Consider the following 57,671-nt stretch of genomic DNA (forward strand, 5'->3'; position numbering starts at 1 on the left):
CGCTTATCTCGCCAGCCGCGCAGCCTCCATGGCCTTGACGCTGTTCATCGCCTCGCTTGTCATCTTCTTTCTGATCGAAATTGCGCCCGGCGATCCGGCAGCCTTCATGATGGGGCTCAACGCTGATCCTGCGGCTGTTGAAGCCCTGAGAGAGGAACTGGGGCTCAACCACTCACTCATGACACGCTATGCGCACTGGATCGGCGGCCTCGCCATGGGCGATTTCGGGATCAGCTACACCTACCGGACCCCGGTCGCGGAATTGATGGCGGAACGTATCTGGGTGTCCTTGCCGCTCGCCCTCCTCGCCTTCGCCATCTCAACGGCGATCGGCATTCCTGCGGGCCTTGCCGCCGCCGCGCGGCGCGACCAGACGAGCGGCAAGTCCATCATTGCGGCGGCCCAGGCCGGCGTCGCCATTCCGAATTTCTGGCTGGCGATTTTGCTGGTGATGGTCTTCGCTGTCACTTTACGATGGTTTTCCGCCGGCGGGTTTCCGGGCTGGGACGCCGGTTTCTTTCCGGCGTTTAAGGCGCTGTTTCTTCCCGCGCTTGCGCTTGCTATTCCTCAGGCGGCCATCCTGACGCAAATCATGCGATCATCGACAATCGAAACCCTGCGCGAGGACTATATCCGCACAGCGCGGGCGAAAGGCCTCACCCGCCGCGAAACCCTGATCGCCCACGCCCTGCGCAATGCGCTTATTCCGGTGCTGACAATCCTGGGCTTGCAGTTTGCGTTTTTGATCGCCGGCGGCGTCATCATCGAAAATGTATTCTATCTGCCCGGTCTCGGCCGCATGGTGTTTCAGGCCATCGCCCAGCGCGACCTGATCGTGGTTGAAGGCGTCGTCATGGCGCTTGTCTTCACCGTTGTCGCAATCGCCTTTCTCATCGATCTCGCCTACGCCATTGTCGACCCGCGGCTTCACGGAGGCCGGCGATGAGCGCCCTCACGGCAACATTGCGTCATGACAAAAGCCTCGCCGCAGGCGCAGTCATTGTCGCCTTCTTTGTTGTGATGGCGCTGTTTTCCTTTATCTGGACGCCCCACAATGTCGGCGTCATAGACGCAGACGCCCGCCTTGCGCCGCCTTCCTTGGCCCATCTGTTCGGCACCAATCATCTCGGCCGCGATGTTCTGTCCATGATCATGGTGGGCGCGCGCACGTCCATCATCGTTGCGCTAGTCGCCGTTGGCATCGGCATGGTTGTCGGCGTTCCTTTAGGGCTTTTGGCGGCGGGAACGCGCGGCGTCATCGAAGACGCAATCATGCGCATGAATGATGTCGTCTTCGCTTTTCCGGCGCTCATTCTCGCCATCCTCATCACCGCCGTTTACGGTCCCGGCGCCATCAACGCCATTATCGCCATTGGCGTTTTCAACATCCCGGTTTTCGCGCGTCTGACGCGCGGCGCGGCGCTGCCCATCTGGACGCGCGGCTTTGTCATGAGCGCGCAAACGGCGGGCAAAAGCCGTTTTCAGATTTCACTTGAACATATTCTACCCAATGTCGCGCCGACACTTATCGTTCAGGCGACGGTGCAGTTTTCGCTCGCAGTGCTGGCGGAAGCCGCGCTCTCCTATGTGGGGCTTGGCGCACAACCGCCAGCGCCGAGCTGGGGACGCATGCTCGCAGAGAGCCAGACCATGGTCAGCTTCGCGCCATGGCTGGCGATCTTTCCGGGCCTTGCGATTTTTCTTTTTGTTTTCGGGCTGAACCAGCTTGGCGATGGCTTGCGCCGCCGTTTCGATCCCCATCGCATTGTGGGGGCGATGTGACCGAAGCTATTCGTCTCAACAATGTTTCGCTTGCGATTGGCGATGCCGCTATCCTTGACGGCGTCAATTTTGCGTTGCGTGAAGGCGAGATCACGGGGCTTATCGGCCGGTCAGGCTCCGGCAAGTCCATGACCGCGCTCGCCATGATGGGCCTTGCGCCGCGCGCCGCGCAGATCACCGGCGACATCATGATTGACGGCGAGAACGTCCTCTCCATGAACGAGCGTACACTCTGCGATGTTCGCGGACGCAAGATCGCCATGGTGTTTCAGGAGCCCATGACGGCGCTCAATCCTTTGCAAACCATCGGCGCCCAGATCGCCGAAACCTTTCTCACCCATCAAAAGATCAGCCGCGACGAGGCCATGGAAAGAGCGAAAACTGCGCTTGTCCGAGCCGGATTGCCGCCGGAGGAAGTCTCCCCCGACCGGCGCCCGCATGAGCTTTCCGGCGGCCAGCGCCAGCGCGCTGTGATCGCCATCGCCATCGCCATGAAGCCGAAAGTGCTGATCGCCGACGAACCGACCACCGCCCTCGACGTGACGACGCAGGCGGAAATTCTCGAGCTCCTGAAAAGCCTCGCCAAGGAAGACGGATGCGCCCTTCTTCTCATCACCCATGATCTCGCCGTCGTCTCACACATCTCAGACCGGATCGCTGTGATGAAAGAAGGCCGCATCGTCGCTGACGAAAGCGCCGATGAATTCTATGCGCATGCCGATGCGGCGCTTGCGAGAGAGTTTATTCCCGCGCGCGTGAAACGCGACGCCATCGCGCCGGGCGCAGAAATCGCCCTGAAAGCGGAGGACATCTCCTGCGACTATATCAATGCCCGCCGCTCGTTGTTTTCAGAACCATCCGTCTTTCGCGCAGTCCATAACGCCAGTTTCAACATCATGAAGGGCGAAACACTGGGGCTTGTGGGCGAGTCCGGCTGCGGCAAGTCCACACTGGCGAAAGCGCTGCTCGGCCTTCATCCTGTCGCGGAAGGCTGCGCGTCGATTGGCGGCGAGGGTTTTCCCGCACGGGACAAAGCCGCCATGCGCCGGCTCAGGCGGAAAATCCAGATCGTCTTTCAGGACCCCTATTCCAGTTTCAATCCGCGCCAGCGCATCGCCGATATTCTCGCCGAACCCTTGCATCTGTTCGACACGCCGATGACGCAGGATGAACAACGCGCGCGCGCCGCAATGCTGATTGAGAGCGTCGGGCTGGATAAGACTGCGCTCGACAAACATCCCCATGCTTTTTCCGGCGGCCAGCGCCAGCGCATCGCCATTGCGCGGGCGCTGGCGACGGAACCGGAAGTCATTGTGCTGGATGAGGCGACCTCAGCCCTCGACATCGCCTCCCGCAATCACATCCTTGAGCTCCTGCAATCCCTGTCTGCGTCGCGAGACGTGTCGTTTTTGTTCATCACGCACGATCTTTCCGTCATCCGCGACATCGCTGACCGGGTGCTGGTGATGAAAGACGGCCAGATCGTTGAAACCGGCGAAACCGATCACATCTTCGCCAAACCGGAAAATGATTATACCAAGCGCCTCATCGCCGCCGCGCCTGTGATAAGATGGCGCCATAAGGCTGGAGAGACCGCCGGAGATGAAAAATGAGCAGTAACGTCTTAAAGCCGGGTCCCCGCAACCTGATCACCGATATAGCCGGAATTTCGGTCGGCAACGCAACGGATGAAAAAGTTCAGACCGGCGTGACGGTGCTGCGCTGCGCGCACAGCTTCGTGGCGGCGGTGGATGTTCGCGGCGGCGCGCCGGGGACACGCGAAACGGACGTTCTGGCCTCCGAAAATCTCGTCGGCCGCGCCGATGCGATTGTGTTGACCGGCGGCTCTGTCTTTGGCCTCGCCGCCGCGGACGGCGCCGCCAGCGCGCTTTCCGTAGATGGCGTCGGCCTGAAACTCAGCGACAAGGGGCCGGCGATCCCGATCGTGCCGGCCGCCGTTCTGCACGATCTCGGCAATGACGGCGACAAGGAATGGGGAGAGGCGCCGCCCTATCGCGCCTTGGGGACTAAGGCCGCCAGAAACGCCAGCGCCGAATTCGACCTCGGGGCGACAGGCGCCGGCCGCGGCGCCATGGCCGGCGTTGAGAAAGGCGGGCTCGGCTCCGCATCGCTTGTCCTCGAGGGCGGCGTCGTTGTCGGCGCGCTCGTCGCCGCCAATCCTGTCGGATCGGTTTATATGGCCGACGGAGAAACCTTTCACGCCTGGGCTTATGAAATCGGCGGCGAATTTGGCGGCAAGAACCCGCCGACGCTCCATGAACTGCCGGAACCCTTTCCCGACTATTCCCGGCTGCACTTTCGCGCCCAGGCCGGCGCCAACACCACAATCGCCGTCATCGCGACCAACGCCGACTTAACCAATGTGGAGACAAAGCGCGTCGCCATGATGGCTCATGACGGCATCGCCCGCGCCGTGCGGCCCGCCCACACCGCCTTTGACGGCGACATCGTTTTCGCTGTCGCCACGGCCGAAAAAGAATTGCCCGCCGATCCTCAACCCATGCGGCACGGCCTTGTGGCGCGGATCGGCGCCGCGGCGTCCGACTGCCTCACCCGCGCCATCGCCCGCGCCGTTTACGAAGCCAATCGTTAACTATAGAGCCGCCGCCAGCGGCCTGTTCCTTGTATATATGCTTAATCGGAAGCGGGATTTTCCCGCAATGAACCTGCGGCGACTGGCATGCGCGATTTTATTCTGCTCAGTTTTACGGCGCTTTGCCTTGCGGCGGCGATCCGCCATCCTTTCGCCGGCCTCCTGACCTGGGCGTGGTTTACGCTCATGACCCCGCATCAGGCGGCGTTCGGCGTCTACGGCATTCCCTTGAACGTCATCATCGCCGGGGTCACCATCGCCTCCTATATTGTATCCGGCGAAATCGCGAAGTTCCGCTTCGACCCTGTGACGGTGCTGATCATTCTGTTCGGCGGCTGGTTAATGGTCGCGCAGGCGTTTTCCCTCAATCCGGAAAACTCCGGCATTTACCACGACCGGTTTATCAAGACGCTTCTCTTCATCGTCCTTTGCGCCCAGATGGCGGCGGGCAAGCTGCGCTTCAACGCGCTCGTCTGGACGATGGTCGCCTCTATCGGATTTTTCGCCGCCAAAGGCGCCGCGTTCACCTTTGCAACGCTCGGCCAATTCCGGGTGCAGGGATTGCCCAACACCGTCCTTGAAGACAACAATCATTTCGGCATCGCGGTTGCGACGATCCTGCCCCTCATTCTTTATCTGCGCGACGAGTCGGCGCGGCCCATCGTGCGGCAAGGACTTCTTGCGCTTTTCTGTCTCGCGATTATCGCCATTATCGGCACCCAGTCCCGCGGCGCGTTTCTCGCGCTGGTCGCGTTCAGCGGGTTTTTCTGGATCCGCGCCAAACATAAATTCGTCATTCTCGCGGGGCTCGTTCTGGTCATGGCGCCGACCATCGCTTTCATGCCCGGCAAATGGACTGAACGCATGAGCACCATCGGGGAAGCGACGCAGGACGCATCTTTCATGGGACGCGTCGACGCCTGGGTGATCAATTACAAACTTGCCGTCGAACACCCCATGACCGGCGCCGGTCTCAGAAACTCCTATGAAAAGGAGATCGCGCAATCAGTCGATATCGAGCGCGCCGAACGCGCAAAAGCCGCACACAGTATCTACTTCGAAGTGCTGGGCGGCTCGGGCTTCGTCGGGCTTTTCATTTATCTCTCATTGCTGGCGGCGGCGCAGCTGACGGCCTGGCGCATCTATCTTTCCCGCAACAATGAGCGACTGGCGCCATGGAAATGGCGGTTCGCCTATTACGCCCAAATGTCGCTCGCCGTGTTCGCCATCGGCGGGGCCTCCGTGTCTTTGGAAATGTGGGATGGCTATCTTGTCGTCATCGCGCTCATTGCCGCTTTGAGCAAAATGGCCGTCGCTGACGGCAAACCGGAAGGTTACGCCCTGCGCAAAGCGCGCATGCGCAACTGGCGCGGACGCAAACGCCTCAAGGAAATTCTGGGCGAACCGGAAAAACCGGCTCAACCGGCGCCTTGATGGAAGGGTCTAGTCGGCGGCGAAGGCCGCCGCGCCGCCTTGTGTCTTCAGCGAAACGCCGCGATGCGCTGTCTCGTGATTATGCGTCTGGGCATGGTTTTCGCCATGCGCCGCGCCAGCGTCAGGGCACTCCTCACCGATTTCCACCTGAATTGTAGAATGATGAATGCCGTAGCGTTTTTCGAGATAGGCCTTGGCCTCTGTCAACGCGCCCGCCGCATCGCGCGCATCGGCGACGCTGACATGCATGGTGAGACGGGGCTGTTCGGGCGTGATCTGCGAAATCTGGATGTTATGGATGCTCTTGATCTGCTGCGCAGCGGCCAGGAGTTCCGTTTCCAGTTCCGCGATGTCGATATCGGCCGGCGCGCCTTCAAGAAGAATATAACCCGTCTCCCGCACCAGCCGCAGCGCCGACACGCCGATCAGGAAGGCGACGCCGATAGACAAAATCGGATCGATCGCCAGCCATCCGGTCGCGGCGATGACGAGCGCTGCAATAATCGCAGCGACCGATCCCAGAAGGTCGCTTACCACATGCAGCAAGGCGCCGCGCATATTGAGATTTTGTTCGTCGCGGCGATGAAGAATGAAGAAGGCGATGGCGTTCGCGACAAAACCGGCGACCGCAACCCACAGCATCAAGCTGGCGTTCACCTCTACAGGCGTCAGGAAGCGATGCACCGCCTCAAACACGATCCACACCAGCAGGATTGCGAGCAGGACGCCGTTTACAAAAGCGGCGAGAACCTGCGCCCGCCGGTAGCCGAAATGAAGACGATTATCAGCCGGGCGCGCCGCAAAGAATTGCGCGCTCGCCGCAAGCCCGAGCGCGAGCGCATCGGTCAGCATGTGCGTGGCGTCGGCCAGGAGCGCGAGCGAGCCTGAAATAAGGCCGCCGATGACCTCAATCACCATAAAGACGACGATAACCGCCAACGCCATCAAAAGACGGCCCGTCACTTTGCCGACAGGCTGCAGGTGGTGCTGGTGGGTGCAGTTATCCATGCGCTCGCCGGTTCTCGTCGTTTTCTACGCGCGGAGGTCTTACAAGCTGGCGGACTGTAGTCTGCACGCACCTGCGAGAGCAAGGTAAACCGCCGACATTTCACAGGAAATTCAACACGATCTGTTCACCATAAAACTGCCTCGCCAGGGCAAAAAAAGTGACGTGATAACATCTTCATTGCTATCATCCTGATCGTTTTGGGGTTAGGACAAGTCCTAAAGCGCTGGAGTTAAAAGGCAGGAAGGGGCCCTGCAGGTTTGGTTGGGGACAGCATCATCATCAATGGGCTGATTGCGAGCCTTGTGGCCGCCGCCATGAGCACGTTTGGCATTTTCGCCATGGCGTCGTTCAGCGGCTGGGCGCAACGCAATAGCGCCTATTGCGCCGCTTTCGCCGTGGGTCTCCTGACGGTGGGCGTTGTGTTCCACCTCATCCCTGAAGCCGCGAGCATATCCATATCGGCGTTAAGCTGGGTGCTGGCGGGTTTTGTCGCCATGGTGCTGATCGGCATGGGCGTGCAGACGGCCGTCGCCCGGCAACCTGAAGGCGCAGCGCTCACCTTCGGCTATGTCTCCATTATCGGGCTTGCGGCGCATTCCTTTCTCGACGGCGCCGTTTACGCCGCCTCTTTCTGGGAGGAAGCGTTCACAGGATGGCTCGCCACAGGCGGTCTTTTGTTCCATGAGTTTCCCGAAGGCGTCATCGCTTATGCGCTTCTGGCGCAAGCGGGCCTGCAGCGTTCGCGCGCGATCCTGCTTGCGTTCATAGCGGCGGCTTTGACAACCGTTGCGGGAACTATCAGCGCGCAGTCGATTTTCAGCCTGGCCAGCGCGCCGCCGATCGCCGCGATGCTGGGCGCGGCCGCCGGCGCCCTCATTTACGTGCTGATCTTTCATCTCGGTCCCCATGCGACGAAGACGCCGCACAAGCGCGGTTATGACATCGCCATGCTGGGCGTCGTTTTCGGGACCGCGGCGATCCTGTTCGAAAAGATGTCCGGCGGCCATCTGCATTAATGAAAACCGGCAAGTCCGGCTGCGCGGGACCGGTTAGTTCTTACAGCCGGCGATGCCCGCCGTCGGCGACACCATGCTCCAGCCGCTCTTGTCGCGAACCTTGATGAGCCCCTGTTCGAGATAGGCGCCGCCCTCAAAGCCAAGTCCAAAGCGGGCGGAGACTTCAACCGAAACGCCGTCGCCGCTGTCAAAAGTCTGACGCTCGAAAACGCCAAATCCGGCGGCGCCCGAATAATCGGTTCGCTTCAGGGTTACAGGCTTTCCGGCAATGTTGATGTCCGCTTCGTCGCCCGAGACGAACCGAAACACCGCCGCCGGACGCCGGCCTTCCAAAGTCCACAAAACCATGCCGCAAGATTCGTCCGGCAGCTTCGCATCGGCAATCGGGCGCAACCCTTGCGCGCCCGCAGCCTCGCTGGCGAGATCAACGCTGACCGGGCCTTCTGAGTGCTGCGCTTTAGGTGTTGTTGTTCCCAGCGTGGCGCAGGCGCCGGCGAGACCAAGAAGCGCAAAAGAAGAAAGCCTGAATATCTTCATGATCCCGCTCCCGTCAAAATGCCGGCCGACCCATAGGTCAGCGAGCCATTATCATCTTCAAAACCGAAGACCCGCAAGGCGGAGGCGATGTTTTCCTCCGACGCGCGCGCCGTCGCCGTCACTTCGTAAGCCAGCGTCGGTTTGAGATGCAGGCGGACATCCGCCGCCATCCGCGCATTCTCACCCGCCAGCGTCACCTCAAGCTGATCGCCCACGCAGGAGATCCCGCCACTGAGCGGCAGCGCCGGCAGATTATACCGCTTCGTGGGCGCGTCGAGGGCGTTCGTCCATAATGTTCCCGCAGCCTGACGGCAGCCGTCTTCGGGGCTGAAATCGAGACGTTCAATCTCAAGGCGCGCTTCGCCGCTTGCCGGTTCTCCCAAAAGTCCCCGCACAGCGACGGCAGCCAGATTGATATCCGCCTTTACATTGCGCAGTGAAACACGGCCGCCGCCACCGACGGAAAAGGTTCCGGAGCCCCGAATGGCGCCGCTGGTTGAGAGCGTCACTTCCGGTGAAAAACTCAAGAGAGAAACCGGCGCCAAGCTGAAGGCGACATCGCCGAGGGGAACGCCCGATACAGACGCTGAATGAAGCTCCCCGTCCCAGATTGTGCCCCGCGTCTCGGCATAGGCAAGCGCGCCGCTGTTGTCTGCAAAAAGTGAAATCGCGCTGGCCGGTATCGAGGCGATCACCGTGACAAGAAAGATGACAGCGCCAGCAACCAGTGGCGCGCGCAGCGATGTCCATGATTGCGGCTGCGCTGTCATTACCGCTCCAGCACAAGAATTTGCGGCGTGACCATGCCGTCATCGCCGCGAGCGATATCGGCGGTGGCGACCCGGGCGCCGTAACGATTTTGCATCAGGGCCAGCCATTGAAAGAAAACATCGCCAGAGACGGGCGCCGCCTGAATTTCAATCTGGCCGTTATTTTCCGAGCCGATGCGCACGAGCTCTACGCCTGCGTTGCGTGCGGTTTCAAGGATCGCCTGGCGCAAGGGCGAATTGCCCTGCAGAGACGATGGATCCGCCCCGCCGGAGACCGCAGCGGCGGCGGCCGTCAGCTCATATCCGTCACGCGCCGCCGAAGCCTTGCGGGCGGCGTCTGCGCGAAGATCGGCCAAGGGACGCACAATCGCAAGCGACAGGAACAGAACGCCGGCGAGCCCGCCTGCAACAAGAATCAAAATGCGTTCGCGCGCGGAAAGATCATGCCACCAGCTCATGACGCACTCACCCTTAATTCACCGAGATAGACATTGCCGGTCCGCCGCACGCCGCCCGCCTCCGCCGCGGCGAGCCCGCGCGCTTCAAGCATGCCTTTCAGCGTTTCGATCTGGCTGATGTCGCCGAACCGCAGATTGATCGAATATTCATCGCGCGCGCCGTTATAACGGATGCGGTCGATTTGAATGCCGGCGGACCCTTCCAGACTTTCGGAAAGCGCGTTGGAAATGGTGAGGAACGAGCGCCCGCCGCCGCCGGATCCCAGCACTTGGCGCGCATAGGCGCGCGGATCGGCGTCCGCCGCGTCGGGAAAGGCGGTTTCATGAAGCGCAATCGTATCGTCTTTCAGGCGTTCCGCCGTGCGCAAGTCGCGCACAAGCCCGGCGACATTGACGAGCAGCAAGGCGGCGACCGAAGCGGCCGCAAGCAGTCCCGCCCTGCGCCATGGTCCGACGGCCGCGCGCCAGTCACGCCGCTTTCGATAAGCGCCCTGCATCAGGTTAGGCGCCTGATCCAGCCCTTCGGCAAAAAATCCGATCAGGCCTTCAAGGTTCATGGCGCCGCGCTGATCGATTTCGATGTCATCACGCAAGCCCATGACAGGTTGCGGGGTAAAGGCGATGACCTTGCGCAGATCCTCATCATTCAGGAGCGCCGGCATGAGATCGGCGGCGAGCGGCTTTTCAATCGCAAATCCCCGCAGGCCAATAACGCCAATCACCCGATCGGACGTTTCAAGAATGACAGCGCGACCATCAAACATCGGGGTCAGCGCATAATCGACCGTAATAAGGTCCGGCGACAGGCCCGCCTCCGCCAGCGCCGTCACCCAGAGCTCAAGCTCGGATTTCTTCACCGCGAGCGCGATCCCCGCTCCGCTGTCATGGCGCGCCGTCGCAACGTGAATCTGCTCAAGGCTCTCGGCGAGATCGTCTTCGAGGAGCAGGCTTGACGCAGCCCGGAACTGGGCGGCTGACTTCGGCGGAACCGGCAAGGCGCGCATGGTCGCTTTTTCACCGCGCAAGACGCAGGCGACGAGACGCGCCGAACGCGCGCGCTCAGCAATCGCCGACAGCCCGGCGACGCTTTGCGCCGTGTCCGCTGCCAGAATATCTTCCTCGCCGATAAACGCCCACCGGACGGGATCGTCCGGCGTATCACCGACAAGGAGAATTAAGGTTTCGTTCACTCTTCCGCTCCGAGCCGGCGCGCAAGCACTCTTGTGCGGTCGCCGGTTTCAATCAGGGACGTCATTTCCAGTAAGGCAGTATCATAAACAATCTCTGCACGGGCGATCAGGAAGCGCGACGTCACGGCAAAATGCGCCTGATTTTGCAGGTCCAGATCGCCAATCGGCGGCGTTTCAAAAAAAGCATCGACGCTCACCCAGCCGCCGGGAGGCCGGGCGGCGATCAGGTCCGAAGCGGCCTGCAGGGTGACGGCCCCGCCCAGCGCCGCCGCCAACACCGGCGCATGACGCTCCGACATCATGTTCACATTGATGACGGACGCCGCATCGCGCTCCATGGCGCAAAGATAGGGCTTCAAGGCGCCGTAAAATTCGCGGGTGACGCCTTTTACGGCGCGCAATTCTGAAACGGACGCCATGGGCTGGTTTCCCGTGCGATAAGGCGACGGCAGCACGGTGTAATATTCATCCTCGCTTCCCTGCGGGCGGCGGTTGGTGTCTTCGTCAATCCAGTCACCGATCGCCTCGCCGAGTGCGGCGGCATCGAATTCGCTGATCCCAAGATGGCCGGCGAGACGGATGAATTCAGCTTGCGCCTCGCTTGTGTCTGTTCCACTGGCCGCCGCGCCAAGCGTGTTGATATTGAAACAGGCGGTGCCGTCGCCAAGAAAAACGCGCGCGCCGCCATCGTCAAAGGGCAGCTCCACCGGCTCCGACGCCCAGGGATCGTCGAGCGACATGATTCCGCTATCGGCAGACGCAATCTCTTCAATGGCGCTAAGCGCGAGCGTTTCAACCGCAAAGGCCCGCCATAAGGCTTCGCCGCGCGACGTCACATTGCCCGTGCGCGCCGCGGCGCGCGTCGTCAGCTCCATGGCGGACAGCGCCACGAAAGAAAGCGTCGCGGCCAGCAGAAGGACGATCAGAAGCGCCGCGCCTTTTTGTTTTTCCCGCCGCATCATGACAGACGCTCCATGGCACCGATCCAGAACAGCTGTTCAATGGGCGCGCGCCCTTCGCGCTCCAGCGTGATCGATAATGCGCGCGGCGGCCCGCCGCCGCCCGAGACAGGCCAGATATCCGACCATTCCAGCTCGCCGCGCTGCTCGCCCAACAAGAACACCGCCCTCGCATCCATGAGTTCACTGAAGAGAACGCGCTCGGAAATGTCGGCGTCGGTCGCCTCGTCCAGATAGGCGCGGCTGCGGCGGATCAGGTCTCCGGCGCGGAATACATATTCCACATATTGAAGCGCGCTGCGCGGCTCCTCGGCGCCAGGATTGATCCAGCCCGCACGCACGAAGGACGCGAGCACGCGTTCGTCATCCTCCCGGCGCGACCCGAAACTTGTGAGATTGCCCATAAACGGCGCCGGGCGGCCGTCGCCAAATTCGTCGCGCACTTCACGCATGGAGAGTTGCGCGAGATCTTCCTTGATCAGGCTGCGTGCGATCTGAAAGTCTTTGAGCTCATCATCAACGCTTGCAAGCTGATCCCTGCTGTCGACGCCGAGACGCAAGGCGTAAACCGCCGTCGCCGCAATCGCAGAAAAGACCAGAAGCGCGATCAACACTTCGGGCAGCGTCAGGCCTCTTTGTGCGCGGGAGTTCATGACGTCCTCCGCATGGAAACGGCATGGCCGAGACGCTGGCCGGTGCGCGGCGCAAGAATGTCGATTTCAATCCGCACAATATCTTCGACGCCGGTTTCGATCACCGCGCGGCGGTAGCGCAGCGTTTCGCCGCCGATGGTGACCTCGCCTTCGCTTTCGCCAATTTCAGCAGCGTCCCGCAGAACCATCGCCTCGACCATGAGATTGTCGGCGGCGATTGACGCCATGGTCCGGTCCCGCATGGCTGAGGCGAAGCGGGTGTTCTGCCCGAGGAGAACAAGCAGCGCGCCGATGACGAACCCCATAACGGCGAGCGCCACCAGGGTTTCGACCAGCGTTACGCCTTGTTGGGCTTTACGCGCCGTCTTCATCACTCACATCCACATGGCCCGAACCGTCCAGCGTCACCCGCCAGCTCTCGCGCCGGTCCTTAAACACCACCGTCACCGGCGTCGTCTCTCCCGTCGGGAGAAAGCGCAGATCAGGCCGGACAATTTTTTCGTCCTCACGCCGGCGGTCGTCAGGCCTGCGTATCTCCGGCTCGTTTTTCTTCGCCGCCGCCTCACGGGTCACCGCAACGGAAAAATCCGCCGGAAAATTTTCCGCATTAAGGCGCGGCGCAACATCTTCTTTCCACTCACCGCGCTCATAGCGGTAGAACGAATATCCAGTCTCCCCGAGACGCATGCCAATGAGCGCGCCTTCGGTCACGGCGTCCTCAGCCGCGAAATCAAACCTTGCCGCCAGGCGCTCGGCAGTGCGGCGGATGTCACTGCGTCCGGGCGGCGCATTGATGACGACTATGCCCGCCACCATGGCCGCCAGAGCCAGCACAACAAGGATTTCGACCAGCGAAAATCCGCGCTGACTTCTCAGTCCCGAATGATGCCTATCTGTTTTCATCCGCCCAGTTGCCGATATCCGCATTCAATCCCTCGCCGCCGGGCTCGCCATCCGCACCAAGAGAGAAAAGGTCATAGGCGCCGCCGCGATCGCCCGGAAATTCATACTGATATGGATTGCCCCAGGGGTCCGTCGGCACTTCGCCGCGCAAATACCCGCCGGGACGATAATTGCCGGCGTTGCGCGCATCGGAAGGAACATTGATCAGCGCCTCAAGCCCCTGCTGCGATGTCGGATAGTTCAGCATGTCGAGGCGATATTGATCGAGCGCGCTTTCAATGACGCCAATGTCGATCTTCGCCGTATCGACCGCCGCCTTGTCGCGCGCGGGGAGAACATTGATGACGACAATCGCCGAAATAAGCGCAAGGATCGCAAGCGCGACGAGCAACTCAACCAGCGAAAAGCCTTTCTGGCGGCGTTTCAGATTTTTTTTCATAAGTCGTCTCCCTTAACCGACAGCCAGCGTGTTAATGCGCAGGATCGGCATCAATATTGACAGAACAATGACGAGCACCGCGCCGCCCATGGCGACAATGATGGCGGGTTCGAGCAGCCTTAGCGCCACCGTCGACGCCGTGTCGAATTCTTCTTCCAGTTGCAGCGCAGCCTTGTCCAGAAGCTCTGACAGGGCGCCGGAACGCTCCCCCGCCGCAATCATATGGGTCAGCATGGGCGGCAGCACATCCGCGCGCTTGATCGCAGCGGCGAGCGATGCGCCCTCGCCCACCATAGTCACCGTGCGGTCGAGACGCGAACGGATATAGCTGTTCGCCACGGTGCGCTGGGCGCCGACAAGGCTGTCCAGCAAGGGCGCGCCGCCGGAAAACAGCGTCGCCAGAGTGCGGGCGAAGCGGGCGCCGTCAACAGCCCGCGACAGCCGCCCCAAAACCGGAACCTTGAGCATAAACCGGTCGACCGCGAGCTTGAAGCCCGGCTCCTTCATGGCCCGCCAGAAGGCCGCGGCCAAAACCGCAGCAAGAAGAAGGGCGAACAGCCCATAGCTGACGGTCCAGTTCGACAAGCCGACAACGATTTTCGTGAGCAAGGGCAGCTCGGCGTTGAAACTGTTGAACTGGTCGATGATCTTCGGCACCACGAAGACCATGAGCGCCGTCACGACGCCGCCCGCGATGACCATCAGCGCCGCCGGATAGATCAGCGACGCGACCGCCTTGTTCTGAATCGCGCGGTTCTTTTCCAGCATCGAAGCAAGCCGGTCGAGCACGCCGCCAAGATCGCCGGAGGTTTCACCCGCGGCGATCACGGCGCGATAAAGCGGCGGGAATGATTTTTCGTCTTCGGCGAGCGCGTCCGCGAAGCGCCAGCCTTCCATGACGCGCTCGCGAACCGCAATCATCCGCGTGCGGGCGGGACCGGATTCCGATTGCACCGCGACGGCGTGGAGCGCCTCTTCCAAAGGCGTGCCGGCGCCAATCAGCGCTGACAATTGCCGCGTCATCATGACGAGCTGGCCCTGTTTGACGCGCGGTTTCTCAGCGCCAAAAGCGCCGGACGCGGTCTCGCTGCGCGGAGCTGAGAGCCGCACCGGCGTCAGTTTCATGCGCCGCAATTCCTGGCGCGCGTGACGCTGGCTGTCGGCCGAAAGCACGCCTTTTTTTGAGCGCCCGCCAAGGTCAAGGGCTTCATACTCAAAGGCCGGCATCGTCATCCTCCTGATGCACAACCCTCAGGACTTCTTCGAGCGAGGTGACGCCGGCGCGCGCATGATGGAGGCCGGATTGCTGCAGCGTTTCTCCATGCGCAAATGCGTAGCCGGCAATATCCTGTTCATTGGCGCCGTCATGAATGAGGCGTTTGAGCTTTTCGTCGACGACAATCAGTTCGTAGACGCCGATCCGTCCTTCGTAACCGGTATGATTGCAGCGTCCGCAGCCGGCCGGATGATAGAGCGTCACTTCTTCATGTTCGCCGGCGCCCAGAAGCCGCCTTGTCGCGGCGTCCGGCGCATAGGGCGTCTTGCAGGACGGACAGAGCCGCCGCACCAGCCGCTGCGCCATGACGGCGGCGATCGTGGAGGAAAGAAGGAACGCCTCAACGCCCATATCGCGCAGGCGCGTAATCGCGCCCGCCGCCGAATTAGTGTGCACGGTCGACAGAACGAGGTGACCGGTGAGCGACGCCTGCACCGCGATCTCCGCCGTTTCAACATCGCGGATCTCGCCGACCATGACGATGTCAGGGTCCTGACGCAGGATCGCGCGCAATCCCGTCGCGAAGGTCATCCCTACTTTCGGATTGATCTGCGTCTGGCCGACGCCTTCGATGGCGTATTCCACCGGATCTTCAACGGTGAGGATGTTGCGGCTCGGTTCATTCAACAGCGTCAGCGCGCCATAAAGCGTCGTCGTCTTGCCAGAACCCGTCGGGCCGGTGACGAGCACGATCCCGTTCGGCCGCGCCAGCACATGCTTAAACCGCGTCAGAATTTCCGCGGGCATGCCGAGCCCGTCGAGATCGAGGCGGGCCTCGTCCTTATCAAGGATACGCATGACCACACGCTCACCGAACCGCGCCGGCAGGGTCGACACGCGCACATCCACCGTCTTGCCGCCAAGCGCCAGTGAGATGCGGCCATCCTGCGGGACGCGGCGCTCGGCGATATCAAGGCGGGCCATGACCTTCACGCGCGAGGTTAAAACCGGCGTCATCCGCGACGGCAAGGACAGGATCTCCCGCAACACGCCGTCAATGCGCAACCGCACAGACAGCGCTTTTTCATAAGGTTCGATGTGAATGTCCGAGGCTTTGACCTTCACCGCCTCGGCGATGAGCGCGTTGATGAGCCGGATCACCGGCGCATCGTTTTCGCTGTCGAGCAAATCTGCGGTTTTAGGCAGGCCTTCCGCGAGCGAGGCCAGATCGGCGTCGTCGCCGTCAAGATCGAGATCCGCCGTTGAAATGCCTTCGACCGAATATATTTCCGAAAGCCGGCGCTCAAAGGCGTCGGCCGGCAGGATGTCGATGGTGACAGGAGCGCCAACAGCGCGCCGCGCCTCGATGACCGCCCAGGGATCCGGCGTTTTGACGCGCGCGCCCAGAACAACCGGCCGCGCTTCGCCGTCAAGCACGATAAGACCGCGCTCTTTGGCAAAGGCGTAGGCGAGCCTGCTCGCCGCTCTTGCGGTTGTTTCACTCATAAGGTCTTCCGCGCGCTATTCCGGTTGCGCGGCGGGCGTACCGGCGCCCGTCACGTCATTTATCAGGCGCTCCATCTCTGACGTCGGCTCGCCGCTGCGCAGGAGTTCGCGCGCCCGCATATAATCGAATTTCCGCCGCGTCGCAGCCGTCGCCGTTTCGCGGTCGCGTATGATCGTTGGCCGGATAAACACCATCAAATTCTGGCGGCGGCGTTCTTTCGAACTCGACTTGAAAAGATTGCCGACGCCCGGCAGGTCGCCAAGCAGCGGCACCTTGTCTTCTATATCTTCGCGCTGGTCGTCGATCAGCCCGCCAATAACGAGGATGTCGCCATTGTCAACCAGCGCCGTTGTCGTGATCTCGCGCTTGTTGGTGATGAGATCGGTAGATTCAGCAATGATTGGTCCGGCGATAGAGGAAATCTCCTGAATGATCTCAAGGGTGACCGTGTCGCCGTCATTGATCTGGGGCGTCACTTCAAGAATGACGCCGACCTGTTCCCGGCTAACGGTGCGGAAAGCATTGGAGAAGTTATCGCCCACGGCTTCGCCGGTCGTGATCGGAATTTCCTGCCCCACTTGAAGCCGCGCCGTCTCATTATCAAGGGTGACGACCGACGGGGTCGAAAGAACATTGGAGTCTGTGTCGGCCTTAATCGCCGTCAGGATGCCGCCGAAGATATTGCCGCCGCCGAGATCGACGCCGCCGCCGAGGGAAAATCCATTGACGCCGAGAAGCGAGGTCAGCGCCGCTTCGGCGAGATCGTCAGCGACATCATCGGCGGCATCGTCGGAAAGTCCGGTCGGGTATCCGCCGCCGCGAAGCAGGGCCGCACCAGCGGCGCCCAGAATATTCGGCTGCGCCGAGGAGAAATTGGTCGCCGTAAAAGGAACGCCGTTGTCCTCGCTGCCGGTGAGAAAATACTGCACGCCAAGACGGCGCGCCGTCGTATCGGAGACTTCGACGATGATTGCCTCGACCAGCACTTGCGCCCGGCGCACATCGAGCTGGCTGATGACGTTCTGAAGCGTGCGCTGCAAATTCGCATCGCCATTGATGATGATGGAATTGGTCGGCTTGTGGAACGAGATCGTGGTGCGATTGGGGGCCGACGCCCCTTCAGCCGATGCTGCGCTCCGCGTGTTGTTGGCGACATCCTCCAAAAGCGGCGCCAGTTCCTCGGCGTCAGCGTGTTTCAGATAAACAACCGCAAGCTCCGACGTCGCCTCGCCATATTGATCGAGCTCGCCGATCACAAGCTCAAGCCGGCGCATGAGGGCGGGCTCAGCGCGCACCAAAAGCGAGTTGCTCGCCTCGACCGCAACAACGCTATAAGTCGAGCGGCCGCCATTTTCTTCGGATAATTCCTGCGCCAGCTCACGCACCAGGCGCGCGATCTCCGTCGCCGAGGCGTGCTGTAACGCAATGGTGCGATAAACGGTGGCGTCGCGATCGAGCTGTCTCAACACTTCGCGAATACGCTCAACATTGTCCGCCGTGTCGACGATGATGACGGCGTTGCCCGAGCGCACAGGGCTGACCACGCCGTTATTGCCGATAATCTGTGCGAGATTAGCCGCCGCCTCGCGCGCGTCCACATAATTGAGGCGCACGATCTCGGTTGTGAGATCGGAACCGACGCCCTCGCCCACCGGCCCGGCCGTGCGTGCGCCTTCCTGCAAGGGCACGATGCGGTATTTGCCGTCGCCTACGGGCGCCGCCACGAAATCATTGACGCGCAACATCGCCTGGAACAGCTCCCAGGCTTCGTCGGCGCAAAGCCCGCCATTAGGCGGCGATTTCACGGTCACGCGCCCCTGCACCTGTGGGTCCAGCAAAAAGGTGCGGCCCGTGCGGATCGCGATTTCATCGATGACGGCGTTGATGTCAGCGCCTTCATAATTCAGAGGGTCCCCGCAATTTTCCTGAGCGTGCGCAGCCGAAGACACAAACGCGCCAAACAATACGCAACAACAGGCGGCAAAAATTTTACGATACGACGGCATTACTCATCCCCTACCCGTCTTTCGACAGTTCGATTGTTTCAAGGGCGCCCTTGCGCTCCACGACAAGCGTCGCGGCGCCCGATTTCATGAATTGGCTCATCATCACAGCAAGCTCGTTCGGCGCCATGGGCGGCGGCGATCCGTTGACGCTGCGTAAAATGTCTCCGTCCTTCAGGCCCGCGGCTTCGAACGCGGCGCGGTTGCGGCCCGCATAGAAAATGATGGCGGGATTGCCCGCAGGATCGCGGCCCGGTTCAATCCGGAAGGCAGTGCTGAGCGCATTGCTCGCAGGACGGTTTTCAATCTTGGTTTCATCAGGAGTTGTCTGATCTTGCGCTTGCGCAGCGGCGTTATGGGCGGGGCGCGCTTCGCGTTCGAGTGGCGCTTTTGATTCAAACCGCAGTGACTCGCGCACGCCATTCTGTTCGATTACGACCTGATCCGAATAGACCGCGATCAACCGAACGCCGGGAACGATTTCATCGCCAACCGCAAAGCGGCGCTGTTTTCCGTCCGGACGTTGAATGATGGCTGAACTTTCCGCCGCTTCCGGCCACACGCCGGTGAGCGTCAAATCGAGCGCGGTTTCCGCGAGGTCGGGCCCGGCCTCCACTGTCGCTGTCGCAACGGCCGCCTCAGGAAACGGATTGCGGCCTTCGACGCCTGCGCTGGTCTTCGACGTCGCTGGCAGCGCGGCCAGCTGATCGCCGGCGGGAACCGGCAGCGGCGCGAAAAATGCGATAGCGGCGCGGGCCAGAAGAAAGGCGATCAGCGCAATCAGCGCCCATTCGGCGATGCGGGGGCCGAGCGCGCGCGCCTTCCCGCCCCGCAAGAATGCGGGCGCGCCATGACCGCCATGCAGTTCAAGACCCGCCACTGTCCTATCCCTTAAGCCGCCTGTCGCCAGGCCATGCGTCCTGTTTGGTCCGATCCACAGCTTTTCCACTGAAATCGCAGAAAAGCTTTAGCAAACCCATTGCGACCCGCCCACACTCATGATGACGAAGTCCATTCAATTTTTATTCCAAAAAACCCGTAAAAGCCCGTGAAATTCCTTGAACTTTTAGGGTTTTCGCCGCCGCCGAACACCGGATTTCCAGCTTTGCGCCTGTAACGCCTGAAAAGCAAAACCCGGCGGCGCCCAAAGGGCCCGCCGGGTTTGACAACGCTACATGGTTAACGCGACTTTTCTCTCCACCGTCCTGGAAATCAGGCCCGGAGATCCCGCCTAGAATTTGGCGGTGATCGACGCCGAGACGCTGCGGCCCCGCTTGTAGGTGTTGAACTCCGTGCGGCCGAGCCCGCTATTCTGGAATTCCTCATGTTTGGCGCCGAGGAGGTTCCGGGCGCTGAAACCGAAGGTCACAGGCGTGCCGGCGATTTCAACATTGTGCCGGAAGACAGCGTCGAGCTGGATGCCGGGCTGCTCGATGATGTCCGGAAGACCGCCATCCTCATCCGGGAAGCCCCGCTGAAGGATCCGCTCATCCACCCAGCCGAGCAGCAGGGTGAACTGATCACTGTCGCCTTCCCAGCCGAACTGGGCGTTGACGATATGCTCCGGCGTGCCCTGAAGCGGCGCGCCGTCAAGTCCGAGCGTAGACGCATCAAGGTCCGCCCCGGTGAACGGGTTGGTCACCGTATCGCCGGCCTGCGCTTCAATCTCTGACTTCGTATAGGTGTAGTTCACCGAGAACAGCCATTCACGGTTCGCCATCCAGTCATTCATCTCAAGCGCGAAACGGGTGCGGTATTCGAATTCGCCGCCGTAAAGCTCCGCCTTCGGTGAGTTGATGAAGGTCGTCACGAAGTTGAAGTTTGAAGGCTCGAACTGGATTTCTTCAATCGGATTATCAATCGTCTTGTAGAAACCCGACGCCGTAATGAACTGGTTGCGGCCCAGATAATATTCATATCTGGCGTCATAGTTGCGGAACTTGCTGTCCACGAGGAAGGAGTTGCCGCGATACCGGCGATCCGTATCGGGATCGCTGAACTGCGACGCCGCCAGTTCGCGGAACTGAGGACGGGCGATGGTCTGCGAATACCCCAGACGGAACTGCATGTTGTCCGTGAAGTTCCAGGTGAGCATGGCCGAAGGCAGCCAGTAGTCATTCTTGATTTCAGAGCCCGGCCCGGTGTTGCCGAAACGGTCGAACGTGCCGACCGTTTGCGAGCCGTCTTCGTAGCGGACGCCGGCCGTGGTGCGCACGGTCGGGATCAGTTCGGCGTCAGCCAGGAAATACGCCCCATGCACGGTCAGATCGCCGAGATAGGAGGCGGTGCCATCGGAAACGCGGTCTTCAAGCTCGAAACGCGCCGGGTCGATATTGTCCGGCGAGAACAAAAAGTCCACGCGGGCCATCTGCGTGTCGAGCGGGAGCGAGTTGGCGCCGCTGCCTGCGAAGCGGAAACCGTAGCTATTAAACTCACGCTCACTGTCCGCATATTCATAGCCGAGCGTCAGGGTCGCTTCACGCGCGCCGGAAAGCGGCACGTTATAGACAAGATCGACGCCGCCACTCAGGGAGTCATCGGTGAGATCGGAGAAATTGATCTCGCGGCCAATGCCCGACCCTGAATAAACCAGATCGCCATCTTCCGTGCGATTGCGGCGGAAGGACTGTTCATAAGGCGCATCCCGGGTTGAGCGCGCAAATGCGCCGCGCCAGTTGGCTTCAAGATCGCCAAAAATATGATTGCCTGAAAGCTGCGCCATCCAGAGCTGGCGCTCAAGGAAAGTGTTGCTTTCGACATTGATCAGGCTGGTGCCGGGCGCGTTGAAGTTGAACCCGTCATCGATTTGCGACTGTTTCAGCGTGTCGTGGATATAGAGCATCAGGCCCTGAACGACATGGTTGTCCCAGGACATTGACGATGAAAGCAGGCCGTTCACCGTGGTGTTGAGGCTGGTTTCAATGGTGTCGTAGTCAACGCCGATCGTGTCGTTTTTCACCACGACCCGTTCGGAATTTTCCGTCGTCCAATCGGACTTGTATCCAACGACGCCCACCAGACCGAAGCTGGCGTCGCCGCCGACTTCCTTGGACCAGCCGCCGTCGATAGAGCCTTCAAAATTAGGCCCCAGCGTGCCGCGCTGGATGACGCTGAGCGGCGAATTGACGAGGCTCTCGCCAACGGCTTCCCGCGTCGCATCGTCAAGATCGTTCAGCGGCGTGCCGGCGTCGATCACATCCTGAAGCGGATCAGGAATGGAGCGTGTGCCGTCATCATAGCCAAGCCAGTCGCGATCGCCGCCATTGACATAAATGCCGTCTTTGGACGTCGTGGCGGTGTTCATGCCGACGCCGAGTTTGACGTTCAGGAAGCTGTCGCCGGGATCGCGCAATGTCTGCAGATCGATGATGCCGCCGCCGAATTCGCCGGGATAGTTCGGCGAAAACGTCTTTTGAACTGTGGCGCCCTCAAGAACATTGGAGGGGAACAGGTCAAGCGGCACCGTGCGGCGCAGCGGTTCGGGGCTCGGCAAGGGCGAACCGTTCAGGCGGGCCGATGAATAGCGGTCGCCGAGACCGCGGACATAAGCGAACTTGCCGCCAACAACGGAAAGACCGGAAAGACGGGTCAGCGCGAGCGCCGCGTTGTCGTCGCCGGTGCGGTCGAGATCGTCCGCATTGAGGAACGTCGCAACCTGTGACGTCGCCCGCTGCGGTTCGGGAATATTGCGGCCCCGGACGACGATTTCATCCGAGTAAGTGGGCTGAAAAGACAGCGCCGGATTTGTCGTCTCCGCGTCTTGCGCGTTCGCCGCGATTGGCGAGACCAGCGTGGTGGTCGCCAGGAGCGCGCCGCGGATTTTAAGATGGGATTTCATGATCACTACAACCTTAATCTTTTTGCGATGGAAGGAAGGGCGGCGTTACAAAACGCCGCCCGGTCTTTCGCGAAATCAGCAGGTGGAGCCTGCTTCAAGGCTGCAGGTCCAACCCTGCCACCAGGTGTCCATGGAGTCCTCGACGGCGCCGATATAGGTCGTGTCTTCGAGGAAGCCATTGAGGCCGTTGAGCGAACCAGGAAATTCCGTGAACATGCTTTCAGCAGTGCCGTTGATGAAGCCGTTCACGAGGGTGTCGGCGGTGCCGGTTGTGTTGTTTGAGCCGCCTGAGATCGCCAGCGGCGCAACAGTCATGCCGTTCGCCGTGGAGTTCGCAGCCGTGATGCCGCCATCGCAGTCGAACAGAACCGAGTCGAAGGACGGATCGATGCCGACGCCATCATAGGCCGCGTCATCATCGCCCGCCTCTTCCCAGCGGAAGCATTCAGCATCATGCGCAACCACGCCGTTGAGCCAGCGGCCGATATGGCCGGAGTTCATGCGGTAGGCATTGGTGCCGCCGCCGACCACGGTGAAGTTGGCGATGATCGGATCGGTGTCGCCTGAAAGCTCGAAGCCGTTGTCGCCCTGATCCGTTGCGTCATCACGCTGAAGGATAAGAACGAACTGCGCGGCGCCGGTCCAGCCGAGGTCTGTGTCCATGGAGTCGTCGAAGTTGCCAGTCAGGACCAGGTGTTTGACGTTGACCGTGCCGCCGAAGAACTCGACGCCGTCGTCAAGGTTGTTGTGAACCTGAACATATTCGACTTCCGTGCCGCTGCCGACGCCCCCGAAGGAAATGCCGTTCAGCTCATTGCCCATGCCGTCGATGTCGAAGCCGGCGAATTTGACCTGCACATAACGCAGCGAACCGCTGTCGTTACCCGCGTCGTTGCCCCCGAAGATCGCTTCCGGCGCGGTCACGCCTTCAATGATGTTTTCGCAGTCAACGCCAACGGAGCCGGTGGCGCATTCGTTGATCGGCGCCTGGCCGAGGATCACGAGGCCGCCCCACTCGGCGTTCGCCACGAGACGTTCAGCCGCCGTGCCGACGCCATCAACATCGTCTTCCGACGTGAAGATGATGGGGTTCGTCGCCGTGCCTTCGGCGAAGATTTGCGAACCGCGATTGACGACGATGTAGTCAGCGCCGCCATTACCGAACAGGGTCACGCCCGGCTCGATGGTGAGCGCAGCCGTGGTGCCGGAACCGCCGGCGAGCCCATCATCGATGCCAACGCTGACGCGACCTTCGATTTCATAAAGATTGCCGCGGGTCAGCGTCAGATCAGTCGTGATCGTGCCAGAGATGGAGCAGACTTTGAGGCCATTCTTTTCATCCGTTTCGCTGATATTCGGATGGGTCGGGCATTCCGGATCCGGGAACACTTTGAACGACCAGCCAGTGGTCCAGTTGTTCGTTGCAGTTTCGGTGTCGCTGAAAGCGCCGATATAAGCCGTGTCATCGAAGAACATGTTCAGGCCAGAAGCCGCAAACGGCGTCGTCGGCGCTGGCGGAAGCTCGTTCGCGCCCGGCAGGAACATCATGTTCAGCGTGTTCGGCGTCGCCGTGGAGTTGTTGGTGCCGCCTGCAATCGCCAGCGGCGCAACCGTGACGCCGTTAGCGGTTGAATCAGCGCCCGTAAGGCCACCGTCGCAGTCAAACAGAACTGAGTCGAAGGAAGGATCGACGCCGACGCCATCATAGGACGCGTCGTCGTCACCAGCGTCTTCCCAGCGGAAGCACTCAGCCGTATGGGCCACAACGCCGTTAAGCCAGCGGCCGACGTGACCGGAGTTCATGCGGTAGGCTTTGCTGCCGTCGCCGACGATCGTGAAGTTGGAGATGGTCGGGTTGGTGTCGCCCGAAAGCTCAAAACCATTGTCGCCCTGGCCGTCGCGCTGATGGATAAGCACATATTGCGCAAGACCGGTCCAGCCGAGGTCGGTGTCCATGGAGTCGTCGAAATTGCCGGTCAGGGCAAGGTGCTTGACGTTGACCGTACCGCCGAAGAACTCAACACCGTCATCGAGGTTGTTGTAGACCTGGACATAATCAACGGTAGTGCCGGTGCCGACGCCGCCGAAGGAAATCCCGTTCAGCTCGTTGCCCATGCCGTCAATGTCGAAGCCGGCGAACTTGACCTGCACATAACGCAGGATGCCGCTGTCGTCAGCAGAGTCGTTGCCGCCGAAAATCGCTTCCGGCGCGGTCACGCCTTCGATGATGTTTTCGCAGTCGACGCCAACGGAGCCCGTGGCGCATTCATTGATCGGCGCCTGGCCGAGCAGCACGAGGCCGCCCCATTCGCTGGAGAGGCCGGTGCCTGCGTCGTTCGAATCGTCGGTGTCGAGCAGGCGCGAAATGTCGTCGGTGGAGGTCATGATGATCGGTGAATTTTCCTCACCGTCAGCGAGGATCCGCGACCCGCGGTTGACGACGAGATAGTCAGCGCCGCCATCGCCGACAATCGTGACGCCAGGTTCGATGGTGAGATCAGCCGTGTCGCCCAATCCCCCGGCGAGGCCGTCATCAACGCCCACATCGACGCGGCCGTCCAGGCGGAACGCGGTGTTGGCGACGAAAGGAAGCGTAAGGTCGGAAAGAATGGTGCCGGAAAGCTCGCAGAGCGTCACGTTGCTCTTGCTTGGGTCAGCCGCCGTAATCACGCCGACTTCAGCAAAACCGGAAGGGCAAGAGGCCGTAGCGCCGCCGCTGCCGCCGCCGCCGCCGCCAGCCGGGGGCGTACCCGGATTGGTCGCGCCAGGCGATTCGATTTCACTGCCTTGCGTACAGGCCGCAATGGTCAGCGCAGCGCCAGCAAGAAGAATGGATTTAATATTGGAGAATTGGCTCATTGAAGAGACCCCCGGGGAAAAAGGTTTCACGCACAGCGCGACGCCCCACGCGCCGCCGCCCCGTGCCGTTAGAGCAAGCGTTTGACAGCTGAGTGACACCAATATTTCAGTTTGATGACATTTGCGCACAGAGCGATTGTCCGTATGCGCACCACGTGCATAAGCATGTTATGCGCACTGCGCGCGCCTTACGGGGCGCATTAAATGCACACGCTGTCAAAAATGCGGTTTCTTCTCAAAACATTGCAGCAGGCTACAAATTCAGTCAGTTTCACAACGCCTGCTAAGACAGTTTTAACCAACCTTACTTTGATGACAGGGGAAGCAAGATGGAGACGGCGGCGTAATGACGCTGAACTGGGTCTTTTACGTCACAGCCGCCGCGTTCGGCGCTGTGATCGGCAGCTTCCTCAATGTCGTCATTCATCGCGGGCCGGTGTTCTGGCGGCTGGTCGATGATGACTCACGCGGAAATCTCGTTGCGCCGCGGTCTTACTGTCCTTCCTGCCGCGCCCGGATTCGTAATGTTCATCTCATCCCGCTGGCGAGTTATGTCATGCTGGGCGGCAAATGCGCCGATTGCAGCGCCCCCATCCCCATCCGCTATCCGCTGGTGGAGCTTGGCGGCGCACTCGCAGCCATCACCGCGCTCGCCCTCTTTGGCTTGAGCCTGAGTGCGGCGGGGGCGTTTGTCTTTTTTACGTGCATTCTTGCGCTGGGCGTCATTGATTGGGAAACCGGCTATCTGCCCGATGCGCTGACCTTGCCTTTATTGGCCCTCGGCATCATCGCCAACGCCTTCGATCTTTTTAACGCCGCCCTTGGGGGAGCCGTTCTTGGCGTGGTGATCGGGTATGGCGCCTTCCGGCTGGTTGATATGGTTTTCCTGCGCCTGCGGGGAATAGAGGGGCTGGGTCAGGGCGACGCCAAGCTGCTGGCGGCCATTGGCGCCTGGTTCGGTTGGCCAATCCTGCCGCCGGTGGTGTTTCTCGCAGCGATCCTGGCGCTCATCGGGGTTGGCGTCGCAGCTTTGCGCGGTCTCAAAATTGGAAAGGAAACGCCGGTTCCCTTCGGCCCGGCCCTCGCCGCCGCCGGCGCACTCGCCATGATCGCCAATGGGCTGAACCTGCCTTACTTTTCCTAGAGCATTTTCAAGCGAAGTGGATTCCGGTCTAGCGGCCTTTAAAGTTCGGCTTTCTCTTCTGGAAGAGCGCTGCGACCCCTTCAGCGCAGTCTTCAGTCGTGATCGCCTGACGCTGCAACATCGCTTCATAAGCCATGGCGGTCTTCAGCCCTTCTTGCGCCGCCGCGCGGAAACTGCGCTTGGTGAGCGCCATGGCGACCGGCGCGCGCGCTGAAAGGCTTTCCGCCCAGTCGAGCGCATTCGCTAAAACATCGCCATCAGCAACCACCCTGTTGACGAGCCCCCAGTCGCTGGCGCGTTTTGCGTCAATTTTTTCCGCCTCTATCGCGAGCTGATAGGCGCGCGCATAGCCGATTTCGCGCGTCAGCAAAAATGAAAGCCCGCCATCGGGCACCAGCCCGATATTGGCGAAGGCGCTCATCAGGTAAGCGCCCTCTCCCATCACGCGCAGATCGCAGGTCAGCGCAAGGGTCATGCCGATGCCGGCGGCGGGGCCGTTGATCGCCGCCATCACCGGCTTCGGCATGGACTGAACAATATTCAAAAAGCCCGCATATTCCGTATTCAGAACATCTTCCACATTGGCCATCTCATCGACGGCGGAGACATCGGCCCCTGCGCAAAAAGCGCGTCCTTCCCCCGTAATGATAGCAACGCGAACCGCCTCATCCGCGGACGCCCGCGCGAGCGCGCCCGTCAGGTCGGCGCGCAGCGCATGATTGAAGGAATTGAGCTTATCCGGGCGGTTCAGCGTGATCAGCGCAACGCCGTCCTTCGGGGTTTCATAGGTCACCGTCATGGGGCCATTCCTGTCGCTAAGGGCCTGAAATTTAACCCATCATGCCGCCTGCCGTCAGCGATTGCAAAAGCCCGCTGCAGTGGTAAGCCTTGGCCTGAATGGACGAAGGAGCGCCCCCCATGACCCGTGAGAAGTTTTTCCGCGAAGACTGCTATCTTGGCGGTGAATGGCGCGGCGGCGCGAACAACATCGCGGTGACAAATCCCGCAAATGGCGAGACCATCGGCCATGTGCCCGATTTCGGCCGCAAGGAGGCGAAAGAGGCCATCGCCGCCGCCGCAAAAGCCTTCCCTGACTGGCGCGCAAAAACCGCCGACGAGCGCTCGAAATTCTGCCGCAGCTTTTACGAAGCGCTGATGGATAACCAGGATGCGCTTGGCGAACTTTTGACCTTGGAACAGGGAAAACCGCTCGCCGAAGCGAAAGGCGAGATCGCCTATGGCGCCGGTTTCTTCAAATGGTTCGCTGAAGAGGCCATTCGCGTTTATGGCGACGTCATCCCGTCGCCCTGGGCTGACAAACGCATCGTCGTCACCAAGGAGCCCGTGGGCGTCGTCTGCTCCATCACGCCATGGAATTTCCCGAACGCCATGATCGCGCGCAAGGCGGCGGCGGCCCTCGCCGCCGGGTGTCCCATTGTCTGCAAACCCGCCAGCCAGACGCCCTATTCTGCGCTGGCGCTCGGGGTGATCGCAGAGGAGATCGGTCTGCCCAAAGGCGTCCTGTCCGTCATCACCGGCGAGGCGGCGCCGATCGGTGAGGAGTTTTGCGAAAACCCCGCCGTCGCAAAGATCACCTTCACCGGCTCCACGGGCGTCGGCAAAATGCTTGCGGCGAAAGCCATGGGCAATATGAAGCGCGCCTCCATGGAGCTCGGCGGCAATGCGCCGCTCATCATCTTTGACGACGCCGATCTCGACCGCGCGGTCGAGGGCGCCGTGGCCTGCAAATTCCGCAATGCCGGCCAGACTTGCGTCTGCGCCAACCGCATTCTTGTGCAGGCCGGAATCTATGACGCCTTCGCCGAAAAGTTTGCCCAGCGCGTCGGCGCGATGAAGGTCGGCGATGGGCTGGAAGCGGGCGTCGAACAAGGCCCGATGATCGAAGAAAAAGCCGTTGAAAAGGTCGAAGAGCACATCAGCGACGCCGTCTCCAAAGGCGCCAAAATCGCGCTTGGCGGAGAGCGCCACCAGCTTGGCGGCACATTCTTCGAACCGACCGTGCTGACCGGCGTCACCCCGGAGATGATGATCGCGACTGACGAGACATTCGGTCCCGTGGCGCCGCTCTTCAAATTCGACACAGAAGAAGACGCTGTTCGCATGGCGAACGACACCGAATTCGGCCTTGCTTCCTATGTCTACACCAATGATCTCGGCCGCGCCTGGCGGGTCATGGAAGCGCTGGAATATGGCATGGTCGCCATCAATGAAGGCATCCTCTCGACGCCGGTCGCCCCCTTTGGCGGCGTCAAGGATTCAGGCGTCGGCCGCGAAGGCTCCAAATACGGGCTCGAGGATTATCTCAATATCAAATACGGCCTGTTCGGCGGGCTCGGGAAATAGAAAAACAACCGCCTAAAGGCGGTGATGCTTAAAAACGTCGACCAACCACTCGCCAAGCGCCGCGGCTTCCTTGTCGACGTCGTGGCGGTCTTCGATGCGACGGCGGCCTTCCGCGCCCAGCGCAGCGAGCTTTTCCGGCGACGCCGTCAGCGCCTCGCGCATGACGCGGATGAGCGCGTCGCCGTCGCCGGCGGGAATGATCCAGCCGCAGTCTTCATCGACCAGTTCAGGAATCCCGGCGATATAGGTCGAGATCACCGGACGGCCGAGCGCCAGCGCCTCCATGATCACGACCGGCAAGCCTTCGGCGTAGCTCGGCAACAGGAAGGCGCGGGCGTTTTTCACCGCTTCGCGCACACGTGTGTTCTCCATCCAGCCGGTGATCTCGATCATGTCGCCGACGCCGCGACGTGCAATCTCCGCCTCGATCTCAGACCGGCTTTCGCCATCGCCGACAAGAACGAGTTTCATATCCGGAAACTCGGCGCGAAGCGCCGCGACCGCGGCCGGCAATTGCGCCTGACCTTTTTGCGGACACAGCCGGCCGACACAGACCAGCGTCTTGTTGTCCGGCGGCGGCGTCGCATCAAAGCCGGAGAGATCAAGCCCGCAATGAATGATCTTGATTTTATCCGCCGCTGCGATGGAGGAAAACCGGATCAGTTGCGACTTACAGAAATGGGTGATCGCCGCAATAAAGGACGCATGGTCGATCTTCGCTGGAAAATCGAGCAGCGGCGCGTCCGTCAGCTCATCAGGCCCGTGCACCGTCGCGCTATAGGTCGGTCCGCCCATGATCCGCGCGAGCATCGCGACCGCCGTTGAGTTGGTCAGAAAATGTACATGCACATGATCGATCTTGTCGGCGGCGGCGCGCTGGCGGAAATAACAGGCCTCCATCAGATAGGCGACATGACGCACGAGGCCGCCGCGGGCATGTTTCAACAGCGACCACCACGGCCCCAGCGCTTTCATCAAGCCGCCCGGATTGGTCGTCAGCTCACGGAAGAAAGCCTTCAACAATCCGCCAGCATTGCCGGAAAGAATATAATGGGTGCGATCGATCTCCGCGATATCGAGAGGATCGACGAGCTCGCCATCCCATTGCCGCAACGCATAGCGCGTGACCGGCATGCCGCGCCGTTCATGGGCCTCAATCTCCCGCCGGATGAACGTCGTCGACGTCAGCGGATAGGTGTTCATGAGATAAGCGATTTTTGGTTGGTCAGTCACTTGTCGGTCACGGAGCGGCGCTTGAAACTAGGCAAACAAAAAGGCGCGTGGGATTCGCGCCTTTTTGCCACTTCGAAATGAAGAATTCCTTGTCGATTCCTTACTCAGCGGAGCGGAACTTGACGATTTTCGTGGGGTCCGCAGGCGGTTCGCCGCGATTGACCGCGTCCACATTTTCCATGCCTTCCACGACCTTGCCCCAGACCGTGTACTGGCCGTCGAGGAACGAGGCGTCGTCAAAGACGATAAAGAACTGGCTGTTGCCGCTATTGGGGTCCTGCGCACGAGCCATTGAGCAGACGCCGCGCTGGTGGCTAACATCGTTGAACTCGGCCTTGAGGTTCGGCTTGTCCGACCCGCCAGTGCCGTCGCCGCGCGGGCATCCCATCTGGGCCATAAAGCCTTCAATCACGCGATGGAGTTTAAGCCCGTCATAAAACCCTTCGTCGGCAAGCTCGGTAATGCGCGCCACATGGCCTGGCGCCTTGTCCGGATAGGTTTCAATAACAACATCGCCCGTATCAAGGGTGAGGATCAGCTTGTCGCTCATAGTTCGAGTTCTCCTTCCGCTTTCACGGGTACTTTGATTTCACAGATGTCCTTGACAAAACCGTCTTCGGAAACGTCGCCGTCAGCCTTCAAATAGTCGATGAACGTCGCGCTCTCCGTTTTGAGGACCTTGATGTCTGCGCGCTCGGAAGCGGGAATATCCGATCCGATGCGCATACGGATGATTGGCGTCGGCCGTGACGGCGGCTCGCCGCGCACGATGCGCCGGGTCGCTTCAAAGCCGTCAACGATCCAGCCCCAGGCGGTGTAACGCTGGTCCAGATTGAGCCGCGAGTCACCGATCATCAAGAAGAACTGGCTGTTGGCGCTGTTGGGGTCCGTTGCGCGCGCCATGGACATGACGCCAGGACAATGCACCGGCCAGACATCGACGCGGCCGCCCTTGAGGAAGGAGCGCAGGCCCTCCGGCGCCGCCGCCGTGGGCATGCCGTCCACATAACCGAGGCGCGGCGCCATGCGGTCGCGGCCGATTTCCCGGAAATGTTCAACTTCTGCGCTGTCGCGCGTGAATTCAGCCTTGAGGTCAGGTTTGGAGGACCCGCCGGTGCCATCCGCATTGGGGTCGCCGCCCTGGGCCATGAAGCCCTCGATCACCCGATGAAAGGTGAGGCCGTCATAAAAACCTTCGCGCGTAAGCTCCTTGATGCGCGCCACATGACCGGGCGCAAAATCCGGCCGCAGCTCAATCACCACCTGCCCGGAAGGCAGATCCATATAGAGCGTGTTTTCCGGATCGAGCGGGCGCCAGTCGCTGTCAGGCGCATTCTCGATGATGGAGCGCGGGGTCGGCTTGTTTTCATCATCATCATCCGCAAAGGCCGGCGAAGCCGCCGCGACTGCAATCGCCAAGACGCCCCAACCCATTGATCCAAAACGCATATCAACTCCTTGCAAATGCTCGCCCGAGCCACACCGCCCTCATATAAGGCGCCTTCCCGGGAAATGCGAACCGGTTAGCCTGAAAACTTCGCCTGCAGCGCCTTGGCCACATGACCCGGCACGAAGGACGAGATGTTCCCTTCCAGCCTTGCGATCTCTTTCACAAGGCGCGAGGCGATGGATTGATACCGGGCGTCGGCCATCAAAAAGACCGTCTCGATCTCGTCATTGAGGGCCTGATTCATGCCCACCATCTGAAACTCATATTCAAAGTCTGAAACCGCGCGCAGACCGCGGATAATGATGTTCGCGTTCACCTCTTCCGCAAACTTCATCAGCAGGGTTTCGAATGGGACGACGCGGATCGGCGTGCCGGTCGCTTTTGAAATGCGCGCCATTTCCTTTTCGACCATGGCGACCCGCTCCTCGAGCGAAAACAGCGGCCCCTTGTCGCGGTTGATCGCGACGCCGATGACAAGTTCATCGACAAGCTTCACCGCCCGTTCCACGAGGTCGGTATGGCCAAGGGTCAGCGGATCGAACGTGCCGGGATATAAGCCAATGAGTTTGGTCATGAATAATCTTCCCCAACTGGGCCGCCGCGCCATTGAGGCATAGGGGCCGCCCCCCTGGCAACATCAAGCGCTGCTTTCGCCAGAAGCCGGGTTGAATCAAGCGCCGGCAATGCGGTTTTCACGCCATCAAGCAGGATCGGGATTTCGGTGCAGACCATGGCGACGCCGTCACAGCCCTCTGCGGCGAGCTTTTCGATCACGCCGGCGTAAAAACTTTTTGACGCGTCCAGAAACTTGCCGCGCACAAGTTCTTCGAACACGACCCTGTCGATTTCCGCCCCGTCCCGGGCGTCAGGGATCGCGCGCTCAATGCCTTGCGCAGCCAGCGCCCGCTTATAAACCGGCCCTTCCATCGTAAAGCGCGTGCCGAGGACACCGACTTTTTTCATGCCGAGCCGCCTGGCTTCGGCGGCGACTACATCGCCGATATTGAGGCCGGGAATATCGAATGCCGGGCCTTCATGTTCGAGGGCGATATGGCTGGTGTTGTCGGCGCAGGCGAAAAAATCGGCGCCGGCTTTTGCGAGACGCGTAACCGACTGGGCGTGGACGTTGCGCACAAAAGCGAAATCCCCCTTGTCCCAGGCGTCCATACAGTGACCGAAGGCGATGCAGTCCACGGTGACATCGGGATGGATATCCGGCCCGAGACGCTTGCCGCCCTCATGACAGAAGGTCGTGAAGCACAAGGCAGCGCCCTCAGCGCTGTGAGCGAGGATGCCGAAATGTTTCAGCGCATCGCTCACTCTTCGCCGCCTTCGCCCTCTTCTTCCTCACCGTCGACATCTTCGATGCGGCCGACCGAAACAACATGTTCATCTTCACGCGTTCTGAAAATGGTGACGCCCTGGGTGTTTCGTCCGGCGATGCGGATGCCGTCCACCGGCGTGCGGATCAATTGCCCCCCATCGGTGACAAGCATGAGCTGGTCGGAATCATCGACCGGGAAAGCCGCGACCACGGGCCCGTTCCGGCTCGTCGTCTGGATGGCGATGATGCCTTTGCCGCCGCGACCGGAAGTCCGGTACTCGTAAGACGACGTGCGTTTGCCATAGCCATTTTCGGTGACGGTCAGGATGAACTGCTCGCGCCCGCCGAGCTCGGCGACACGCTCGGGGCTGATCGCCACATCGGCGGTCTCGGTGTCTTCGGGCTCTTCCGCATCGGTCTCGCCCGCCGCGCGGCGCATGGCGGCCGCGTGTTTGAGATAGGCTTTCGCCTCTTCCGAGGTCGTCTCCACATGATGGAGGATCGCCATGGAGATGACGTGATTGTCCTTGTCGAGCCTGATGCCGCGCACACCCGTAGAGGTGCGGCCGGCAAAGACACGCACCGTATCCACGGGGAAGCGAATGCACATGCCCGAGGCCGTGGTCAAAAGCACGTCTTCATCTTCGCGGCAGACTTTAACGCCGACGAGGCGGTCGCCTTCATCGAGCTTCATGGCGATCTTGCCGTTGCGATTGACGCGCTGGAAGTCAGACAGCTTGTTGCGCCGGACATTGCCGGATTTGGTGGCGAACATGACGTGAAGCTGTTCCCAGGCTTCCTCATCTTCAGGCAAGGGCAGGATATTGGTGACGCGCTCATCGGGACCGAGCGGCAACAGGTTCACAAACGCCTTGCCGCGCGAATTAGGCGTCCCTTCCGGCAACCGCCACAGCTTCAGCTTGTAGGACATGCCTGTGGACGTGAAGAACAACAGCGGTGTGTGGGTGTTGCCGACGAAAAGCTGGTTGACGAAATCCTCATCCTTGAACTTCATACCGGCGCGGCCCTTGCCGCCGCGTTTTTGCGCCCGATAGGTCGACAGCGCCGTCCGCTTCACATAACCCGCATGGGTGACAGTGACGACCATATCTTCCTGGGCGATGAGGTCTTCATCCTCGACCTCGCCTTCGGCGTCGACGATCTCCGTCTTGCGCGGCGTCGCGAATTCATCATGCACCGCGGACAGTTCTTCCTTGATGATGGTGAGGACGCGATCACGGTTGCGAAGAATGTCGAGATAATCCTCGATCTTCTCCGCGAGGCCCTTCAACTCGTCGCCGATTTCATCGCGACCAAGCGCGGTGAGCCGTTGCAGGCGCAGATCGAGGATGGCTTTCGCCTGTTCTTCCGAAAGCTTCAGCGTATTGCCGTCGCTCATCATATGGCGCGGATCGGCGACGAGCAGCACCAGCGGCGCCAGATCCTTCGCCGGCCAGTCCTTGGCCATCAATTGTTCTTTCGCTGTCGCCGGATCGGGCGCGGCGCGGATCAGCGCGACAACTTCATCGATATTGGCGACGGCGATCGCGAGACCGACCAAAATATGCGCCCTGTCGCGCGCTTTATTAAGGTCGAACTTCGTCCGGCGCGTAATGACGTCTTCGCGGAAATCGATAAAGGCGGCCAACACATCCCGCAGCGTCAGCTGCTGTGGTTTGCCGCCATTCAAGGCCAGCATGTTGACGCCAAAACTCGTCTGCAATTGCGAGTGCCGATAAAGCTGGTTCAACACCACATCCGGCGCCGCGTCCCGCCGTAGCTCGACAACAACGCGAATGCCCTCACGGTTTGACTCGTCGCGAATATCCGCAATGCCCTCAATTTTTTTCTCGCGAACAAGATCGGCAATGCGCTGCACCATCATCGCCTTGTTCACCTGATAGGGAATTTCGGTGATGATGATGCCGTAGCGGTCTTTCCTGACCTCTTCGATGGTTGCGCGCCCGCGCATGACCACCGAGCCGCGGCCCAACAGCAGGCCGGCTTTTGCGCCGGCGCGGCCAAGAATGGTGCCGCCGGTCGGAAAGTCCGGGCCCGGCACAATCTCGATCAACTCGTCATCGCTGATATCCGGATTATCGACCATGGCCATGGTCGCGTCGATCACTTCGCCAAGATTATGCGGCGGAATATTTGTCGCCATGCCGACGGCGATGCCGCCCGAGCCATTGACGAGCAAATTTGGAAACCTCGCCGGCAGCACCATCGGCTCCCGCTCAGAACCGTCATAGTTGTCCTGAAAAGGAACCGTATCTTTCTCAATGTCATCGAGAAGCGCGCTCGTCACCTTCTCCATGCGGCATTCGGTGTAACGCATGGCCGCCGCCGGATCGCCGTCGATGGAGCCGAAATTGCCTTGCCCGTCGACCAGCGGCAGGCGCATGGCGAAATCCTGCGCCATACGGACCAGGGCGTCGTAAATGGATTGGTCGCCATGCGGATGATATTTACCGATGACGTCGCCAACGACGCGCGCGGATTTGCGGTAGGGCTTGTTCCACGCATAGCCGTTTTCATGCATCGACCACAAAATACGCCGGTGCACGGGCTTCAAGCCGTCACGCGCATCAGGGATCGCCCGGCTCACGATCACGCTCATGGCGTAATCGAGATAAGACTTCTTCATCTCCTCTTCGATGGAGATCGAGGAAACGCCCTCGCCCGGATTGGGCGGGATTTCGCCGGGAGTTTCGCCAGAACCGTTATCGCCGTTTTCGGGGATATCGCCGTTATCTTCGGCCACATTAAAACCTTTTGGAATCAGTCGGAAAAGAACGCACCGGCTTAGCACTCGCCCCCTTCAAAGCCAAGCATTCGCCCCGGTTTTCGGCCCCCATGAGGCCGGTTTCAGCGTCAGTTTATTCACACCCCCGGATGGGCTATCATGAAGCCGGGAAGAACTTTGGGAGACAGCATGAAGACCGCAGGAAAAATCGCAGCAATAACAGCCTTTTCAGCGATCTTGCTCGGCGCCTGTGGAAAAAGCGGCGCCGAGAGCGAGGCAGTGGCCGCGACCGCGCCCCCGGCCGCTCCTGCCGGATGGGCGGACGCGTCGGCCGACCTGGTGAATGCACAGGGTGAAAAGACCGGCGAAATCGCGCTTAAAGATACGCCTCACGGCAGTGTGCTCATCAGGGTCGCCATCAACGGTCTTTCCGAAGGATGGCACGGCATGCATCTCCACCAGATCGGCGATTGCAGCGACGGCGCAGAGGGCTTCAAGGCGTCGGGCGGTCACATCAATCCGGAAGGCAAGGAACATGGCCTTTTGAATCCGAACGGCTATGAGGCCGCGGACTTGCCGAATATTTACGCCGGCGCCGATGGCGTCGCGGTAGCAGCGTTGCTCGACACATCGCTTTCTTTAAGCGGCGGCGGCCCGCTTCAGGACGCGGATGGGTTTGCAATTGTCGTGCATGAAAATGCTGACGATCATATGACGCAACCGATTGGCGGCGCCGGGGCGCGCGTCGCCTGCGCGGCTTTCTCACTCGGGGAATAAATTCAGGGACTGGTGGCGTAAGGGGGGAATGACATGAGAAACATCGACAGACGCAAGGTGCTTGCGGGAGCAGCGGCGATTGCCGCCGGCGCAGCTTTGCCTGCACGCGCATTGAATACCATATTGCCAACCGGCGCATGGACGCCGCTGGCGCCGATGCCTTTTCCCGTTCAGGAAATTTATCCAGCGCCATTTCGCAAGTCGTTCGATCCGGGCCCCTCAATGAAGCCGAAGCCGTTCGACCTGCTCGTGAATGCGGGCGGCTTGACGCCCGACGCGCCCAACAATGTCACCGACAAGGTGACGTTTTACGACCCGGCCTATGACGCCTGGGGCTTCGCCCAACCCCTGCCCGAACCGCGCCACCACATCGCGCTCGTCAACAATAACGGCTTTCTTTACGGCGTCGGCGGTTTTGCGCGCGACGCCATTGGCGGCTGGCAAATGCGCGCCAATTGCTGGCGCCTGACCGAACTCGAAGGCGAATGGGAATGGCTGACGCCGATGCCGGGCCCGCAAGCGGAAAGCGCCTGCGTTTCCCTCAACGGCTTTATCCACGTGGCGGGCGGGCGTTCGCCCGCAGGCAGCGCCAATCTCGAATGGCGCGATCATATCGACACCGACCAGCACTGGTATTTCGATGCCGGTGACAATCGCTGGCGCGCGCTTGCCCCGATGCCGACAGCGCGCAATTCAACTGCGGGCGTCGTCGCCAATGGCGTCTTTTATGTCATTGGCGGACGCACGGTGAATGGCGGCAATACGAATGTGGTCGAAGTCTACGATCCGTTGTCCGATCGCTGGGAGCGCGCGCGTCCTATGCCGAAAGCGCAAGGCGGGCTCGCCGCTGCAGTGCTGAACGGCAAGATCTACGCCTTTGGCGGCGAATATTTCACGCCCCAGCCCGGCGGCGTGTTCGCAGAAGCCTGGGAATATGATCCCGACACCGATCACTGGCGCGCTGTCGCCGCGATGCCCCGCCGCCGCCACGGGCTCGGCGCCGTCTCGCTTGGCGAAGCCATTTACGTGCTCGGCGGCGCCGCGCAACCCAGCGGCGAAGAGACAAGTGCGGCGCTCGACAAGTTTGAGATTTAATTCTCGCCCGGCAGGCTTAAGGCGTTTGGCCGCGTAAATCGCACCATTGACGGAATCCGGCTGGCGGGCGCCGGAGCGGCCGCCTAGGCTCGCCCTTCTCTTGAACGGCGAAGAATACGCCGGAGGATAGGCGGGGCGGCAATGAAACTGTTTTTCAAAATTATCGGTGCGATTTTCGCGCTTCTTGTGCTTGCAACGGCTGGCGGCGTCGCGGCCAACTGGCAGTTGGTCAACCAGATCCTGACCTACAGCCCGCTCATTCTGCCGCCCTTTTATGGCGATCCCGCCGACCGCGCCGCAGCGCAGGAACAGGACATCCGGTTCCTTCGCCACTTAACGAAATACGACCGCAGCTTTTCCGCCGATGAGGTCGAGGCGTTCAACACGCATCTCGACGCCATGGCGGCGCGGGCGGGGGAAATGAGCGACGCAGAATTCTATCTCGACGTCTCAAAGGCCGCCGCGATCAGCGATAACGGTCACACCAACGCCAGCAAGTCCCCGACCTATCGTCAATTCAACCATGCGGGGGTCCGGTTCTACTGGTTCGCCGACGGGCTTTATATTGTGCGGGCGGAAAACACCTTCGCCGATCTCGTTGGGACCAGGGTGACCGGCGTCGAAGGCCGCACCCCCGAGAGCGTCAACGCCGCCCTCGGCGTCTATACCGGCGGCGCAGCGCAATTTCGAAAGCTCTATGGCGTCCACATCATGGAGTCGCCCGAATTGATGCATGCGGCTGGACTTGCCGCCTCATCGGATGAACTGACCCTGACTGTCCTCGACAACGCCGGAGAACCCCGCAGCGTCACCTTGCCCGCCATCAAGGAGCAGGGTCAGGAAACGCTGCCCATTCGCCGCCCATGGATGAGTTTGCGCGGCGATGACTTGCCCGGCGAAGATGGCGCCTGGGCGCGCGTCCTAGATTTCAGCGATGGCGGAGCGCCGCTCTATCTCGAAACGCCGCAAGAAAACTTTCTGGTGAAACATCTTCATGGCGGCGTATATCTGCGCCCTCAATTGCTTCTCCAGCGAGAGGAAACGCCGGTTCTCGAACAGTTTCAGCGCGTCATCAATGACGCGCCGGAGGGCGGATATGCTTTCATGGCGGTCGATCTGCGGCTGAGCCCCGGCGGCGACTACACAAAGGTGCTCGACTTTGTGAAAGCGGCGCCGGGAACGCTAAACAGCGACGGCAAGCTTTACATCATCACCAGCCCCCAGACATTTTCCGCTGCGCTCGTAACGGCCGCCTTCCTCAAATATTATGGCGGCGATCAGGCCGTTATCATTGGTCAGCCCATGGGCGATCATGCGCAGTTCTGGGCGGAAACAGGCTTTCCCTTTGAATTGCCAAATTCAGACTATCGCATCAGTTACGCCACCGGATACCATGACTGGGAAGATGGCTGCACCGGCAAGCATGAATACTGCTTCACGCAAAATATTCTTCATGAAGTGCCGGCCGGCTCAATTGAACCGGGCGTCATGATGGCGCCGACATTCAGCGATTATGCGAGCGGCCGGGACATCATCATGGACCGGATCCTCAAAGAGCGGCCCTGAGATTGCGCCTATCCTGAATTACAATTCGACACATGATAGGTCCCGTCCGCGCCGGCGCCGGGCATGTCGATATAGGCTTCATAGGTGGGATAATCCGGATAATTCGCACAGACTTTCCGTTGCGCGGGATTTACGGAGACGGGCCAGAGCGTGCGAACCCTTGGGGCAAGCGACTGGTGATTTTTAAGTTCAAGATGGCCCGACCATCTGACGCCAAGATTGCTGCCGGAGACGGGCCGCAGCACAAAGCCGTTAGCAGGCAATTGCTGACCATCGACCGCGTCGTAATCCCACAGACCGAGAACGATCCAGTAATCGCCTGTGGGAAATGACGGCTCTGCCGCTGTGGAAACTTGCACCGCTTTCTTGGCCGGCGTCTTCGGTTGCTTTTGCTCTTGCGCCGGCTTGGGCGCGGGCGAAGACTGTTCCGCGGCGGCTGGCGTGGTCGCCGCCGCCATTTCAACCGCCGGCTCCTCCGGCGTCATCATTTTCGGTTTGGCGAAGACCACCTGATCGGTATAGCCCAAAGCCTGCCCCTGCGGCGTGCGAACGAGAATGCGGGGAAAGACAACAGCGCGCACCGATGTCGCCCGGCTTGAAAGATTCGCCGCAATGACCGTCAGCTGATAGGTGGAATCAGCGATGGCCACCTGATCCCATTTCGGGCGGGAGGTGTTCGTGCCGAAGCCGCCTTGCTGAACCGGATATTCATCGCCCAGATCATCCTGCAGCTTAATCCCGTGTGAGATTTCAATCTTTTTATCGCGATAGTTATTTGTCACTTCGAGCCTGCAGATCGCCGAACGATCGGGCGTCAGTTCGCAACCGATCATGCGAAACTCGGTATCTTTGACCACATGCGCGTCTTTCGACCCCTGAAGACGATCGAGAAGGCCTTGCGCCGACGCCGCGCCGGCAAAACACGACGCAGCGAACGCTGCCGCCAATATGGAACAAAAGGACTTCATGCGATCTCTCCCCTCGGTTTCATCCCTGAAACTATCGCTTTTTCTTTTATACCTTTACTATGAAGGGTCAAAGAATACGAATGTCACAATATTGGCCGCTTGTTGCAGTAATCCGCAATGATCACACTCCGCCCCGCCCGCCCCGAAGAAGCCCCTGCGCTTTCCGAGCTTTGCATGATCTCCAAGGCGTATTGGGGATATGACGCCGCCTTCATGGACGCCTGCCGGGACGAACTGACCATCGGCCCCGCCGATTTCGCCCGCGCGCAAATTCAGATCGCCGATGACGGCGGAAAACTGGCGGGTATGGCGCAGCTTCAGCTTCAGGGCGCCGCGGCGGAACTCGACAAGCTATACGTGCATCCCGATTTCATCGGCGCCGGGATCGGCCGCGCGCTGTTCGACTGGGCGGCGCGCCAGGCGCGCGACGCCGGCGCCAAGGTTATGAGCATTGACGCCGACCCTGACGCCGCCGCATTTTACAGGCGCATGGGCGCGGTTGATGACGGCGTATCGCCTTCCGGCTCCATTCCCGGGCGCACCCTGCCGCGCCTGCGCATCACTTTGTGAACAGGTTGATTGACCGCGCATCATGGCGCGGGCAAAAAACCGGCCATGACGATCCTTATCACCGGCTCATCCGGCCATCTCGGCGAAGCGCTCTGCCGCACCTTCACGGCTGAGGAGCGCGCCCTTATTAGCGCCGACATTAAGCCCGGCCCCTTCACGCAACATGTCGGCGACATCGCCGACGCAGATTTCGCCCGGCGCATCATGAATGGCGCAAGCGCTGTCCTGCACACCGCGACGCTACACAAACCGCATGTTGCGACGCATTCGATGCAGGATTTCATTGATGTCAATGTGACCGGCACGCTCAATCTTCTCGAAGCGGCCGTTCACGAAGGCGTTCAAAGCTTCATCTTTACCAGCACCACCAGCACCTTCGGCGAGGCCATGCGCCCACCCCCGGGATCGCCAGCCGTGCTGGTCACCGAAGACCTCGCGCCAATTCCGAAAAACATTTACGGCGTCACCAAGCTCGCAGCGGAAAATATCTGCCGGCTCATTCACAAGAAACACAAACTCCCCTGCATCATTCTGCGCACCTCCCGGTTTTTCCCGGAGGAGGACGACAACGCCTCTATTCGCGACGGTTACGAAGACCTTAACGCCAAGGTGAACGAGCTGCTTTACCGGCGTGTCGACATCGCCGACGTCGTGTCAGCGCATTTGAAAGCGCTGGAACAGGCAGCCCGGATCGGTTTCGGGCGCTATATCATCAGCGCGACGACGCCTTTTTCTCCCGATGATCTGGATGAATTGGGCAGCGACGCCGCCGCGGCCTTGCGCCGCTATGCCGACTATGAAGATGAATATGCCCGTCGCGGCTGGCGCATGTTTGATGCGCTGGACCGGCTCTATGTGAACGATCTCGCCCGTAAAGAACTCGGCTGGACGCCGCAAACCGATTTCTTCACTGCGCTGGAGCGCCTGAAGCGGGATGAAAAGCCGTTCAGCACGCTCAAAGACGAAATCGGCAAGAAAGGCTATCACGACGAAGTCTTTGAGGACGGGCCGTTTCCCGTGGATGAATAGTCGGTCAGTCGTGATCTACAGGCAGGCAGTCGGCGTAAACCGGATTGCCGACGACCTGGCGGCTCATCCAGGCTTCGCCGGCCGCGACGCAATCGGCTTCATTGTCATAGACGCCGATAATTTCCGGCTCACCGGCTGGACCGGGCGTTAAATATCCCTGCGCCGTCCATTCATGCACAATATGATGCTGGGTTGCGCATGCGGATGCAGCTCCGCTGAACAGGATGATTGCTGCAATGCGAAACAGTTTCACTGAAATCGGCTGAACGGTGATGTGAGATTGGAACTCCATGATGTCTCTCCCCGCTTTGGACATGTTTATTCAATAGTATAAGCGCGGCGAAAAAACGGCGCGATCGCTATCGCCGCAACACACAGGATTTTGTGGAAATAGATCGATGAAATACTAAAGGCGCCGCTTTTTAGTATTGCTGACCGGCGCAGACACGGGATTGCCAGCAAAACTCATACGCGCAGGTCAAGGAAAAAAGATAACGGCGCCGGAACAAAGCACAAAAATAAAGCCCCGGCGGTATCTGCGCCGGGGCTTTTGGCGAAAAGCAACTGCTGATCATGAGATCTGGAACAGCTGAATTCTATTTCTACAAACGCATAATGCGTCCGGTATTCTGTTTGCGGAGCGCCCCCCGCCTGCCATCGGCCCGTTTACTTGGCGATACGCCGGCCCGATGAATAGCCCCTCTATTTGCGCTCATGACACGCTTCAAAACACGTCTTGCGCGAGCGGCGGAGCGAAAACCCTTGTAAGATCAAGAAGCTAGCGCCCTAGTTAGCGTTAGACGCTTACTTGCGCTTGGTGCGGCGCTTGGCCGTTTTGCGCTTAGCAGTCTTCCGCTTGGCAGGCGCTTTACGCTTAGCGGTTTTCCGCTTCGTCGTCTTGCGCTTAGCGGTTTTCCGCTTAGCTGTCTTCCGCTTGGCGGTTTTCCGCTTTGCAGTCTTCTTTTTAGCCGTTTTGCGCTTGGTCGTCTTACGCTTGGTGGCCTTTTTCTTTGCGGTGGTTTTCCGCTTGGCCGTTTTGCGCTTCGTCGTCTTACGCTTTGTGGCTTTTTTCTTCGTCGTCTTGCGCTTGGCGGTTTTGCGTTTTGTAGCCTTACGCTTCGCCGGCGCTTTTTTCTTCGTCGTCTTACGCTTTACAGTTTTACGTTTCGCGGTTTTTTTCGCCGCTTTTCTCTTGGTCGTTTTTCTTTTGACCGCCATGGTTCACCTCCGAATCATGTGTCGAAAGCGAAAACATAACTCAATTTACTAAAAAAGTATTCTATGCATGCGTTGTTAAACGCATGCATGCGCATTTTTTTGCATTTTTTGATTCGTTTTGGCGTTTTTTTCGCGATTAAAACGGAATGTCGTCGTCTAACTCGTAACTTTGTCCGCCTGAAGACCCTCCTCGTTCGGACATTCCGCCCCCATCGCGGTTTGAGTCGCGATCAAAACTTCCGCCGCCGCTTCTTCCATCAAGCATCGTGAGATTTGAGTTGAACCCTTGCAGCACAACTTCGGTCGTATAGCGGTCATTGCCGTCCTGGCCTTGCCATTTGCGCGTTTGCAGCTGGCCTTCGATGTAAACTTTCGATCCTTTGCGCAGATATTGCTCTGCAACACGCGCAAGACCTTCATTGAAGATGACAACGCGGTGCCATTCGGTTTTTTCACGGCGTTCGCCGGTATTTCTGTCTTTCCAGCTTTCAGATGTGGCGACAGAGAGGTTGGCGATGGACTTTCCATCTTTCGTTTGGCGAATTTCCGGATCGGCGCCGAGATTGCCGACCAGAATGACCTTGTTGATGCTGCCTGCCATATCACTCTCCTGAAATCTTCGTTGCTGAGCTCATCGCGCGGATTCGGCGCGCGCTCAATGATTGGTTCTCCCCAAGAAAGAACCATCTGCGCGCGACAGGTGTTCACATCTTGTTCTTGCTGTCAACGTCGATATATAGAGACGCGAAAGACGATTTCCCCAACGCCTATATATAAAGAGACGATCATCCACATGAGTTCGAAAACAATCCGCGTCGCCGGCGCGCGCGAACACAATCTGAAAAACATCACGCTGGAGGTGCCGCGCGACGAGTTGATCGTGATGACCGGACTGTCGGGCTCCGGCAAATCGTCTCTGGCATTCGATACGATCTACGCCGAGGGGCAACGCCGTTATGTGGAAAGTCTCTCCGCTTATGCGCGCCAGTTCCTCGAATTGATGCAAAAACCCGATGTGGACCAGATCGACGGCCTCTCTCCCGCGATTTCCATCGAACAGAAGACCACATCGCGCAATCCGCGCTCGACCGTCGGCACCGTCACCGAGATCTACGACTATATGCGTCTTCTCTGGGCGCGGATCGGCGTTCCCTATTCGCCGGCGACGGGCGAGCCGATTTCATCGCAAACGGTGACGGAAATGGTCGACCGCCTGATGGCGGAGGGCGACGGCGCGAGGCTTTACCTCCTCGCGCCGATCATTCGCGGCCGCAAGGGCGAATATAAGAAAGAATTCGCCGAGCTTCAGAAGAAAGGCTTTCAGCGGGTGAAGGTCGACGGCGAGTATTACGAAATCGCCGATGTCCCCGCACTCAACAAGAAGCTGAAACACGATATTGAAGTGGTGGTCGACCGCGTCGTCATCAAAGCGGGGCTTGAATCGCGCCTCGCGGAAAGCTTCGAAACCGCGCTGGAACTCGCCGACGGCATCGCGATTGCGGAGTCAGCGGATAAAAAAGACGCAAAAGGCGCGCCGCAACGCAGCATTTTCTCCGCGAAATTCGCCTGCCCTGTCTCCGGCTTTACGATTGACGAGATCGAACCGCGGCTTTTTTCGTTTAACGCGCCCGCCGGCGCCTGCCCGCAATGCGACGGGCTTGGCACGGAAATGATCTTCGATGAGGAGCTGGTGGTGCCCGATGGCGCGCTCGCCCTCAATAATGGCGCCATCGCGCCCTGGTCCAAGGGCACCTCTCCTTATTATGCGCAAACGCTGCAGGCGCTGGCCCGGCATTATAAATTCAAGATCACCGTGCCCTGGGAGGAGCTTCCGGCGGAAGCGCAGGATGTGGTTCTCTACGGCACTGAAGAAGAAGAGGTGAAATTCATCTATGCCGACGGCGCGCGCAAATTCGAAACGGTGAAACCCTTCGAAGGCGTGATCCCTAATCTGGAGCGGCGCTGGCGCGAGACGGATTCGGCCTGGGTGCGCGAGGAGCTGTCGCGCTTCCAGTCCGTCACCCATTGCGAGGCCTGCAACGGCCAGCGGCTGAAACCCGAAGCCCTCGCGGTGAAGATCGCTGGGCTTTCCATCTCCGACGCCACGGAGTTCTCCATCAAAAAGGCGGGCGAATGGTTCGACGGCCTCGAAGCCAAGCTCAACAAGAAGGAAAAGGAGATCGCGGTTCGCGTCTTGAAGGAAATCCGCGAGCGCCTCTCCTTCCTTAATAATGTCGGCCTCGACTATCTGACCCTGAACCGCGCATCGGGCACGCTCTCGGGCGGCGAGTCACAGCGCATCCGCCTCGCCTCGCAGATCGGCTCCGGCCTCACCGGCGTTCTTTATGTGCTGGACGAGCCGTCCATTGGCCTTCACCAGCGCGACAACGCCCGGCTTCTCGAAACGCTGGTGCGCCTGCGCGACCTCGGCAACACGGTGATCGTCGTCGAGCATGATGAAGACGCGATCCGCGCCGCCGATCATGTTGTCGATATCGGTCCCGGCGCCGGCGTTCATGGCGGCGAGATCGTGGCGCAGGGCGCGGTCAAGGACATCATGAACGAGAAGAAATCGCTCACCGGCGATTATCTCGCCGGGCGTCGCGAAGTGCCTGTGCCCTCGACGCGCCGGCCATTCGTCAAAAAGAAGACCATCAAGATCACCGGCGCCAAAGCCAACAACCTCAAAAACATCAAGGCGGAGGTGCCTGTCGGCCTCCTCACCTGCGTCACCGGCGTGTCCGGCGGCGGCAAGTCGACCCTCACCATCGAGACCCTATACAAGGCCGCGGCGCGCAGACTTTATAATAGTAAGGACGCGCCCGCCGAACATGACAAGATCACCGGGCTTGAACATTTCGACAAGGTGATCGACATCGACCAGTCGCCCATCGGTAGGACGCCGCGTTCCAACCCCGCGACCTATACGGGCGCCTTCACGCCGATCCGCGACTGGTTCGCCGGCCTGCCGGAATCGAAAGCACGCGGCTACAAGCCCGGGCGCTTTTCCTTCAACGTCAAGGGCGGGCGCTGCGAAGCGTGCCAGGGCGACGGCGTCATCAAGATCGAGATGCACTTCCTCCCCGACGTCTATGTCACCTGCGACGTTTGCAAGGGCGCGCGCTATAACCGCGAAACGCTGGAGGTGAAGTTCAAGGGCAAGTCCATCGCCGACGTGCTCGACATGACGGTCGAGGAAGGCGCCGAGTTCTTCAAGGCCGTGCCGTCGATCCGCGAGAAGATGGAGACCCTGAACCGCGTCGGCTTATCTTACGTGAAGATCGGGCAACAGGCGACGACGCTGTCCGGCGGCGAGGCCCAGCGCGTGAAGCTGTCGAAGGAATTATCGAAGCGCGCCACGGGACGCACTCTTTATATATTGGACGAGCCGACGACCGGCCTCCACTTCGAGGATGTGCGCAAGCTCATGGAGGTCATTCAGGAGCTGACAGAGAACGGCAACACCGTCATCATCATCGAACACAATCTCGACGTCATCAAACAGGCCGACTGGATCATCGATCTGGGGCCTGAGGGCGGCGACGGCGGCGGCGAGATCGTCGCGGCGGGCACGCCCGAAGATGTGGCGGCGACCCCGGGCAGCTACACCGGCAAATTCCTGAAGCCGCTGCTCAAGAAGAAATCAAAAACGCCAGCCAGAACCGCCGCCGCGAAGACGAAGACCGCGACGAAGAAAAAGGCGGTGAAACGGAAGGTGGCTTAGATTAGGCTATGTCAAAGAAAAGAAAGAGAGTTGCCTATAGTCATGCAACAGGAATGGTGTGTGAAGAGCATGTAGATTTTCCCCCTTTCCCTTGCGCTTGGCCCAATTGTCCTAATGGCGTAGATGCCGACGAAATTGAGGTGGAATACTTCTCAGGCTCTGACCCCAAAGTTAGTTTTCGGGACAAATGGGAATACGGTGACGGCCATTTTACTTATGTATGGCAAGATGCTGATCATCCATTTCGTTTATTATGGTTAGATCGATTAGTTGGCCGAGAATTGGCACGACGAAATATTGTTACTTGGAGCAACAGATCTACTACACTGCCCATTATATATCATTATACTTCCTTAGCAGGATTTATGGGGATAATTGAGTCTGGGGAAATATGGCTTAGCGACCCTGACTTTTTGAACGATAAATATGAATTTCGATACGGCATCGAACTAGCAAAAAAAGTCTATCTTGAAATAGCACAGCGTGACGGAGAAAACGTCATTAAGCTCTTCAATGACTGGTTGAAGTTCTCTGAATCTGAAAAGCATAGAAGTTATGTTGCCTCTTTCTCATATGACCGAGATAGCCTTAGTCAGTGGCGTGGTTATGGACCAATTTGTTTAGGCTTTGAGTATTTTCCTGCGGTTTCATTCGGATACAAAGGCGGCGGTCGAGATGGTGAAGTCATATATGACGAGGAAACACAATTAGAATCTTTGAAATTGTCAGCAGAGTTGACCGCTTCGGCTTACAAACAAGATTGCATATGGTCCCCTGGAAGGGTTGATGAACTCTATGAAAATGGCGGTCATCATATTTTGTCGCAAGCGGCTCTGTTAAAGCACCCTGCTTTCAAAGATGAAAAGGAATTTCGACTCGTTTATTCGGAATATGATTACCTGCTTGCGAGCTTAAAGAAAGACAGAATAAGTCCAAGATTTCGAATCGCTAACGGATCTATTGTTCCATACATTACCACGCGGGATACGGTGCGATTGGGTCTTCGTGACAGTTATCCAGAACTGCTTCCTCTTAAAGAAGTCATTATAGGGCCGAGCAATACAGACACCCTATACAAAGGCGTTAAAGAGTATTTATTGGAAAATGGATACAGTGATGTAAGGGTAGAGATGTCTAAAGCCCCTCTCAGAAGTTAGCAGTCTCTACTTTGCCGTAGGCGGGCCGAGGCCCCCTTACAAATTGTGCGATCCGACTAACATTGCGGTGCATGCTGACAACGCCCCCTCCGGCCCTTCGGGCCACCTCCCCCGTAAACGGGGGAGGAGAAGGAGTGCTAAAACCGCAGGAAGCTCCCTCTTCCCCCGTTTACGGGGGAAGTACCGAGCGCAGCGAGGGGATGGGGGTTGAAAGCTTGCGCGAATAATACCCTCATCGTCATCCCGGACGCGCTGCAACATGAAATGTTGCTGCGCAGATCCGGGATCTCTCTCGACAAAGCGCAACCTCGATAGCGATCCCGTGTCTGCAGCGCGTCATTTCATGCCGCGCAGCGCACGGGATGACGGCAGCTGGCGTCGGAGCAATTGAGATGACGGGGGACCGCACGGGGCGCGCGACAGTATAAGGCCATTCCGGATCCCGTGGATAATTTTTCACCACTTTTCTTTTGGCCTTATAGTACGCGCACTCCGGACATGGAGAGGCGGAAGGCCTGCCGTTTCCTTTCGGTCCGGATGCGGCGCGTGAAGCCCTCGCCTCTTGGCGGTTCGCCCCTTCGGGGCGCGAGCAGCCGCAACGGAAAGAGGCGGGCCTCGCCGGTCGCAGAGCCCGGGCTTTCTGGCGGCTTAACTCTGGCGCGTAAAAACCGTCAGGGGTCGTCATTACGGCCGGGCCCGCCGGTCCGATAAAACGCCGCTGGCGCGGGACGCGATGCGTCCATGTGCTTCAACAAAGCGATGAGGATGTTTCACGTTCCGCGCCGCCTCTCCACCCTTATCCACTCGCTTTCACCCGAAAGGCGGTGACAATTGTTCATGTCTGATGGGGCTTTGCGCGCTCGCGCCCTAATCCAGCATCCGCTTGGCGAGGAGCGCCCGGCAGCGGGCGACTTTTTCATGGGCGAGCATCAATTCGGTTTTCGCCTTGGAAAGCTCCTGCATGGCGACTTCGATATCGGAGCCGCGAATCCATTTGCGCAGCGCATGCACATCATCAAGATTTTCAGAGACGATATTGGCCGTGCCGCCTTCGAGAATTTCAAAGCGGTGGGAACAGATTTCTCCCTCCAGCGCCTTGCCGCAGCTGCATGTCGCCTGGAGATTGCCGAGATCGTCGCAATCGCGCTCGATCGACACCTCATAGACATTGTCATCTTCGCCCATGACTGAAAATCGCAAGGCCTCTTTCATTCGTCGCATCCCCTGTCGCCGGATCGCCGCTAGGCGCGCCCCTGATGCGGCGAAGCTAGCCCAGCTCCGCCGGGCCTGCAATTCGCCGTCGCGCCCTTCCCGGTTCCCCATGCCGCATTGCGATGTGACGAAATCCGGCGAAAATGGCGGGACCCATTTGAGGAAGCCCCATGCTTATTCATCCCACCGGCCAGTTCTACAATCACGCGCGCGACTATAAAACCATCACCGCCCACCCGCTCGCCGCCGCTATGGGCGCAGAAATCAGGGGCGCCGATTTCGCTGGCATGTCGGACGCGCAATTCACGGAGATCGAGGATGCGCTGTTTCATCACAAGATGATCTATTTCCGCGACGTCGACCTCACCCATGAACAGCATGAGACGTTTTCGATGCGGTTCGGCGAGTGGGCGGAGGACGCCTATACGGACGGCATTCCGGGACATTTGAACATTCAGCCGCTGGTGCGCGAGGCGGACGCCAGGGGCAAACACATTTTCGGTTCCGGCTGGCATTCGGACGGGCCGTTTCTGGTGAACCCGCCGGCCATCGCGCTTTTATACGGCGTCGAAATTCCGCCCTATGGCGGCGACACGATCTGGGCGAACACGGTGCTCGCCTATGAAACGCTCTCCGATGTGATGAAAGACATGCTCGCGCCGCTGCGCACGCACATGTCCATGAAACGCGCTTTTGAGAGCTCCATGGAATATGGCGAGGCCGATGACAGTCCCGTGGGAAAGCTGGCGAAACTCAAGGGCCTCGGAACGAACGACCTGCCCGAAGCGGTTGTGCGAAAGGTCAAAGGCAATTTCCACCCGCTGATCCGCACCCATCCGCGCTCCGGCGAGAAGTCAATTTATTTCGACCCGTCCTATACGATTGGCTTTGAAGGGATGACGCCGCCAGAGGCCGAAGCGCTGATGACGTTTCTTACAGCGCATATGACGCAACCAGCCTTCACCTGCCGTCTCAGATGGGCGCCGAAAACGCTCGCCGTATGGGACAATCGCATCTCGATTCACCAGGCGTTCAACGACTATGACGGCCATCGCCGCGAGCTTTATCGCACAACGATTGCAGGCGAGGCGCCGGCTTAGGCGATCAAGCTCCTTACTGAACCGGCGTCGCAGCGGGACAAGCGTAAGGCGGCGGCGCCGAAGCGATGGCGTAAGCGTCGGAGAACCACTTTTCTTCGAGCTCGTCCCAATAACCGGCAAGATCCTTTTCAATCACCCATTCATTCAGCGCTTCATGAAGCGCTGCGGAGTCCTGATCGGTAGCGAAGGCTTCGATGGTCCGTGTCAGGGCGAATTCGTGGGGAATGACATGTTTCACCCCGTCAAGCTCTTTCGCCATATCCAGATAAGGCTCGAACAGGACGGCGCCGTCGACATCGCCAGCGGCGAGCGCTTCGAGTATCTGCGTGAAAGACGAATAGCCTTTGAGGTCGGAACCCGGAAACTCGCCATTGGCGACCATGCCGGACACGCCGCCATGCTGAAAGCCGATGGAGATATCCCGGCGGTTCATGCCACGCAAGGTCTTTCCCTCTTTCGCCTTGGCGCGAGACATGATGAGAAAATATTCCGTGTCGTGATAGGGCAACGAGAAATCCAGAAGCCGGCGCCTTTCCGGCATGTTGGAATAGCCGGATGCAATTATATCCGCCTCACCGGAAAGAACGGCTTCCGCGAGATCGCAGAAAGGCTTCTCCACATATTCAATGTCGAGGCCAAGCTTTTCGCCCAGCGCCTGTGTTGAATCGATCTCAAAACCGGAAAGGGTTCCATCCTCCGCCTTGATCACGAAAGGCGACAAAGCCGCAACAGCGACCCGCAATGTTCCACGCGCCTTGATCTCATCGAAATCCGCCGCCGCAGCGCTTCCGGCAAACAAACACGCCGCAATGGCGAGCAAAGTTTTTTTCATCTCGACCTTTTCCCTAAAACAAGGCGACGCCAGCAATATATTGATGGCCGTAAAACGCGATGGCGGCGAATACCGTACCGCCAACGAAAACAGCGATCACGTCGTTCATCACTGGGCCTGCGGCGCGGCTTGTTTCGCCACGCTTCTTAACAGCAATCCGGTCGATCACGGCGTAGGCGAGAAACGATCCGAATAGTATGATGGAACGTACTTCGCCATTCACCAGCAAATGGGCAAAGGCCCAGATTTTTACGCCCGCCAGCATGGGATGCTTCGCCGCCGCCGCGATTTTGCCTGCCGGCAGATAGGCCGCCACCAATAGAATGAAGGCGATCAGCATCAACAGATGAGTAACGTGCCGCAGCCAGTAAGGCGTCGCATAGATGACGCTCGCATCGGCTGCTTTCCAACCCATGACGATAAGCACAAAACCGGCAATCGAAATCAGGGAATAGAGCCCTTTATAGGGCATTTCGCCTGTTTTGTCGATAACCGCCGCGCGTGGGCCCCGCATCAGGCCTGAAAACAAATGCGCGCCAAAAAAGATAATGAGTCCCAGCAGAAAGAGCGCCATTTATCGTTTCCTCTTATATTGATGGCGCAAAGGCGATCATTCGCCTTCGAACTCAACAAGCGCCGTCACTTTTTTTCCTAGCGCTCGCAATTTGTCAGCGCCGCCAAGGTCGGGCAGATCGACAACGAAAGAACATAACATAACCTCAGCCCCGGCGCGCTCCAGAAGCTTGATGGCCGCGCCCGCCGTGCCGCCCGTTGCGATCAAATCGTCAACGAGCAAGATACGATCCCCTTTTTCAACAGCGTCAACATGAATTTCAACTTCATCAACGCCATATTCAAGTTCGTATGACTCTGTGATGGTCTTGTAGGGGAGTTTGCCCTTCTTGCGGATTGGAATGAATCCGACAGAAAGCTGATGGGCGATGGCGCCGCCGAGGATAAAGCCGCGCGCCTCGATCCCCGCGACCTTATCGATTTTCTGGCCCGCCAGCGGCTGAACCAGTTCATCAACGGCGCGGCGAAAGCCTCTTGCATCCGTCAGGAGGGTCGTAATGTCCCGGAACATGATCCCCTTTTTCGGATAGTCGGGGATCGTGCGAATAACCGTCTTCAAATCCATAAAATGCTTCCGCGCCGCGCTGCCAGGGCCTTACCGCGCCCCGCCGCAGACCATGGCGGAATCGCCTTTCGCGGGCAAGCGCTGCATTGCAGCAGATTCGCCTCTTGCCACAGGCTAAGGAAACAACGCTTCATCCCTGATATTGCTCGCTTTATCCCTCGAAACTTGCCCTTTTATCCGAATTGGCGAGACTGGCGACAGGGCGTAATACGCTATCTCTGAAAGATCACCGGAATTCACGCGAGGAGGATCACCCGTGAAAAGACTTTTATTGTGCGGCGTCGCCGCGTTTGCCTTGGCGGCCTGCGGACAAAATGAAGGCCAGCAATCAGGCCCGGACGCCGGCAAATCCGAAACTGCAACAACCGCAATGGCGCCGGAGCTCGGCGATTTCGGCATCGAGCTCGCGGACATCGACCCAGAGGTCGATCCAGGCGATAATTTTTACCGCTATGTGAATGGCAAATGGCTCGATACATTCGAGATTCCGGAAGAGTTTTCTAGCTACGGTTCTTTCACGGTCCTCTTTGAACGATCGGAAGATCGTGTGAAGGCAATCATCGAAGACGCCGCCACAAGCAATGCGCGCTCCGGATCTCTGGAACAAAAGATCGGTGATTACTACGCCGCCTTCCTCAACACCGACGCCATAGATGCAAAAGGGTTTGACGTCGTCGCTGACGACTTCGCAACAATCGACGCAGCCCAAAACCACGAAGACATTGCAGCGTTGCTTGGAAACCCACGCATTGGCGCGAATTCACCCGTCGGCGCATTTGTCGGCGTCGATTCCAAGCAGACCGAACAATATGCGGTCTATCTCACGCAGGCCGGTCTTGGTATGCCGAACCGCGATTATTATCTCGACGACAAATTCGCAGACAAACGGCCGAAATATCTCGCCTATGTTGAGGAAGCGCTTACTCTCGCCGGCGTGGAGAACGCAGGCGCGAAGGCACAGGCGATTGTGGATGTCGAAACAAAGATGGCGGAGGCCCATTGGGAGCCCGCCAAACGCCGTAATCGCGATCTCACCTATAATTTTAAGACGCGCGAAGAGCTGAAAGCTTTTGCGCCGGAGATGCCGTGGGATGCAGCGTTCACCGCCGCCGGTCTAGGCGATGTCGGCGGCTTTGTCGTGCGCGAAGACGACGCGATCCAGAAACTTGCAAAAATCTTCGCCGATACTCCGGTCGAAACGTGGAAAGCCTACATGAAATTCCACCTTCTCAACGCCAATTCTGCGGTGTTGCCATCTGCGCTTGACGAGGCGAGCTTTGCGTTTTTCGGGACCGAAATTCGCGGTACGCCGAAGCAACGCGAACGCTGGAAACGCGGCGTCGCCGCAGTGAACAACGCCATGGGTGAAGCGGTCGGCAAAGTCTACGTAGAGAAATATTTCCCGCCTTCATCCAAAGAACAAATGCAGGACCTTGTAGCCAATCTCAGAACAGCCCTGTCAGCGCGCATCGATACGCTTCCCTGGATGGGCGAAGAGACCAAGGCGCAGGCCCATGCCAAGCTTGACAAATTCACGCCAAAAATCGGTTACCCAGATAAGTGGCGCGATTACTCAGACCTGGCCGTCACCGAAGATCAAGCCTACGAGAATACGGTGACCGCCAATGAGTTTGAATGGAACTGGTCGATTTCACGGCTTGGCGGACCGGTGGACAAGACCGAATGGGGCATGAATCCTCAACGCGTAAACGCCTATTACTCTCCACCACGCAATGAAATTGTATTTCCGGCGGCGATCCTTCAGGCGCCGTTCTTCGACCCAAACGCAGACCCTGCCGTGAACTATGGCGGCATCGGCGCCGTGATCGGTCATGAAATCGGGCATGGTTTCGACGATCAAGGCCGCAAATCCGACGGCGACGGCGTGTTGCGCGACTGGTGGACGGAAGAGGACGCAGCAAACTTCCAGGTGCTCGCTGACAAGCTGGGCGCACAATACGCAGCATACGAGCCGGTGCCTGGCTTCTTCGTCAATCCCGAGCTGACAATGGGTGAAAATATCGGTGATGTGGGCGGCCTCGCCATGGCCTATCACGCCTATAAACTTTCGCTGAACGGACAAGAAGCGCCCGTAATCGACGGTTATACAGGCGATCAGCGGTTTTTTATGGCCTGGGCGCAGGTGTGGAAGCGCCTCAATCGCGAAGAAGCTTTGAAAAACCAGGTGGCGACCGACCCCCACTCCCCTGCACGCTACCGCGTCAATGGCGTCGTCAGGAATATGGACGCCTGGTACGAAGCGTTCAACGTCACCGAGGAAGATGCGCTATACCTTCCGCCCGATGACAGAGTGCAGATCTGGTAGGTCAAAACCCTAACAATAGACAGTGAAAGCCCCGGTACATCCGGGGCTTTTTCATTTCGCTACAGAATACTACCGGTTTAACTTGCCAAGCTTTTTTCTTCGTAGAAAACTCAACGAAAACCGGGAAACGCTCAATGTACGATCTGTCGCTCACCGAAGCCTATTGTCCGGCTCAAGACGGGCCTGAACCCGCTTCAGTCACCATTGGTCAAATGTTGCGCAGCTCAGCATGCGCGGCGCCCGACATGCCGGCGCTGAACGAACTCGACTATGACGGCGCCATTGGAAGAACATGGACCTATTCGGAACTGCTGCTTGACGCCGAGCGCTTGGCGCGCGCATTGGCGAGCCGCCACGAAGAAGGCGCGCGCGTCGCCGTTTACGCCAACAATGCGCCCGAATGGATTTTGCTTGAGCTCGCCTGCGGCCTCGCGGGAGTCATTCTCGTCACCGTCAATCCTGCTTATCAAAAGCGCGAACTGAAATATGTCCTCGAACAATCACGGTCAGAAGCGATTTATTATGTGAAAGAATTCCGCGGAAACCCAATGCAGGAAATTGCGGACGCCGTATGCGATGAAATTTCTGAAATAAAGCATCGTATTTTGCTGACGGACCACGCTGCGTTATATGCCGGGGAAGATGTTGGCGCCTTACGCAACCCGGAGCCGCACGACCCTGTGCAGATTCAGTATACATCTGGCACAACGGGCTTTCCCAAAGGCGCGCTTCTTCATCACAATGGCCTTGTGCGAAACGGAATCGACACGATGACTCGCGGCGGCGTTAAAGCCGGCGACGCTTTCGTGCACAATATGCCTCTATTCCATACAACTGGCTGCGCCATTCTCGCGCTCGGCGGCCTTGGCGTGGGCGCGACAATGCTTCTAGCGCCGATGTTCGATCCTGCAATGATCACAAAGGTTATGGAGCGCGAGAAAACGAGATTCATTCTCGGCGTGCCGACCATGCTGGTCGCACTCATCGATGAAGTGCAAAAATCAGGACGCGACGTCTCGGCGACGGAACGCATCATGTCCGGCGGCGCCATGGTGGCGCCGGAGCTGTGTAAAAAAGCGCGCGAGGTGCTGGGCGCGCCGATTCAAATCATCTACGGCCAGACGGAATCCTCACCGGTCATTACCCAGGCCTGGCATGACGATAGTCTTGAGGACCTAACCCGGACGATCGGCCAAACCCTGCCTCACACGGAGGTCTCGATCCGCAATCCGGCGGATAATTCGGTCTGCGCCATTGGCGAGCAAGGCGAAATCTGTTGTCGCGGCTATCTCGTCATGACTGGCTATAATGACAATCCCGAGGCGACGGCCGCCGCCATTGACGAAGACGGCTGGCTGCATACGGGAGATCTGGGGACTATGGACGCACGCGGCTATGTGAAAATTACCGGGCGGGTCAAGGAGATGATCATCCGCGGCGGCGAAAACCTCTTTCCAGCGGAAATAGAAAACGCAATGCTGGAGCATGACGCCGTCGACGAAGTGGCTGTTGTCGGCGTTCCCGACGAGAAATGGGGCGAACAGGTTGCCTGTTTCATGCGTTGCAGCGCTAGTGAAAAACCAGCGCCAGCAGAACTCAAGACTTTCATTCGCGACCGCCTGTCACCACAGAAAACACCGGCTTTCTGGATCTGGGTGGACGCCTGGCCTCTGACGGGCTCTGGCAAAATCCAGAAATTCAAGCTCCGCGAGCAATTCGAGCGTGGCGAGCATAACGGCCTGAGCGCTTAACAAGTTGTTAAGCCAGCCGTCACGACAAAAATGAAATAAGTTCCTCAATACATAATGCGGCTAATATAAATTAACCATATGCGAAGATGCTACCCTCAGTTGTATGGCGAGCATCAAGAGTAAAAACGTGGAAACGGGAAAATCCCCTACTCACGCATCACCTGTTTTAGACGGTCATCGCGAGACTGTCTTTTACCTGGTGATTCTGGTCTTTGTCTTTGTCGTTCTCTTGCAAACCTTTGCAATGCAGGGCGCGGTTCCCGGCATGACAGCGCCGCGGATGACCGGCATAGTTGCTTTAGCGTGCTTTGCCGGCATCATCGCTTTTCACCGGCTCACCGGACAGCTGAAAATTGCATCAATTCTACTGATCGCAAGTGCTTATGCCGGCACTGTCTATGCAGCCTTAACGCAAGGTGGAGCGCCTGCGCCAACGCTCAACTATGCGCCCTTTTTGCCAATTGTAGCGACCGTGCTTTTAGGGCGCACCGCCGGTCTTATCTCTTTGTGCGTCAGTATTGTCGCCATCATCTTTTGCACTTACGCCGCGCAGACAGGTCTCGCGCAACCTTCGCTGCATTCCGCGGAGGAACTTCGCATATTGCTGTCTTCCGCAAGCGTGCTGTTAGCCATAGGCGTCACTTCTTATGCTTTCATCTATGAAAGCCTCATACTCAAAGCAGTGAAGGATAGTGAGACCGCAAAATCGGCGCTTGAGGAAAAAGCCGCCGCGCTCGAGGAAAGCCAGGAGTTTCTATCGACAGTCATGGACGCGGCCCATGACGCGATCATCGCGGCGGACGCCAACGGCAAATTGTCCATATTCAACCGTGCCGCCCGTGAGCTTCACGGCATCGACGCCCAACCTCTGGATTCACAGGATTGGCCTTCGACCTACAGTCTGTTTGAGGCTGATGGCGTCACGCCGATGAAATTTGAAAATGTACCGCTCTTTTGTGCAATTCAGGGCAAAAAGGTCTCCGTACGCGAGATGGCGATCGCTGTTCCAGGTCGCGACATCAGATATATGATCGCGAATGCGACGCCGCTTTATAACACCCGAAAAGACCTGATCGGCGCCGTCGCCACCATGCGGGATGTCACGAAAGAACGCGTTCAAGAAGAAGAGATACGGTCGCAGAACCGTGAAATTGACCAGTTTGCGCGCGTTGCCTCGCTCGATCTTCAAGCCCCGCTTAATCGTATCATCATGACCTCAGAGTCGCTCATCAAATCGCCTGAAATTCAGGCTTCCGCCAAGACGCGCACCGACCTCGCGGCGGTCACGCTCGCGGCCAAGAAAATGGGCGCGCTTATTAAAGATGTGCTTTACATGTCTCGTCTTCCCATCGGTGAAATCTCACTTCAGCCGGTGGCCGCCCGCGATTGTATCGAAGCGGCGATCGTTCTCGCCGACCTCAGCGAAGCTGACTGCCGGCTCGATTTTCGCTTCACAGGTTCGCCTGAAGTCTTCGCAGACCCGCATAGCCTGACCCATGTTTTCAAAAACCTCATCGAGAACGCATGGAAACATTCAACGCCTGGCGTCCGGGCCCATGCCGAATTCACCTGTATCCTTGAGGACGGCGCCGCCGTTCTCGGCGTCAAGGACAACGGTCCCGGCATGTCTCAGGAACAGATCGACCACCTGTTTACGCCCCTTGAACGCCTGCGGACGGATGATGACGCTGTGGGCACCGGACTGGGGCTCGCCATCTGCCGCAAATCCCTGACCCGTATGGGTGGGGAATTCTGGGTGG

50 protein-coding genes (2 of these 50 cut by a window edge) are annotated in these 57,671 nt (G+C 59.2%); 19 read left to right on the forward strand and 31 right to left on the reverse strand.

The window, feature by feature from the left end:
• The 5 genes from ACFC5L_RS10910 to ACFC5L_RS10930 form a co-directional block, all read left to right on the forward strand.
• Positions 1–946: the 3' portion of an ABC transporter substrate-binding protein gene (locus ACFC5L_RS10910; RefSeq protein WP_375202910.1), read on the forward strand. 1,604 nt of this gene lie to the left of the window's left edge; 946 of the gene's 2,550 nt are visible here — the last part of the coding sequence; the start codon falls outside the window, past its left edge; its stop codon occupies positions 944–946.
• A complete protein-coding gene (locus ACFC5L_RS10915) occupies positions 943–1,782 on the forward strand; it encodes an ABC transporter permease (RefSeq protein WP_375202909.1) in 840 nt (279 codons plus the stop codon). Before ACFC5L_RS10910 ends, ACFC5L_RS10915 begins: the two co-directional genes overlap by 4 nt.
• Positions 1,779–3,395: a dipeptide ABC transporter ATP-binding protein gene (locus tag ACFC5L_RS10920; protein ID WP_375202908.1), complete on the forward strand. Its 1,617-nt coding sequence runs from the start codon at positions 1,779–1,781 to the stop codon at positions 3,393–3,395. The genes ACFC5L_RS10915 and ACFC5L_RS10920 overlap by 4 nt, the downstream gene beginning before the upstream one ends.
• Entirely contained in the window at positions 3,392–4,396 is a 1,005-nt protein-coding gene (locus ACFC5L_RS10925; protein ID WP_375202907.1) for a P1 family peptidase, read from the forward strand. Before ACFC5L_RS10920 ends, ACFC5L_RS10925 begins: the two co-directional genes overlap by 4 nt.
• 87 nt (positions 4,397–4,483) lie before the next feature.
• Entirely contained in the window at positions 4,484–5,830 is a 1,347-nt protein-coding gene (locus ACFC5L_RS10930; RefSeq protein WP_375202906.1) for a putative O-glycosylation ligase, exosortase A system-associated, read from the forward strand.
• 9 nt (positions 5,831–5,839) lie between these two features.
• Here the strand turns inward: ACFC5L_RS10930 and ACFC5L_RS10935 are convergent, their stop codons facing one another.
• Complete coding sequence (locus ACFC5L_RS10935; protein ID WP_375202905.1) at positions 5,840–6,838, reverse strand: cation diffusion facilitator family transporter; 999 nt, start codon at positions 6,836–6,838, stop codon at positions 5,840–5,842.
• A gap of 258 nt (positions 6,839–7,096) precedes the next feature.
• Between ACFC5L_RS10935 and ACFC5L_RS10940 the strand changes: the two genes are divergently transcribed.
• A complete protein-coding gene (locus ACFC5L_RS10940; RefSeq protein ID WP_375202904.1) occupies positions 7,097–7,855 on the forward strand; it encodes a ZIP family metal transporter in 759 nt (252 codons plus the stop codon).
• Positions 7,856–7,888: 33 nt separating this feature from the next.
• Here ACFC5L_RS10940 and ACFC5L_RS10945 read toward each other — a convergent pair whose 3' ends face one another.
• The 15 genes from ACFC5L_RS10945 to ACFC5L_RS11015 all read right to left on the reverse strand — a co-directional run bounded on the left by ACFC5L_RS10945 (position 7,889) and on the right by ACFC5L_RS11015 (position 25,187).
• Positions 7,889–8,392: a hypothetical protein gene (locus ACFC5L_RS10945; RefSeq protein WP_375202903.1), complete on the reverse strand. Its 504-nt coding sequence runs from the start codon at positions 8,390–8,392 to the stop codon at positions 7,889–7,891.
• Positions 8,389–9,162 carry a type II secretion system protein N gene (locus ACFC5L_RS10950; RefSeq protein ID WP_375202902.1) on the reverse strand — a complete coding sequence of 258 codons (774 nt, stop codon included), beginning with the start codon at positions 9,160–9,162 and terminating at the stop codon, positions 8,389–8,391. The genes ACFC5L_RS10945 and ACFC5L_RS10950 overlap by 4 nt, the downstream gene beginning before the upstream one ends.
• Positions 9,162–9,620 (reverse strand): type II secretion system protein GspM, encoded by a 459-nt coding sequence (gspM, locus tag ACFC5L_RS10955; RefSeq protein WP_375202901.1) that lies wholly within the window; start codon positions 9,618–9,620, stop codon positions 9,162–9,164. Before gspM ends, ACFC5L_RS10950 begins: the two co-directional genes overlap by 1 nt.
• Positions 9,617–10,810, reverse strand: a complete 1,194-nt coding sequence (gspL, locus tag ACFC5L_RS10960) for a type II secretion system protein GspL (RefSeq protein ID WP_375202900.1) — start codon at positions 10,808–10,810, stop codon at positions 9,617–9,619. Before gspL ends, gspM begins: the two co-directional genes overlap by 4 nt.
• Positions 10,807–11,772 carry a type II secretion system minor pseudopilin GspK gene (gene gspK, locus ACFC5L_RS10965; RefSeq protein WP_375202899.1) on the reverse strand — a complete coding sequence of 322 codons (966 nt, stop codon included), beginning with the start codon at positions 11,770–11,772 and terminating at the stop codon, positions 10,807–10,809. Before gspK ends, gspL begins: the two co-directional genes overlap by 4 nt.
• Entirely contained in the window at positions 11,769–12,422 is a 654-nt protein-coding gene (gene gspJ / locus ACFC5L_RS10970) for a type II secretion system minor pseudopilin GspJ (RefSeq protein WP_375202898.1), read from the reverse strand. The genes gspK and gspJ overlap by 4 nt, the downstream gene beginning before the upstream one ends.
• Positions 12,419–12,793: a type II secretion system minor pseudopilin GspI gene (gene gspI, locus ACFC5L_RS10975; RefSeq protein ID WP_375202897.1), complete on the reverse strand. Its 375-nt coding sequence runs from the start codon at positions 12,791–12,793 to the stop codon at positions 12,419–12,421. The genes gspJ and gspI overlap by 4 nt, the downstream gene beginning before the upstream one ends.
• A complete protein-coding gene (gspH, locus tag ACFC5L_RS10980) occupies positions 12,777–13,325 on the reverse strand; it encodes a type II secretion system minor pseudopilin GspH (RefSeq protein ID WP_375202896.1) in 549 nt (182 codons plus the stop codon). The genes gspI and gspH overlap by 17 nt, the downstream gene beginning before the upstream one ends.
• Positions 13,312–13,764 carry a type II secretion system major pseudopilin GspG gene (gene gspG, locus ACFC5L_RS10985; RefSeq protein WP_375202895.1) on the reverse strand — a complete coding sequence of 151 codons (453 nt, stop codon included), beginning with the start codon at positions 13,762–13,764 and terminating at the stop codon, positions 13,312–13,314. The genes gspH and gspG overlap by 14 nt, the downstream gene beginning before the upstream one ends.
• A gap of 12 nt (positions 13,765–13,776) precedes the next feature.
• Positions 13,777–14,991 (reverse strand): type II secretion system inner membrane protein GspF, encoded by a 1,215-nt coding sequence (gene gspF, locus ACFC5L_RS10990; RefSeq protein ID WP_375202894.1) that lies wholly within the window; start codon positions 14,989–14,991, stop codon positions 13,777–13,779.
• Entirely contained in the window at positions 14,978–16,486 is a 1,509-nt protein-coding gene (gene gspE / locus ACFC5L_RS10995; protein WP_375202893.1) for a type II secretion system ATPase GspE, read from the reverse strand. The genes gspF and gspE overlap by 14 nt, the downstream gene beginning before the upstream one ends.
• Before the next feature lie 15 nt (positions 16,487–16,501).
• The gene (gene gspD / locus ACFC5L_RS11000; protein WP_375202892.1) at positions 16,502–18,436 is read right to left on the reverse strand and encodes a type II secretion system secretin GspD; all 1,935 of its coding nucleotides are present in this window, start codon (positions 18,434–18,436) and stop codon (positions 16,502–16,504) included.
• Positions 18,437–18,503: 67 nt separating this feature from the next.
• Complete coding sequence (locus ACFC5L_RS11005; protein WP_375202891.1) at positions 18,504–19,370, reverse strand: type II secretion system protein N; 867 nt, start codon at positions 19,368–19,370, stop codon at positions 18,504–18,506.
• Positions 19,371–19,721: 351 nt separating this feature from the next.
• Positions 19,722–22,328 carry a TonB-dependent receptor domain-containing protein gene (locus tag ACFC5L_RS11010; protein WP_375202890.1) on the reverse strand — a complete coding sequence of 869 codons (2,607 nt, stop codon included), beginning with the start codon at positions 22,326–22,328 and terminating at the stop codon, positions 19,722–19,724.
• 75 nt (positions 22,329–22,403) lie between these two features.
• On the reverse strand, positions 22,404–25,187 hold the full coding sequence (locus tag ACFC5L_RS11015) for a hypothetical protein (RefSeq protein WP_375202889.1): 2,784 nt from the start codon (positions 25,185–25,187) through the stop codon (positions 22,404–22,406).
• 346 nt (positions 25,188–25,533) lie between these two features.
• On the opposite strand from ACFC5L_RS11015, the gene ACFC5L_RS11020 reads away from it, so the two are divergent.
• On the forward strand, positions 25,534–26,331 hold the full coding sequence (locus ACFC5L_RS11020; RefSeq protein ID WP_375202888.1) for a prepilin peptidase: 798 nt from the start codon (positions 25,534–25,536) through the stop codon (positions 26,329–26,331).
• A 28-nt stretch (positions 26,332–26,359) separates the two neighbouring features.
• Here the strand turns inward: ACFC5L_RS11020 and ACFC5L_RS11025 are convergent, their stop codons facing one another.
• Positions 26,360–27,130: an enoyl-CoA hydratase/isomerase family protein gene (locus ACFC5L_RS11025; RefSeq protein WP_375202887.1), complete on the reverse strand. Its 771-nt coding sequence runs from the start codon at positions 27,128–27,130 to the stop codon at positions 26,360–26,362.
• 119 nt (positions 27,131–27,249) lie between these two features.
• On the opposite strand from ACFC5L_RS11025, the gene ACFC5L_RS11030 reads away from it, so the two are divergent.
• Positions 27,250–28,695: an NAD-dependent succinate-semialdehyde dehydrogenase gene (locus ACFC5L_RS11030; protein ID WP_375202886.1), complete on the forward strand. Its 1,446-nt coding sequence runs from the start codon at positions 27,250–27,252 to the stop codon at positions 28,693–28,695.
• Between the two features lie 12 nt (positions 28,696–28,707).
• On the opposite strand, the gene ACFC5L_RS11035 is transcribed toward ACFC5L_RS11030, so the two are convergent.
• The 6 genes from ACFC5L_RS11035 to gyrA form a co-directional block, all read right to left on the reverse strand.
• Positions 28,708–29,928: a glycosyltransferase family 4 protein gene (locus ACFC5L_RS11035; RefSeq protein WP_375202885.1), complete on the reverse strand. Its 1,221-nt coding sequence runs from the start codon at positions 29,926–29,928 to the stop codon at positions 28,708–28,710.
• A 100-nt stretch (positions 29,929–30,028) separates the two neighbouring features.
• A complete protein-coding gene (locus ACFC5L_RS11040; protein ID WP_375202884.1) occupies positions 30,029–30,478 on the reverse strand; it encodes a peptidylprolyl isomerase in 450 nt (149 codons plus the stop codon).
• Positions 30,475–31,377, reverse strand: a complete 903-nt coding sequence (locus ACFC5L_RS11045; RefSeq protein WP_375202883.1) for a peptidylprolyl isomerase — start codon at positions 31,375–31,377, stop codon at positions 30,475–30,477. The genes ACFC5L_RS11040 and ACFC5L_RS11045 overlap by 4 nt, the downstream gene beginning before the upstream one ends.
• Before the next feature lie 74 nt (positions 31,378–31,451).
• Entirely contained in the window at positions 31,452–31,952 is a 501-nt protein-coding gene (gene coaD / locus ACFC5L_RS11050) for a pantetheine-phosphate adenylyltransferase (RefSeq protein ID WP_375202882.1), read from the reverse strand.
• A complete protein-coding gene (locus ACFC5L_RS11055; RefSeq protein ID WP_375202881.1) occupies positions 31,949–32,698 on the reverse strand; it encodes an aspartate/glutamate racemase family protein in 750 nt (249 codons plus the stop codon). The genes coaD and ACFC5L_RS11055 overlap by 4 nt, the downstream gene beginning before the upstream one ends.
• A complete protein-coding gene (gene gyrA, locus ACFC5L_RS11060) occupies positions 32,695–35,400 on the reverse strand; it encodes a DNA gyrase subunit A (protein WP_375203286.1) in 2,706 nt (901 codons plus the stop codon). Before gyrA ends, ACFC5L_RS11055 begins: the two co-directional genes overlap by 4 nt.
• Before the next feature lie 237 nt (positions 35,401–35,637).
• Here gyrA and ACFC5L_RS11065 point away from each other — a divergent pair, with 237 nt between their 5' ends.
• The 3 genes from ACFC5L_RS11065 to ACFC5L_RS11075 all read left to right on the forward strand — a co-directional run bounded on the left by ACFC5L_RS11065 (position 35,638) and on the right by ACFC5L_RS11075 (position 38,886).
• Positions 35,638–36,225 (forward strand): superoxide dismutase family protein, encoded by a 588-nt coding sequence (locus ACFC5L_RS11065; RefSeq protein ID WP_375202880.1) that lies wholly within the window; start codon positions 35,638–35,640, stop codon positions 36,223–36,225.
• Between the two features lie 33 nt (positions 36,226–36,258).
• Positions 36,259–37,320, forward strand: coding sequence for a Kelch repeat-containing protein (locus ACFC5L_RS11070; protein ID WP_375202879.1), 1,062 nt, complete (start codon positions 36,259–36,261; stop codon positions 37,318–37,320).
• 141 nt (positions 37,321–37,461) lie between these two features.
• Positions 37,462–38,886 (forward strand): hypothetical protein, encoded by a 1,425-nt coding sequence (locus tag ACFC5L_RS11075; protein WP_375202878.1) that lies wholly within the window; start codon positions 37,462–37,464, stop codon positions 38,884–38,886.
• Positions 38,887–38,894: 8 nt separating this feature from the next.
• On the opposite strand, the gene ACFC5L_RS11080 is transcribed toward ACFC5L_RS11075, so the two are convergent.
• Positions 38,895–39,854, reverse strand: coding sequence for a hypothetical protein (locus ACFC5L_RS11080; protein ID WP_375202877.1), 960 nt, complete (start codon positions 39,852–39,854; stop codon positions 38,895–38,897).
• A 117-nt stretch (positions 39,855–39,971) separates the two neighbouring features.
• Between ACFC5L_RS11080 and ACFC5L_RS11085 the strand changes: the two genes are divergently transcribed.
• Both ACFC5L_RS11085 and ACFC5L_RS11090 read left to right on the forward strand, forming a co-directional pair.
• Positions 39,972–40,424: a GNAT family N-acetyltransferase gene (locus ACFC5L_RS11085; protein ID WP_375202876.1), complete on the forward strand. Its 453-nt coding sequence runs from the start codon at positions 39,972–39,974 to the stop codon at positions 40,422–40,424.
• A 45-nt stretch (positions 40,425–40,469) separates the two neighbouring features.
• Positions 40,470–41,453 (forward strand): NAD-dependent epimerase/dehydratase family protein, encoded by a 984-nt coding sequence (locus tag ACFC5L_RS11090; RefSeq protein WP_375202875.1) that lies wholly within the window; start codon positions 40,470–40,472, stop codon positions 41,451–41,453.
• A 4-nt stretch (positions 41,454–41,457) separates the two neighbouring features.
• On the opposite strand, the gene ACFC5L_RS11095 is transcribed toward ACFC5L_RS11090, so the two are convergent.
• From ACFC5L_RS11095 to ACFC5L_RS11105, 3 genes are all read right to left on the reverse strand, one after another.
• Positions 41,458–41,745: a hypothetical protein gene (locus ACFC5L_RS11095; protein WP_375202874.1), complete on the reverse strand. Its 288-nt coding sequence runs from the start codon at positions 41,743–41,745 to the stop codon at positions 41,458–41,460.
• A gap of 512 nt (positions 41,746–42,257) precedes the next feature.
• Entirely contained in the window at positions 42,258–42,671 is a 414-nt protein-coding gene (locus ACFC5L_RS11100; protein ID WP_375202873.1) for a hypothetical protein, read from the reverse strand.
• A gap of 136 nt (positions 42,672–42,807) precedes the next feature.
• On the reverse strand, positions 42,808–43,272 hold the full coding sequence (locus tag ACFC5L_RS11105; protein ID WP_375202872.1) for a single-stranded DNA-binding protein: 465 nt from the start codon (positions 43,270–43,272) through the stop codon (positions 42,808–42,810).
• Positions 43,273–43,464: 192 nt separating this feature from the next.
• Here ACFC5L_RS11105 and uvrA point away from each other — a divergent pair, with 192 nt between their 5' ends.
• Complete coding sequence (gene uvrA, locus ACFC5L_RS11110) at positions 43,465–46,395, forward strand: excinuclease ABC subunit UvrA (RefSeq protein ID WP_375202871.1); 2,931 nt, start codon at positions 43,465–43,467, stop codon at positions 46,393–46,395.
• A gap of 8 nt (positions 46,396–46,403) precedes the next feature.
• Positions 46,404–47,552: a DUF2971 domain-containing protein gene (locus ACFC5L_RS11115; protein WP_375202870.1), complete on the forward strand. Its 1,149-nt coding sequence runs from the start codon at positions 46,404–46,406 to the stop codon at positions 47,550–47,552.
• 867 nt (positions 47,553–48,419) lie between these two features.
• On the opposite strand, the gene ACFC5L_RS11120 is transcribed toward ACFC5L_RS11115, so the two are convergent.
• Positions 48,420–48,764 (reverse strand): hypothetical protein, encoded by a 345-nt coding sequence (locus ACFC5L_RS11120; RefSeq protein ID WP_375202869.1) that lies wholly within the window; start codon positions 48,762–48,764, stop codon positions 48,420–48,422.
• Positions 48,765–48,934: 170 nt separating this feature from the next.
• Between ACFC5L_RS11120 and ACFC5L_RS11125 the strand changes: the two genes are divergently transcribed.
• Positions 48,935–49,864: a TauD/TfdA dioxygenase family protein gene (locus tag ACFC5L_RS11125; protein WP_375202868.1), complete on the forward strand. Its 930-nt coding sequence runs from the start codon at positions 48,935–48,937 to the stop codon at positions 49,862–49,864.
• A gap of 13 nt (positions 49,865–49,877) precedes the next feature.
• Here the strand turns inward: ACFC5L_RS11125 and ACFC5L_RS11130 are convergent, their stop codons facing one another.
• Genes ACFC5L_RS11130 through ACFC5L_RS11140 form a run of 3 tightly spaced genes read right to left on the reverse strand, consistent with a single transcriptional unit; the run spans position 49,878 to position 51,834 of the window.
• Positions 49,878–50,696 carry a substrate-binding periplasmic protein gene (locus tag ACFC5L_RS11130; protein ID WP_375202867.1) on the reverse strand — a complete coding sequence of 273 codons (819 nt, stop codon included), beginning with the start codon at positions 50,694–50,696 and terminating at the stop codon, positions 49,878–49,880.
• Between the two features lie 13 nt (positions 50,697–50,709).
• Positions 50,710–51,270 carry an NnrU family protein gene (locus ACFC5L_RS11135; protein ID WP_375202866.1) on the reverse strand — a complete coding sequence of 187 codons (561 nt, stop codon included), beginning with the start codon at positions 51,268–51,270 and terminating at the stop codon, positions 50,710–50,712.
• A gap of 36 nt (positions 51,271–51,306) precedes the next feature.
• Positions 51,307–51,834, reverse strand: coding sequence for an adenine phosphoribosyltransferase (locus ACFC5L_RS11140; protein ID WP_375202865.1), 528 nt, complete (start codon positions 51,832–51,834; stop codon positions 51,307–51,309).
• A 256-nt stretch (positions 51,835–52,090) separates the two neighbouring features.
• On the opposite strand from ACFC5L_RS11140, the gene ACFC5L_RS11145 reads away from it, so the two are divergent.
• The 3 genes from ACFC5L_RS11145 to ACFC5L_RS11155 all read left to right on the forward strand — a co-directional run.
• Positions 52,091–54,160: a M13 family metallopeptidase gene (locus tag ACFC5L_RS11145; protein WP_375202864.1), complete on the forward strand. Its 2,070-nt coding sequence runs from the start codon at positions 52,091–52,093 to the stop codon at positions 54,158–54,160.
• Between the two features lie 134 nt (positions 54,161–54,294).
• Positions 54,295–55,911 (forward strand): class I adenylate-forming enzyme family protein, encoded by a 1,617-nt coding sequence (locus ACFC5L_RS11150; RefSeq protein ID WP_375202863.1) that lies wholly within the window; start codon positions 54,295–54,297, stop codon positions 55,909–55,911.
• 127 nt (positions 55,912–56,038) lie between these two features.
• A protein-coding gene (locus ACFC5L_RS11155) for a sensor histidine kinase (RefSeq protein ID WP_375202862.1) crosses the window boundary here: on the forward strand, positions 56,039–57,671 show its 5' portion. 77 nt of this gene lie beyond the right edge of the window; only the first 1,633 of its 1,710 coding nucleotides appear in the window; it begins with the start codon at positions 56,039–56,041; its stop codon lies beyond the right edge, outside the window.

The sequence above is a fragment of the Hyphococcus sp. genome (assembly GCF_041986965.1).
Lineage (GTDB): Bacteria > Pseudomonadota > Alphaproteobacteria > Caulobacterales > Parvularculaceae > Hyphococcus.

Coding starts and splice junctions, on each gene's coding strand:
- ACFC5L_RS10915 (WP_375202909.1), top strand. CDS start 943: ATGAGCGCCCTCACGGCAACATTGCGTCATGACAAAAGCCTCGCCGCA.
- ACFC5L_RS10925 (WP_375202907.1), top strand. CDS start 3,392: ATGAGCAGTAACGTCTTAAAGCCGGGTCCCCGCAACCTGATCACCGAT.
- ACFC5L_RS10930 (WP_375202906.1), top strand. CDS start 4,484: ATGCGCGATTTTATTCTGCTCAGTTTTACGGCGCTTTGCCTTGCGGCG.
- ACFC5L_RS10935 (WP_375202905.1), bottom strand. CDS start 6,838: ATGGATAACTGCACCCACCAGCACCACCTGCAGCCTGTCGGCAAAGTG.
- ACFC5L_RS10945 (WP_375202903.1), bottom strand. CDS start 8,392: ATGAAGATATTCAGGCTTTCTTCTTTTGCGCTTCTTGGTCTCGCCGGC.
- ACFC5L_RS10950 (WP_375202902.1), bottom strand. CDS start 9,162: ATGACAGCGCAGCCGCAATCATGGACATCGCTGCGCGCGCCACTGGTT.
- gspM (WP_375202901.1), bottom strand. CDS start 9,620: ATGAGCTGGTGGCATGATCTTTCCGCGCGCGAACGCATTTTGATTCTT.
- gspK (WP_375202899.1), bottom strand. CDS start 11,772: ATGATGCGGCGGGAAAAACAAAAAGGCGCGGCGCTTCTGATCGTCCTT.
- gspJ (WP_375202898.1), bottom strand. CDS start 12,422: ATGAACTCCCGCGCACAAAGAGGCCTGACGCTGCCCGAAGTGTTGATC.
- gspI (WP_375202897.1), bottom strand. CDS start 12,793: ATGAAGACGGCGCGTAAAGCCCAACAAGGCGTAACGCTGGTCGAAACC.
- gspH (WP_375202896.1), bottom strand. CDS start 13,325: ATGAAAACAGATAGGCATCATTCGGGACTGAGAAGTCAGCGCGGATTT.
- gspG (WP_375202895.1), bottom strand. CDS start 13,764: ATGAAAAAAAATCTGAAACGCCGCCAGAAAGGCTTTTCGCTGGTTGAG.
- gspF (WP_375202894.1), bottom strand. CDS start 14,991: ATGCCGGCCTTTGAGTATGAAGCCCTTGACCTTGGCGGGCGCTCAAAA.
- gspE (WP_375202893.1), bottom strand. CDS start 16,486: ATGAGTGAAACAACCGCAAGAGCGGCGAGCAGGCTCGCCTACGCCTTT.
- ACFC5L_RS11010 (WP_375202890.1), bottom strand. CDS start 22,328: ATGAAATCCCATCTTAAAATCCGCGGCGCGCTCCTGGCGACCACCACG.
- ACFC5L_RS11015 (WP_375202889.1), bottom strand. CDS start 25,187: ATGAGCCAATTCTCCAATATTAAATCCATTCTTCTTGCTGGCGCTGCG.
- ACFC5L_RS11020 (WP_375202888.1), top strand. CDS start 25,534: ATGACGCTGAACTGGGTCTTTTACGTCACAGCCGCCGCGTTCGGCGCT.
- ACFC5L_RS11025 (WP_375202887.1), bottom strand. CDS start 27,130: ATGACGGTGACCTATGAAACCCCGAAGGACGGCGTTGCGCTGATCACG.
- ACFC5L_RS11030 (WP_375202886.1), top strand. CDS start 27,250: ATGACCCGTGAGAAGTTTTTCCGCGAAGACTGCTATCTTGGCGGTGAA.
- ACFC5L_RS11040 (WP_375202884.1), bottom strand. CDS start 30,478: ATGAGCGACAAGCTGATCCTCACCCTTGATACGGGCGATGTTGTTATT.
- ACFC5L_RS11045 (WP_375202883.1), bottom strand. CDS start 31,377: ATGCGTTTTGGATCAATGGGTTGGGGCGTCTTGGCGATTGCAGTCGCG.
- coaD (WP_375202882.1), bottom strand. CDS start 31,952: ATGACCAAACTCATTGGCTTATATCCCGGCACGTTCGATCCGCTGACC.
- ACFC5L_RS11065 (WP_375202880.1), top strand. CDS start 35,638: ATGAAGACCGCAGGAAAAATCGCAGCAATAACAGCCTTTTCAGCGATC.
- ACFC5L_RS11070 (WP_375202879.1), top strand. CDS start 36,259: ATGAGAAACATCGACAGACGCAAGGTGCTTGCGGGAGCAGCGGCGATT.
- ACFC5L_RS11075 (WP_375202878.1), top strand. CDS start 37,462: ATGAAACTGTTTTTCAAAATTATCGGTGCGATTTTCGCGCTTCTTGTG.
- ACFC5L_RS11080 (WP_375202877.1), bottom strand. CDS start 39,854: ATGAAGTCCTTTTGTTCCATATTGGCGGCAGCGTTCGCTGCGTCGTGT.
- ACFC5L_RS11085 (WP_375202876.1), top strand. CDS start 39,972: ATGATCACACTCCGCCCCGCCCGCCCCGAAGAAGCCCCTGCGCTTTCC.
- ACFC5L_RS11090 (WP_375202875.1), top strand. CDS start 40,470: ATGACGATCCTTATCACCGGCTCATCCGGCCATCTCGGCGAAGCGCTC.
- ACFC5L_RS11095 (WP_375202874.1), bottom strand. CDS start 41,745: ATGGAGTTCCAATCTCACATCACCGTTCAGCCGATTTCAGTGAAACTG.
- ACFC5L_RS11100 (WP_375202873.1), bottom strand. CDS start 42,671: ATGGCGGTCAAAAGAAAAACGACCAAGAGAAAAGCGGCGAAAAAAACC.
- ACFC5L_RS11105 (WP_375202872.1), bottom strand. CDS start 43,272: ATGGCAGGCAGCATCAACAAGGTCATTCTGGTCGGCAATCTCGGCGCC.
- uvrA (WP_375202871.1), top strand. CDS start 43,465: ATGAGTTCGAAAACAATCCGCGTCGCCGGCGCGCGCGAACACAATCTG.
- ACFC5L_RS11115 (WP_375202870.1), top strand. CDS start 46,404: ATGTCAAAGAAAAGAAAGAGAGTTGCCTATAGTCATGCAACAGGAATG.
- ACFC5L_RS11120 (WP_375202869.1), bottom strand. CDS start 48,764: ATGAAAGAGGCCTTGCGATTTTCAGTCATGGGCGAAGATGACAATGTC.
- ACFC5L_RS11125 (WP_375202868.1), top strand. CDS start 48,935: ATGCTTATTCATCCCACCGGCCAGTTCTACAATCACGCGCGCGACTAT.
- ACFC5L_RS11130 (WP_375202867.1), bottom strand. CDS start 50,696: ATGAAAAAAACTTTGCTCGCCATTGCGGCGTGTTTGTTTGCCGGAAGC.
- ACFC5L_RS11135 (WP_375202866.1), bottom strand. CDS start 51,270: ATGGCGCTCTTTCTGCTGGGACTCATTATCTTTTTTGGCGCGCATTTG.
- ACFC5L_RS11140 (WP_375202865.1), bottom strand. CDS start 51,834: ATGGATTTGAAGACGGTTATTCGCACGATCCCCGACTATCCGAAAAAG.
- ACFC5L_RS11150 (WP_375202863.1), top strand. CDS start 54,295: ATGTACGATCTGTCGCTCACCGAAGCCTATTGTCCGGCTCAAGACGGG.